The sequence below is a fragment of the Rhodococcus sp. IEGM 1379 genome (genome assembly GCF_030056815.1).
Classification (GTDB): Bacteria; Actinomycetota; Actinomycetes; order Mycobacteriales; family Mycobacteriaceae; genus Rhodococcus_F.
In genome coordinates this window covers 57,368-115,038 of sequence record NZ_JASHKR010000012.1, presented here as the reverse complement: position 1 = coordinate 115,038, position 57,671 = coordinate 57,368, and the positions used below count along the sequence as shown (strand labels likewise).

55 protein-coding genes (2 of these 55 running past the window's edge) are annotated in these 57,671 nt (G+C 61.1%); 38 read left to right on the top strand and 17 right to left on the bottom strand.

The features are described from left to right. On the bottom strand, window positions 1–306 hold the 5' portion of the coding sequence (locus QM600_RS10005; RefSeq protein WP_283261309.1) for a nitroreductase/quinone reductase family protein. The gene continues 120 nt to the left of window position 1, outside the view; the window shows 306 of its 426 coding nt (coding positions 1–306); its start codon is at window positions 304–306; the stop codon falls past the left edge of the window. A 128-nt stretch (window positions 307–434) separates the two neighbouring features. On the opposite strand from QM600_RS10005, the gene QM600_RS10000 reads away from it, so the two are divergent. Both QM600_RS10000 and QM600_RS09995 read left to right on the top strand, forming a co-directional pair. After that, window positions 435–848 (top strand): ArsR/SmtB family transcription factor, encoded by a 414-nt coding sequence (locus tag QM600_RS10000; RefSeq protein ID WP_283261308.1) that lies wholly within the window; start codon window positions 435–437, stop codon window positions 846–848. Next, window positions 845–1,864, top strand: coding sequence for a cation diffusion facilitator family transporter (locus tag QM600_RS09995; protein WP_283261307.1), 1,020 nt, complete (start codon window positions 845–847; stop codon window positions 1,862–1,864). Before QM600_RS10000 ends, QM600_RS09995 begins: the two co-directional genes overlap by 4 nt. Here the strand turns inward: QM600_RS09995 and QM600_RS09990 are convergent, their stop codons facing one another. Then, on the bottom strand, window positions 1,865–2,272 hold the full coding sequence (locus QM600_RS09990; protein ID WP_283261306.1) for a VOC family protein: 408 nt from the start codon (window positions 2,270–2,272) through the stop codon (window positions 1,865–1,867). Further along, entirely contained in the window at window positions 2,269–2,550 is a 282-nt protein-coding gene (locus QM600_RS09985) for an ArsR/SmtB family transcription factor (RefSeq protein ID WP_283261305.1), read from the bottom strand. Before QM600_RS09985 ends, QM600_RS09990 begins: the two co-directional genes overlap by 4 nt. Before the next feature lie 166 nt (window positions 2,551–2,716). On the opposite strand from QM600_RS09985, the gene QM600_RS09980 reads away from it, so the two are divergent. The 3 genes from QM600_RS09980 (at window position 2,717) to QM600_RS09970 (ending at window position 7,468) form a co-directional block, all read left to right on the top strand. Then, window positions 2,717–5,860 (top strand): multicopper oxidase family protein, encoded by a 3,144-nt coding sequence (locus QM600_RS09980; RefSeq protein ID WP_283261304.1) that lies wholly within the window; start codon window positions 2,717–2,719, stop codon window positions 5,858–5,860. 368 nt (window positions 5,861–6,228) lie between these two features. After that, entirely contained in the window at window positions 6,229–6,900 is a 672-nt protein-coding gene (locus QM600_RS09975; protein ID WP_283261303.1) for a DUF222 domain-containing protein, read from the top strand. Continuing rightward, window positions 6,800–7,468 carry an HNH endonuclease signature motif containing protein gene (locus QM600_RS09970; protein ID WP_283261302.1) on the top strand — a complete coding sequence of 223 codons (669 nt, stop codon included), beginning with the start codon at window positions 6,800–6,802 and terminating at the stop codon, window positions 7,466–7,468. The genes QM600_RS09975 and QM600_RS09970 overlap by 101 nt, the downstream gene beginning before the upstream one ends. Before the next feature lie 73 nt (window positions 7,469–7,541). Here QM600_RS09970 and QM600_RS09965 read toward each other — a convergent pair whose 3' ends face one another. The 5 genes from QM600_RS09965 to QM600_RS09945 all read right to left on the bottom strand — a co-directional run bounded on the left by QM600_RS09965 (window position 7,542) and on the right by QM600_RS09945 (window position 12,791). Further along, the gene (locus QM600_RS09965; RefSeq protein ID WP_283261301.1) at window positions 7,542–8,507 is read right to left on the bottom strand and encodes an antibiotic biosynthesis monooxygenase; all 966 of its coding nucleotides are present in this window, start codon (window positions 8,505–8,507) and stop codon (window positions 7,542–7,544) included. Next, window positions 8,504–11,197, bottom strand: a complete 2,694-nt coding sequence (locus QM600_RS09960) for a molybdopterin-dependent oxidoreductase (protein ID WP_283261300.1) — start codon at window positions 11,195–11,197, stop codon at window positions 8,504–8,506. Before QM600_RS09960 ends, QM600_RS09965 begins: the two co-directional genes overlap by 4 nt. Further along, entirely contained in the window at window positions 11,194–12,018 is an 825-nt protein-coding gene (locus QM600_RS09955; RefSeq protein WP_283261299.1) for an FAD binding domain-containing protein, read from the bottom strand. The genes QM600_RS09960 and QM600_RS09955 overlap by 4 nt, the downstream gene beginning before the upstream one ends. A 121-nt stretch (window positions 12,019–12,139) precedes the next feature. Then, window positions 12,140–12,451 carry an SRPBCC domain-containing protein gene (locus QM600_RS09950; protein WP_283261298.1) on the bottom strand — a complete coding sequence of 104 codons (312 nt, stop codon included), beginning with the start codon at window positions 12,449–12,451 and terminating at the stop codon, window positions 12,140–12,142. Window positions 12,452–12,458: 7 nt separating this feature from the next. Then, complete coding sequence (locus QM600_RS09945; RefSeq protein WP_283261297.1) at window positions 12,459–12,791, bottom strand: ArsR/SmtB family transcription factor; 333 nt, start codon at window positions 12,789–12,791, stop codon at window positions 12,459–12,461. A 358-nt stretch (window positions 12,792–13,149) separates the two neighbouring features. Between QM600_RS09945 and QM600_RS09940 the strand changes: the two genes are divergently transcribed. Beyond that, window positions 13,150–13,956, top strand: coding sequence for a helix-turn-helix domain-containing GNAT family N-acetyltransferase (locus QM600_RS09940; RefSeq protein WP_283261296.1), 807 nt, complete (start codon window positions 13,150–13,152; stop codon window positions 13,954–13,956). Window positions 13,957–13,970: 14 nt separating this feature from the next. Here the strand turns inward: QM600_RS09940 and QM600_RS09935 are convergent, their stop codons facing one another. The 5 genes from QM600_RS09935 to QM600_RS09915 are packed head-to-tail and all read right to left on the bottom strand — an operon-like array spanning window position 13,971 to window position 19,109. Continuing rightward, window positions 13,971–15,437 (bottom strand): FAD-dependent oxidoreductase, encoded by a 1,467-nt coding sequence (locus QM600_RS09935; protein WP_283261295.1) that lies wholly within the window; start codon window positions 15,435–15,437, stop codon window positions 13,971–13,973. Between the two features lie 56 nt (window positions 15,438–15,493). Then, window positions 15,494–15,928 (bottom strand): carboxymuconolactone decarboxylase family protein, encoded by a 435-nt coding sequence (locus tag QM600_RS09930; protein ID WP_283261294.1) that lies wholly within the window; start codon window positions 15,926–15,928, stop codon window positions 15,494–15,496. Then, window positions 15,925–16,824, bottom strand: coding sequence for an NAD(P)-dependent oxidoreductase (locus QM600_RS09925; protein ID WP_283261293.1), 900 nt, complete (start codon window positions 16,822–16,824; stop codon window positions 15,925–15,927). The genes QM600_RS09930 and QM600_RS09925 overlap by 4 nt, the downstream gene beginning before the upstream one ends. Further along, window positions 16,821–17,588, bottom strand: coding sequence for an SDR family oxidoreductase (locus QM600_RS09920; RefSeq protein WP_283261292.1), 768 nt, complete (start codon window positions 17,586–17,588; stop codon window positions 16,821–16,823). Before QM600_RS09920 ends, QM600_RS09925 begins: the two co-directional genes overlap by 4 nt. Window positions 17,589–17,642: 54 nt before the next feature. Continuing rightward, entirely contained in the window at window positions 17,643–19,109 is a 1,467-nt protein-coding gene (locus QM600_RS09915; RefSeq protein WP_283261291.1) for an aldehyde dehydrogenase, read from the bottom strand. A gap of 270 nt (window positions 19,110–19,379) precedes the next feature. On the opposite strand from QM600_RS09915, the gene QM600_RS09910 reads away from it, so the two are divergent. The 20 genes from QM600_RS09910 to QM600_RS09815 are packed head-to-tail and all read left to right on the top strand — an operon-like array spanning window position 19,380 to window position 38,759. Then, window positions 19,380–20,237, top strand: a complete 858-nt coding sequence (locus tag QM600_RS09910; protein ID WP_283261290.1) for a mycofactocin-coupled SDR family oxidoreductase — start codon at window positions 19,380–19,382, stop codon at window positions 20,235–20,237. A 49-nt stretch (window positions 20,238–20,286) separates the two neighbouring features. Beyond that, window positions 20,287–20,862 carry a TetR/AcrR family transcriptional regulator gene (locus QM600_RS09905; protein WP_283261289.1) on the top strand — a complete coding sequence of 192 codons (576 nt, stop codon included), beginning with the start codon at window positions 20,287–20,289 and terminating at the stop codon, window positions 20,860–20,862. Then, the gene (locus QM600_RS09900) at window positions 20,859–22,064 is read left to right on the top strand and encodes a cytochrome P450 (RefSeq protein ID WP_283261288.1); all 1,206 of its coding nucleotides are present in this window, start codon (window positions 20,859–20,861) and stop codon (window positions 22,062–22,064) included. Before QM600_RS09905 ends, QM600_RS09900 begins: the two co-directional genes overlap by 4 nt. Next, window positions 22,064–22,870 carry an SDR family oxidoreductase gene (locus tag QM600_RS09895; protein WP_283261287.1) on the top strand — a complete coding sequence of 269 codons (807 nt, stop codon included), beginning with the start codon at window positions 22,064–22,066 and terminating at the stop codon, window positions 22,868–22,870. Before QM600_RS09900 ends, QM600_RS09895 begins: the two co-directional genes overlap by 1 nt. Next, complete coding sequence (gene cyp51, locus QM600_RS09890; protein WP_283261286.1) at window positions 22,867–24,261, top strand: lanosterol 14-alpha demethylase; 1,395 nt, start codon at window positions 22,867–22,869, stop codon at window positions 24,259–24,261. The genes QM600_RS09895 and cyp51 overlap by 4 nt, the downstream gene beginning before the upstream one ends. A 3-nt stretch (window positions 24,262–24,264) precedes the next feature. Continuing rightward, entirely contained in the window at window positions 24,265–24,459 is a 195-nt protein-coding gene (locus QM600_RS09885) for a ferredoxin (protein WP_283261285.1), read from the top strand. A 40-nt stretch (window positions 24,460–24,499) separates the two neighbouring features. Continuing rightward, window positions 24,500–25,051, top strand: coding sequence for a Cif family virulence factor (locus QM600_RS09880; RefSeq protein WP_283261284.1), 552 nt, complete (start codon window positions 24,500–24,502; stop codon window positions 25,049–25,051). 5 nt (window positions 25,052–25,056) lie between these two features. After that, window positions 25,057–26,304, top strand: a complete 1,248-nt coding sequence (locus QM600_RS09875; protein ID WP_502942924.1) for a hypothetical protein — start codon at window positions 25,057–25,059, stop codon at window positions 26,302–26,304. A 24-nt stretch (window positions 26,305–26,328) separates the two neighbouring features. Then, on the top strand, window positions 26,329–27,966 hold the full coding sequence (locus QM600_RS09870; protein ID WP_283261282.1) for an acyl-CoA synthetase: 1,638 nt from the start codon (window positions 26,329–26,331) through the stop codon (window positions 27,964–27,966). Window positions 27,967–28,011: 45 nt separating this feature from the next. Further along, the gene (locus QM600_RS09865; protein ID WP_283261281.1) at window positions 28,012–29,295 is read left to right on the top strand and encodes a cytochrome P450; all 1,284 of its coding nucleotides are present in this window, start codon (window positions 28,012–28,014) and stop codon (window positions 29,293–29,295) included. Between the two features lie 2 nt (window positions 29,296–29,297). Beyond that, entirely contained in the window at window positions 29,298–30,071 is a 774-nt protein-coding gene (locus tag QM600_RS09860) for an MlaE family ABC transporter permease (RefSeq protein WP_283261280.1), read from the top strand. A gap of 7 nt (window positions 30,072–30,078) precedes the next feature. Next, complete coding sequence (locus QM600_RS09855) at window positions 30,079–30,930, top strand: MlaE family ABC transporter permease (protein WP_283261279.1); 852 nt, start codon at window positions 30,079–30,081, stop codon at window positions 30,928–30,930. Window positions 30,931–30,939: 9 nt separating this feature from the next. Next, window positions 30,940–32,109 carry an MCE family protein gene (locus tag QM600_RS09850; protein ID WP_283261278.1) on the top strand — a complete coding sequence of 390 codons (1,170 nt, stop codon included), beginning with the start codon at window positions 30,940–30,942 and terminating at the stop codon, window positions 32,107–32,109. Further along, window positions 32,106–33,128 (top strand): MCE family protein, encoded by a 1,023-nt coding sequence (locus tag QM600_RS09845; protein ID WP_283261277.1) that lies wholly within the window; start codon window positions 32,106–32,108, stop codon window positions 33,126–33,128. The genes QM600_RS09850 and QM600_RS09845 overlap by 4 nt, the downstream gene beginning before the upstream one ends. After that, window positions 33,125–34,147 carry an MCE family protein gene (locus tag QM600_RS09840; protein WP_283261276.1) on the top strand — a complete coding sequence of 341 codons (1,023 nt, stop codon included), beginning with the start codon at window positions 33,125–33,127 and terminating at the stop codon, window positions 34,145–34,147. Before QM600_RS09845 ends, QM600_RS09840 begins: the two co-directional genes overlap by 4 nt. Continuing rightward, window positions 34,147–35,403, top strand: coding sequence for an MCE family protein (locus tag QM600_RS09835; protein ID WP_283261275.1), 1,257 nt, complete (start codon window positions 34,147–34,149; stop codon window positions 35,401–35,403). Before QM600_RS09840 ends, QM600_RS09835 begins: the two co-directional genes overlap by 1 nt. Continuing rightward, window positions 35,400–36,497 carry an MCE family protein gene (locus QM600_RS09830; RefSeq protein WP_283261274.1) on the top strand — a complete coding sequence of 366 codons (1,098 nt, stop codon included), beginning with the start codon at window positions 35,400–35,402 and terminating at the stop codon, window positions 36,495–36,497. Before QM600_RS09835 ends, QM600_RS09830 begins: the two co-directional genes overlap by 4 nt. Beyond that, window positions 36,494–37,789 (top strand): MCE family protein, encoded by a 1,296-nt coding sequence (locus QM600_RS09825; RefSeq protein WP_283261273.1) that lies wholly within the window; start codon window positions 36,494–36,496, stop codon window positions 37,787–37,789. Before QM600_RS09830 ends, QM600_RS09825 begins: the two co-directional genes overlap by 4 nt. Continuing rightward, window positions 37,759–38,295: an Rv1363c family protein gene (locus QM600_RS09820; protein WP_283261272.1), complete on the top strand. Its 537-nt coding sequence runs from the start codon at window positions 37,759–37,761 to the stop codon at window positions 38,293–38,295. Before QM600_RS09825 ends, QM600_RS09820 begins: the two co-directional genes overlap by 31 nt. Then, on the top strand, window positions 38,292–38,759 hold the full coding sequence (locus QM600_RS09815) for an Rv1363c family protein (protein ID WP_283261271.1): 468 nt from the start codon (window positions 38,292–38,294) through the stop codon (window positions 38,757–38,759). Before QM600_RS09820 ends, QM600_RS09815 begins: the two co-directional genes overlap by 4 nt. A gap of 7 nt (window positions 38,760–38,766) precedes the next feature. Here the strand turns inward: QM600_RS09815 and QM600_RS09810 are convergent, their stop codons facing one another. Next, window positions 38,767–39,354, bottom strand: coding sequence for a TetR/AcrR family transcriptional regulator (locus QM600_RS09810; RefSeq protein WP_283261270.1), 588 nt, complete (start codon window positions 39,352–39,354; stop codon window positions 38,767–38,769). Between the two features lie 50 nt (window positions 39,355–39,404). Then, a complete protein-coding gene (locus QM600_RS09805) occupies window positions 39,405–39,914 on the bottom strand; it encodes a MarR family winged helix-turn-helix transcriptional regulator (RefSeq protein WP_283261269.1) in 510 nt (169 codons plus the stop codon). Window positions 39,915–40,075: 161 nt separating this feature from the next. Here QM600_RS09805 and QM600_RS09800 point away from each other — a divergent pair, with 161 nt between their 5' ends. Then, window positions 40,076–40,858 (top strand): dioxygenase family protein, encoded by a 783-nt coding sequence (locus QM600_RS09800; RefSeq protein ID WP_283261268.1) that lies wholly within the window; start codon window positions 40,076–40,078, stop codon window positions 40,856–40,858. 5 nt (window positions 40,859–40,863) lie between these two features. Here QM600_RS09800 and QM600_RS09795 read toward each other — a convergent pair whose 3' ends face one another. Next, window positions 40,864–41,322 carry a peroxiredoxin gene (locus QM600_RS09795; protein WP_283261267.1) on the bottom strand — a complete coding sequence of 153 codons (459 nt, stop codon included), beginning with the start codon at window positions 41,320–41,322 and terminating at the stop codon, window positions 40,864–40,866. Between the two features lie 57 nt (window positions 41,323–41,379). On the opposite strand from QM600_RS09795, the gene QM600_RS09790 reads away from it, so the two are divergent. From QM600_RS09790 to QM600_RS09740, 11 genes are all read left to right on the top strand, one after another. Further along, window positions 41,380–42,966 carry an anthranilate synthase component I gene (locus QM600_RS09790; protein ID WP_283261266.1) on the top strand — a complete coding sequence of 529 codons (1,587 nt, stop codon included), beginning with the start codon at window positions 41,380–41,382 and terminating at the stop codon, window positions 42,964–42,966. Next, window positions 42,963–43,661: a TIGR02234 family membrane protein gene (locus tag QM600_RS09785; RefSeq protein ID WP_283261265.1), complete on the top strand. Its 699-nt coding sequence runs from the start codon at window positions 42,963–42,965 to the stop codon at window positions 43,659–43,661. Before QM600_RS09790 ends, QM600_RS09785 begins: the two co-directional genes overlap by 4 nt. Before the next feature lie 130 nt (window positions 43,662–43,791). Beyond that, the gene (gene trpC / locus QM600_RS09780) at window positions 43,792–44,601 is read left to right on the top strand and encodes an indole-3-glycerol phosphate synthase TrpC (protein ID WP_094273514.1); all 810 of its coding nucleotides are present in this window, start codon (window positions 43,792–43,794) and stop codon (window positions 44,599–44,601) included. Window positions 44,602–44,724: 123 nt separating this feature from the next. Further along, window positions 44,725–46,044, top strand: coding sequence for a tryptophan synthase subunit beta (trpB, locus tag QM600_RS09775; RefSeq protein WP_283261264.1), 1,320 nt, complete (start codon window positions 44,725–44,727; stop codon window positions 46,042–46,044). Then, window positions 46,041–46,844 carry a tryptophan synthase subunit alpha gene (gene trpA, locus QM600_RS09770; protein WP_283261263.1) on the top strand — a complete coding sequence of 268 codons (804 nt, stop codon included), beginning with the start codon at window positions 46,041–46,043 and terminating at the stop codon, window positions 46,842–46,844. The genes trpB and trpA overlap by 4 nt, the downstream gene beginning before the upstream one ends. Then, window positions 46,841–47,839: a prolipoprotein diacylglyceryl transferase gene (gene lgt / locus QM600_RS09765; RefSeq protein WP_283261262.1), complete on the top strand. Its 999-nt coding sequence runs from the start codon at window positions 46,841–46,843 to the stop codon at window positions 47,837–47,839. The genes trpA and lgt overlap by 4 nt, the downstream gene beginning before the upstream one ends. 81 nt (window positions 47,840–47,920) lie before the next feature. Continuing rightward, window positions 47,921–48,730, top strand: a complete 810-nt coding sequence (locus QM600_RS09760; protein ID WP_283261261.1) for a TM2 domain-containing protein — start codon at window positions 47,921–47,923, stop codon at window positions 48,728–48,730. Window positions 48,731–48,876: 146 nt separating this feature from the next. Further along, entirely contained in the window at window positions 48,877–53,394 is a 4,518-nt protein-coding gene (gene gltB / locus QM600_RS09755) for a glutamate synthase large subunit (RefSeq protein ID WP_283261260.1), read from the top strand. Beyond that, window positions 53,387–54,892, top strand: a complete 1,506-nt coding sequence (locus tag QM600_RS09750) for a glutamate synthase subunit beta (protein WP_283261259.1) — start codon at window positions 53,387–53,389, stop codon at window positions 54,890–54,892. Before gltB ends, QM600_RS09750 begins: the two co-directional genes overlap by 8 nt. Before the next feature lie 74 nt (window positions 54,893–54,966). Next, the gene (pyk, locus tag QM600_RS09745) at window positions 54,967–56,385 is read left to right on the top strand and encodes a pyruvate kinase (protein WP_283261258.1); all 1,419 of its coding nucleotides are present in this window, start codon (window positions 54,967–54,969) and stop codon (window positions 56,383–56,385) included. Window position 56,386: 1 nt separating this feature from the next. Beyond that, on the top strand, window positions 56,387–57,268 hold the full coding sequence (locus tag QM600_RS09740; RefSeq protein WP_283261257.1) for an acyl-CoA thioesterase: 882 nt from the start codon (window positions 56,387–56,389) through the stop codon (window positions 57,266–57,268). A gap of 26 nt (window positions 57,269–57,294) precedes the next feature. On the opposite strand, the gene QM600_RS09735 is transcribed toward QM600_RS09740, so the two are convergent. Beyond that, window positions 57,295–57,671 carry the 3' portion of an SRPBCC domain-containing protein gene (locus tag QM600_RS09735; protein ID WP_283261256.1) on the bottom strand. Its footprint extends 127 nt past the window's final position, so 377 of the gene's 504 nt are visible here — the last part of the coding sequence; its start codon lies off the right edge, out of view; it ends in the stop codon at window positions 57,295–57,297.

The window sequence follows — 57,671 nt, the reverse complement described above, 5'->3', positions numbered from 1 at the left end:
GGTCTCTTCGCGCACTGATACCGGGTACTTTTCTGTTCCGACTTCAACCTCGGCCTGGCCTGCGGCAACGAGGTTGTAGTACCAGTCGGGGTTGGTGGGGGCTCCGGCTTTGGATGCAAAAACGTAGATCGTGTTGGGATCCTGTTCATCGGCCATGTACATCATCGGGCTGATGAACTCGCGCCTGGACTTGCGGCCGCGGTGATGAACCAACACCATGGGCGCGCCTTCGAAAGGGCCACCCACTTGTCCCTCATTAGCTCTGAATGTGGCAATGATGTCTGCGTTCCAGTCGTCAGTACTCATCGTCGTCTCCTGCTCAGGCCGTTTGTGTCCATTTGATGCTGGTGGCTGGCTTTCGGTACGGCTAGCTTGGCATACGTATCGTCTTTGTGTGCGCGTAATTGTCGGCATTCTTGATCTACTATCTATGTATGAACGCAGATAGTGGTGTTTGCCGTCGAAAGCTCCCCGAAGATCAGGTCGACTTGGTGGTCGAGGTCTTTCGGATGCTCGCCGACGCAACTCGAGTCCAAATTCTGTGGGCATTGGTCGGCACAGAACGATCCGTCAACGACCTGGCGGAGCGCGTCGGCAAGCCGGCGCCGTCAGTGTCGCAGCATTTGGCAAAACTCCGTATGGCTCGGTTGGTTCGCACCCGCCGTGAAGGTACGACGGTGTTCTACCGTCTCGAGAATGATCATGTGCGCCAACTGGTTACGGATGCCGTCTTCAACGCCGAGCATGCCGGGCCGGGACTGCCGGGTCATCATCGCAGCACCGGTGAACTTCGTGAGATCCATCCGGAACTGTCGCGCACTACCGGCGGCGAGGTTGGTGCATCATGACTCATGAACCCAGAACGATGCATGGGCATGGCCACTCGCATGGTCACTCGTCGAGAGGCTTCCGATCCGCCGTTCGGGAGGTCTTCTCGCCGCACAGTCACGACGCGACTGACAGCGTGGACGAGGCACTCGAATCGAGTGAGATCGGCATTCGAGCCGTCAAGATCAGTCTTGTCGTTCTGGGTGTCACGGCCGTCGCGCAAGTCGCGATCGTGGCGATTTCGGGTTCAGTGGCGTTGTTAGCGGACACCATTCACAACTTTTCCGACGCATTGACCGCGATACCTCTGTGGATTGCTTTCGCGCTTGGCACGCGTGCGGCGACGCGTCGCTACACCTACGGCTTCGGCCGCGCCGAGGATTTGGCCGGACTGTTCGTGCTTGTCATGATCGCGATTTCTGCGCTGATAGCGGGCGTTGAAGCGGTTCGGCGATTGATCAATCCCGTGGAGGTCGAACATCTGGGTTGGGTCGCGGCAGCGGGCCTGGTCGGCTTCATCGGCAACGAGTTGGTCGCGTTGTACCGGATCCGAGTCGGGAGGCAGATCGGTTCTGCTGCACTGATTGCCGACGGATTACATGCTCGCACCGACGGATTCACATCACTGGCAGTTCTGTTGGGTGCTGGGGGAGTTGCCCTCGGGTTTCCGTTGGCGGATCCGATTATCGGCCTCGTCATCACGGTTGCCATCGTGGCTGTTTTGCGTTCGGCGGCTCGCGATGTGTTCCGACGCCTCATGGACGGCGTCGAACCCGAGTTGGTTGACGAGGCCCAACGGGCACTGGAGCTCGAACCGGGTGTCCTTGGGGTTCGCGGACTGAAGATGCGGTGGATCGGACACCGATTGCATGCCGATGCGGAACTCGACATCGATCCTCGTTCGACGCTCGCCGAAGCCCACGCGATTGCGCACAACGCGGAACATTCACTGACACACGCAGTTCCGAAACTGTCGAGCGCGCTAGTTCACGCCTATCCAGCGCACGGTTCGGCGAGTTCTACGCATCGGGAGTGATCAGTGATCGGGGTTCGCATCCGGCTTCATGGCGATGAGCTGGATGAGGTTGCCGCAGGTGTCGTCGAAGACGGCTACGACGGCGGTGCCGATATCAGTCGGTTGCTGAGTGAACACAACACCCAAATTTGTCAGTCGGGCATATTCGGCCTCGACGTCGTCGACTGCGAACTGTGCGAGCGGAATGCCTTCCTCGGCAAGCGCATCGCGGTACGGCTTGACGGCGGGGTGTTTCGCGGGTTCAAGCAGGAGCTCTGGGCCGTCGGGCCATTCCGGTGATTTGACGGTGAGCCAGGAGTCGGCGCCGAGCGGAATGTCATGATGCTTCGTGAAGCCGAGCACGTCCGTGTAGAAGGCGAGGGCTGCTCGCTGGTCGTCGACGAACAAGCTTGTCAGTTTGATTTTCATTGTGTTCCTGTCCTGGCAGGCCATCGGCGGGTGATTTCGGCGAGTGGCTCGGGATTGAAATAGTGAAACTTGGAACGTCCGCGACGCTCGGTCGTGACGAGCCCAGCCGCCTCGAGTACGCCGAGATGCTGAGAGATCGCCTGACGCGTGAGGCTGAGGTTGTGTCTCATCGTGAGCATTGAGCAGATCTCGAACAGAGTCTGGCCGTCGCTCGCGGCGAGTTCGTCGAGGATGACACGCCTCGTCTCGTCGTCGAGAGCACGGTAGACATTCACCACGACCCCACTATAGGCAAGTGGTAACTTGCGTATCAAGCTCGCCGCAGAAGGTCGCTGTTGCGTGAGGGCAGTTGAATATCCGAAATATCCTGTTCAGGGAGTTTGCTCGGTAAGCTACGGAAAATTGATCTGATGTATCTCACGCCGCTTCGGAACGGGGAAGCCAGTGATCGCTTTGCGGGGTAAGGCGCTTGTTGCGGTGGTAGTGGTGTCCCTGACGGTGGCGTTGGCCGCCTGTACCTCCAGCGATCCGGTCCCGGGCGCCGGCGGGAATTACGGATCGGGCGGGACGCCCGTCGACTTCAAGGAACCCGTCAAGCTAAGTAGCGAAGACGGTGTTCTCGAGGTGCGATTGTCTGCCCACCAAGGGGCAGTTCCACTCGACACAGCGTCGGGATCGGTGTCGAATTTCTTGCTCTTCGGGTACGACGTCTTGCGTGGCAGTGCCTCCGACGGAACTACGTCGGCGAGCGACGTCTACCCAGCGCCGACGCTCCGAGTGAACCCGGGCGAGCGATTGATCATCCACTACGACAACGATTTACAGGGACTGACGATCGAGGACTTCTACGATCCGGCGTTCACGCCGGTGGGTGGGGAGGTTCCGATCTATCCGCCGGCGCTGACGTCGGCGCCGCTGAACCTGCATACACATGGAGTCCACGTCAGCCCGGACGGCAATGCCGACAACGTGTTGCTCAACATTCCGGCCGGTCAGGGAAACGTCTACGACTATGCGGTTCCCGGGTCCATGCCCAACGGCTTGTACTGGTATCACAGCCACCGTCACACCCTCACTGCCCAGCAGACGTACCTGGGACTGGCCGGGTTGCTCGAAATCGGTCGTCCCGACGGCAATTTGCCGATAGTGACCGCCAACGACATACCGATTCGCGATATGGCACTGCAGTACAACTTCGTATTCGACAGGAAGGGGAAGGGGAGACAACTCAACGATGCGAACTGGCCCCAATTCGTCTCGACGTTGACGCCTCCGACTGGCACCGAACTTGCCGACGGCACCTACCAGCCGAGCCTGGCACCTGTGAATTTCTCCGAGACAACCGACGGCGCTGAGTATTTCACCAATTGGTACAGCGGGCCGCTGTCGCCGGCCAACCATCGTGGACAGAATCAGTTTGTCCCGGGAAATCTGCAGAGCTTTTCCGGTAGCTCCACGAATGTTCCGGCCGATCTTTCGCTGCCGGACAACCAACGCGATGTGCAGTACACCGTCAATGGGCAGTTCCAACCTGGTTTGAAGCTGAAGCCCGGGCAGACTGAAATCTGGGTCCTCGCGAATATCAGTGACTTCGCCTATATGCCGGTCACATTGACTGAAACGGCGACGGGCATACATCCGAAGTTTGCGATTGTCGGCCAGGACGGTAATCCTTTCGGCCAGGTCCAGCCGCCAGTGGATGGTGACGGGACCAGGCTCGTGATTCCGCCGGCGTCCCGATACGCGATAGCGGTCACGATGCCGACATCCGGGGATCTTGTTCTGGAAATGCCCCCGCTCGAAGGCGCGAAGCCAGTCACCAATCCAGGCGTCCTCTACACGAACAACGGCACCGACAATCCGCCGGCAGAACTCGGAATCGTCACGGTGGACCCCTCGGTGATCAGCTACGCCGACGGGTTTTTCACGTTCCCGACCCAGCAGTTGATTCGAGCCACCCCAGATCAGGGTGAAGGCCGGACAACGCCATTCGAGTACGGACAGAATTTAGACGCGTACACGTCGTTCGTGGATACCGCAGCCATGAACCCCGAGGTGACGCGGTCGCTGACGGTCTCGGGCGGTTTCGGTAACGACAAGGCCAGCAACAGTGATCCGAAGGCCTTCACCTACGAATTCGCGGACAACACTTTCCCTAATATTCCGCTCATCCAACCTCGCTTGAATTCCGTCGAGGAATGGAAGATCACCAACCTCAACAACGACGAGCATCCGATGCACATCCACGTCAACGACTTTCAAGTCATGGAAGTAGTGGATCCCGTTGCCGGAACGACGACGGGAGTTCAACCGTGGGGGATCGATAACGTCAACGTGCCTGCCCCGGTGACGGACGAGAACGAGAATGCGCTCGAGTCGGCGTCGGTGACGTTGCGGACCAAGTTCACCGAATACACCGGAACCTTTGTCATCCACTGTCATCGGCTCAATCACGAGGACAACGGGTTGATGGCGACGGTCAATGTGATTCCGGAAGTCTCGACGTATGCGGTCGCTGTCCCGGGTTCGCCCGGCGTGCCCGCGACGGTCCAGATCTTCGATGCCAACGGCGACAGGTTGGTCACGACCGTGAAGCCGTTCCCGTCGTTCGAGGGGACGCCGAGCGTCGCGATGGCCGACGTGAATGCCGACATGGTGTTGGACCTCGTCGTGGGAACGGGACCGGGTGTGGCACCGGAAGTGGTGGCGTACAACGCAGTTAGTGGTGAACCATTCACTGATGAGTTGGTACGCTTCGCTCCCTTTGCCGCGGACTTCCGCGGTGGTGTCAACGTCGGCGGCGTCGACATCGACGGGAATGCGTTGGCGGACAACATTATTGTCGGCTCCGGTCCGGGAATGGAATCGCAGGTGAAGGTCTATTCGACCGATCTACCGGCTGACAAGAAGTCGGCTCCGGCGGAATTCGGATTGTTCACGCCGTATCCGGGTTCGAGCAGCGGCGTCACAATCGCTACCGGAATGGTCGACTCGCATTCTGGTCGGGCCAGTATTGTCACCGCTCCGGGCGCGGGCGATGAATCGTGGGTGAAGACATTCCGCTACGACCTGTACCAGCCCACGGCAGCAGTGGCAGCGAAAGGCAACACCGACGAACACGCAGGTCATACGGATGGTCCGGTGATGACGTCGCAGTTCTTAGCGTTCGATCCGAGCTATCGGGACGGAGTTTCACTCTCAACGGGATGGGTGGCCGGTGCCGAGGGCGGAGCGAAGTCCATCGTGGCCGGGATGCGCGGAGGCGAAGGAACTGTGCGTATTTTCTCGAGCGGTTCACGTCTGGACGGTGCGCCTGAGATGTATCTCGAAAGCCCCGATCATCATTCGACAGATGTTGCCTTCCGGGAGGTTGCGTCCTTCGATCCCTTCGAGGGCTCCTCTGGCGTCGGCGTTGCGACCACCAGCACGACTGTGGGCGCAGACCTTCTGGTCAGTGGGCCGTCCGAGGTACGCAAATTCATAGTGGGGCGGGCAGATCCGTCGGCGACCACCCTCACTCCGACTCTTGTCGGAACCCTGCCGCCTTATCCTTCAGGTGCTGGAGCATTGCCGCTCGCGGGTCGTTAGTCGCGGCCTGTGCGTTCTTTGCTGCTTTGACGTTGGCGCAGCCCTCGCCGATACCGCGGGCGTCGTTGCAGTGGGAGTGCTCGGACCGACTCGACTCGCGAGGTGGTCGAGGGTTAGGGCTCACCCTGGTAGAACTTCTCCTCGTAGCACGCGCTACTGGGCACCTCGTAGCCCCGGCCGGCCGGGGTTCGACTGGTGCCGCTACAGCTTGAGTCACTCCATTCATGTCAGGTATCACGCCACACGAAGTGGACGCCACTGTCCGAATTGTCGAATGCTGTTGTATATCAGCAACTCTCGAGCAGATACTCTCAAACCTGTCCGATATGTCCCTAGGAATCGAAATTCTGTTCGATGAGAATTGCTGCATGGGTAATCGGGAAGCGTGGCAACTGGACGGCGAGGGCCTCAAAGCAGAGGTTCTGGACCTCGCCCGCGCCCGCCACGACATGCAATCCCGCATGGTGCACCTCGTTGCTGAAATGTTTACCCGTGACGCACTCCCCGACACGGGCTTCCGGGCCATCGCCCAGTGGTTGCACCGGTCCACGAATCTCGAGATCGGCGAATGCAGCCAACTGGTCAGCCTTGCACGGCTATTCATGCTCGAACCCGTAGTCGCACAATCCTTTCACGACGGCGACATCGACGCCCTCAAAGCCCGGCAGGTAGCACAGTTCTGCCAGCACCCACCCAAGAACATGCACATCGCGGACATCGAGAAAGCCCGCGAAATCCTGCTGACTCTCGCCTCGAAAAAGGTTTCCGACTGCGAGGCCACCCGAGCAGCCATCCGGCGCATCGAAAAGAAATACGGCAACCGCGCCGACGGCGTCCCCGTCGGGGAAGATTCTTCAGCGCAACGAGTTCTACGCCTCCAAAAGTTTGTACGGCCGCGTCAGCGTCAAGGGCGACCTCGATGCCGTCAATGGCGCCCGGTTGCTCGCCCTACTGTCCGGCCTCTCGAAGCCGAATCCCGAAATCGACGGTGTGAAAGATCTTCGCACCCCGGCACTTCGGCGGGCCGACGGTTTCTGTGAGATGCTGAGCCGCTTTGAGATGGCCGGCCTCGGACCCGTCGAAGGTGGCGTCAAACCGCACCTGACGATCACCGCTACCGCGAAAGACCTGACGGACCTGCAGGCATTGAAAGATCTGTTGCCGTCCACCGAGGAACTCGGGTATGCGATCACCAACTGGGCCGGGCCCATCAGCCTCGATTCCGCTCGGATGTTGGCGTGCGATTGCACGGTCACTAGAATCCTGCTCGACCGGAACGGGGTTCCGCTCAATCATGGACTCGACGAGCGAACCGCGACGGTTGCGCAGCGGCGAGCGTTGGCCGTCAGAGATGGCGGGTGTGCATTTCCGGGCTGCGGAACCCCGCCCGGATGGTGCCAGGCTCACCACATAGTTCACTGGATGGATAGTGGTCCAACAGATTTCGATAATCTTGTCCTCACCTGTGGCCATCACCATCGGTTGCTTCACCATACCGAGTGGAGGGTTGAGATCGGGGATGATCGGAAAACCTGGTTCTATCCACCGATGTCGGTTGATCCGTATCAGGTTCCGATTCCGGGAAATAGTCCACCGACGGCAGCCTGAACAACCGAATACGCAGCATGTACACCGGGGTAGAAACATGCCTCGGTGCACTTTTCTGCGTCTCGATGGCAAGTCAGGGGAGCGACCAGACCTGCGTCGTCACCACGTAGAAGACGACTACCCAGAACGCAGTAACCGCTGCGACAATCGCCAAGCCTTGCGCATTGGTCTTCGCGACTGGAATGCCCGATGGCGGGCGTAACCACCTGTGCAGCAATCGATTCACGTAGTACGGCATGGTGAAGAAACTCATGATGAAACTCGAGAGCAGATTGCCGATCAACAATCCGAGCCACAACGGCATTTTCAGTGGTGACAGTGCCAAGGTCAACAGCACGACGGTGGGGTAGAGGCCAACCCACACTGCTACCGCGGTTTTTGTGTCCGACGGCGGTGGTGCTTCGTTTCCGTTCTCGTCGAAGGCAAACCAACTACCGAAGGAATTGTCGACGGTCCGTAGTTCGAAATCGTGGAACTTGCGGCCCTCGGCCAGGAGTTCCTGACGCTGCGGCGACGTCAGCCAGGTGTCCAGATGTGCGGCGGTGTCGAAGCGGTAGAGAGTGGTCCATTCGTCCTGGACTCCCTCGACGGGACGGAACAGTTCGGTCCCTCGAAAGCCGTCGAATGCGCTCTCGGTCTCACGGAGTCGGTCTTGCCAGTCGAGAAACTCGTCGATGTTGTTGTCACTGACTCGATGGGTCACGACGACTGTGAGCAAGGGGTCGGGAGGCTTGATCCCACCACTCACAACTTGTTGTGTGGCGGGTCCGTCGAAGAATTGTCGGCCTTGATCGAGGTAGTCCTGCCTGGTTGCACTGTTGATCCAGGCCTGAACATGAGCGATGGAATCGAAGCGGTACACAACCACCCAATCCGGTTGGACGGGTGTCGGAGCCGAGACTTCTGCCCCGAGAAACCCGGAGTAGTCGGCGGCGGCGCGGTTGAGGTCTTTCTGCCAGATCTCGAACGGTTCCTCCCAGCCTGCACGGACTCGTTGACCGATGATGACAGTCGCCACGTTGCTTGCCGGTGTAGTCATCGGTTCAGTCCGGTGTAGATCCGCTCAGGAGTAAGCGGCAGGGACCGGAAGCGGCTTCCCGTTGCGTTCGCGAGCGCATTTGCCAGCGCCGGGGCCACAGGATTGATGCAACACTCCGCCATGCCTTTTGATCGTAGGGGCCCAACGGAATCAGTTGAATTGACGAGTAGTACCTCGGTGCGCGGAATATCCGCGTACGTGGGGATGCGGTAGTTGCGCAGATTCGGGTTCATCATCGTTCCGTTGGCATCCACCTGGAAGTTCTCGGTGAGTGCGAAGCCGATGCCCTGGGCAACTCCGCCTTCGATCTGCCCGCGCACCTGCGCCGGATTGATGATCACGCCCGCGTCGGTGGCCTGAACGCTGTACAGAATCCTGATCTCCCCGGTGATTCGGTGAACTGCAATTCGGAAGCCGTGAGTATTGGACACCACGCTGCGCGGCGATCCGTAGGCTTTGCGGGCTTCGGTGAATCTGATTCCCCGTCGTCGGCCGGCGTCGACCAGTTCGGCCAGAGTAATGCGGACATCTCCACACAGGATTTTGTCGTCGTCCATCGAACATTGATCAAGGGCAACGCCGGTGTGGGATGCAGCGAACGCAAGCAATCGTTCGCGCAGAGCGTTCGACGCTCGAAGCACGGCGTTTCCGGCGACAAACAGTCCGGCGCTGGCGAAAGCGCCTGTGTCGAAACCGGTTCGATCAGTGTCGGATTGAATGATACGTACACGCGAAGGCGTGGTTCCCAGCTGGTTTGCTGCGATCTGGACATGTGCGGTGGACGTGCCCTCGCCGAATTCGACTGTGCCGATGGCAAGTTCGTAGACGGAATCGTCGCCGAGAGTGAGCCAGGCCTCCGAGATGTGTTCGGTGGGTGGCGCCGTTTCGTGTAGTGAGCTTGCGGTGCCCGTACCGATGAGCCAATCGTCTCCGAGTGTCGGGACCGGGTTGCGGCTCAAGGCAGCGTCTACTAGATCGATGCACTGCCCGAGTCCGTCTTCGGTGAAAATGACGTCGTCGGGGCCGTCTTCGAGCGCGACCAATGAGTCACCCGGGCGGACGATATTGCGTCGACGCACGTCGAGGGGGTCCAGACCCAACGCGATCGCCAGTTCGGTCATCGCGGATTCGACGGCGAAGGCAGGCTGAGTCATGCCGTATCCACGGAGGGCGCCGCTCGGAACACTATTTGTGTAGACCGAATACGCGTCGAACTTCTTGTTGGCGCAGCGATACAGCGAAACTGCCGCACCGCCGGCGAACAATGTTTCGCCGCCGTGGTTTCCGTAGGCTCCGGTGTTGGAAATGTTGCGGTACTGAAATGCGGTGAGCGTCCCGTCGTTTTTGGCGCCCAGCTTGATTGTCAGTTTCATGGGATGGCGCGGCGACGCCGTCGTGAATTCTTCCTCGCGCGTGAACTCGAGACAGACGGGTCTACCGGTGTCCAAGGTAGCGAGCGCCACGAGATCTTCGCTGATCACCTCCTGTTTTCCGCCGAAGCCGCCGCCCACCCGCTTGCAGAACACTCGCAGCTGATCGGGACGAAGGTCGAAGAGATGCGCGAGTTTGACCTTGGCGATCGACGGGGATTGCGAACTTGTCCGGACGTGGAGGCGACCCTCCTCCATCCAGGCGATCGAGCCGTGAGTCTCCAAGTGGGCATGCTGAACCCGCGGCGAGAAGTACGTGCCCTCGTGAATGACGTCGGCGTCTGCGAACCCGGCCTCCACATCGCCGACGTGACCATGGATTTCGAGCAGGATGTTGCGCTCGGGGTCGCGGACGAACGGGTCGTCCGAGCCGTGCAAAGCCGGAGCGCCGTCGGCCATCGCGTCTTCGGGGTCGAAGACTGCGGGGAGAATCTCGTACTCAACAAACACTTTTCGACGCGCTTCCTCCGCGGCAGCGACGGTGTCGGCCAGGACTGCCACTACACGTTGCCCGACAAAGCGCACGACGTTGTCGAGAATGTAGGTGTCGTCAGGGTCAACCAGGTGGTCGGTGTGAAGTGCAGTGGTAAAACGTTTGCGCGGCACGTCTTTCCACGTGTAGACGCGATGCACTCCGGAAACGGCAAGGGCTTCGGCGGTATCGATGGAGACGATGCGGGCGTGTGCGTGCGGCGAGTGGAGCACCTTCAGGTGCAACATTCCGTCGATTGTGGTGTCCATCGTGTACTCGGCGCGGCCGGTCACCACGTCGGTGGAAGCCGGTGCGCCGACGCTGGTACCCACGGCTTCGCCGGGAAGTGCAACTTCGATTCCGTTGACACCGTTGACAGCGTCCTCGATGGCCCGATATCCCGTGCAGCGGCACAGGTTTCCTTTGAGTGCGCGGGGAAGGTCATCTTTCTGGGAGTCCGTCAACGCGGCCGACGTCATGATCATGCCGGCAGTGCAGAACCCGCACTGAAACCCCGGAGCGTCGCGGAACTGCTGTTGCATCGGATGCAGGTTGTCGGGCGTTCCCAGGCCTTCGATAGTGGTGACCTCGCGGCCTTCGGCACGAAACGCGGGAGTGATGCAACTGTGGACCGGGTTGCCGGCGAGCCACACGGTGCACGCGCCGCAATCGCCGCCGTCGCAACCCTTCTTGGCGCCGTGGTGGCCGAGTGTCCGTAGGAAGGTTCGTAGGCACTGTCCCGGGCTCGGCTGTTCTTCGAAGCTGTTGCCGTTCACCAAGTACGTCATGGCTGATCCTCGTTCAGTTCGACGCGTATTTCCTCGGCGTAGTGGTGCGCGAGGTGACGGCGGTGGTCGGGGGTGCCATTGGGGTCGTCGAACCAGACTTCGTCAGGAATGGCGTCGATGCTGGATCGAAGTGTTGCGGCGTCGGGCATGGTCTCGAATGCCAGCTGAACTGGACGGGTTGTCCCGGCCGTGATGGTAAGCAGGAGATCCGTGCTGCCGCGCGTCTGTGTGGCGATCATGAAGATCGTCGAACGGCCGAGGCGAGTGAGGCTGAATCTGCGATGGGTGTGGCGTTTGGTGAGTGCCTGAGCGGGGATGTCGATGCTGCGGAGTACCTCGCCGGGTTCGAGAATGTTCTGGTGGTCGCCGGTCACGAAATCGGCGGCGTCGACGGTCCGCTCGGATCCGTCTGTGGCCCAGAGCGTGTAGGTCGCTTCGAGGGCGACTGTCAACGTGATCATCGGGCCGGCGGGCAGAGACATACAGATATTGCCGCCGACCGTCGCGGAGTTCCAGATCTTGAACGACGACAGAAATGATTCGCACGCGAAGGCAAAGAGCGGAGCCGAACCCCAATGCGGTGGCGGGACATACGCATACAGGTCCCGTATTGTGCAGGTCGCGCCGATGGTGAGGCCCACCTCACTCGGGTCGAGTGGTGCCCAGCCGAGCATCGTGAGATCTACGAGACGATCCAAATCGGGTTGTTCCGCCGAGAACAGCCACGTTCCCCCGGCAAGCCAGGCATCACCGGGACGCCAGATGATTCCGGGGAGGTCGGGCGGTCGCCGCACAACGTCGGCAATGGTGTTCAGATCCATGAGCCTGCTCCCGTCGGGAAAGCCGCGCGGACCTACGACATTACTGATTGCGTCGTGCGCAAATCCAGCATTTCGTACAAATCGGAGGATTTCCGAATCGAAGCCCTCATCGACACTCGGTTCATCGAAATACCGGCGAGGTCAGTTCGGTGATCAGTGTCTCCGGCCGGACGATCTCGGTCCAGGAGATCCACTCCGGGTAGTCCGTCCCGTCCGGCCCACGCATTACGAAGTCCCACTCGCTGCCGACGCGGAACTCGAACGCCCGCGCGGTCGTGGTGAACCCATCCGGTCCCCACCACTGCGACAGGTGCCGCACCTCGGTGAACGCCTCGAACACCAGCTCCGGCGGGGCGTCGATCACTCGGGAGATCACGATCTCGCGGTCGGCGGTGTCCGCCTGCAACGACGTTTCAGAGCGCATTGAATCCATCAGTTACTCATCTTTCCTGTTTGAGTTCTTGCACGTATACGTCCAGCCGATCGAAGCTCTCGCTCCAGAACTGCTCGAACCCGCCGGTCCACTCATGAACCGCTCGCAGCCCACGGGCGTCAAGGCCGTACAGGCGCTGCTTGCCCGCCCTGTGATCGCGCACCAGCCCGACCTCGCGGAGTACTCGCAGGTGCTTCGACGCCCCGGGCTGCGTCATTCCCAGCTCCTCGGCGACCTCGGTCACCGGCCGTTCGCCCGCCCGCAGCAGGACAAGGATCTCCCGACGCTGGGGTTCGGCGATCGCGTTGAAGACGTCCGACGTGGTTGCTGCTCGCGCCATGACAGCGAACATGTACCCATATAGGAAAGTGTTCAAGGGTTGCCTGTGAGCATTGGATCGAAGGCCCCCGCGAACACATCGATGCCCACTACGGCATCGTCGAGCACCGGGACGCCGAACGCTCGTCACGCCTCGCTTGGGTCCTTCAGGCGGGACCAATCATTCGTCTCGAGCACTGGATAGATCACCAGCCACCACATCATCAGGATGTGAGAGCCGCACACTGCCGTGCTGCGGACGTTTCCCGTGCGCTCCATCCCGGTGGAAGCAACCGTGCGGCTGAGTTCTTTCTCACTCTCGGCCCCGATCTGCGAACTTTGCCAACCAACCTGCAGGTCAGGGCTATTATAGTCGCCGTATGAGTTTCGAAACACTCGACACCGACCTTCTGGCGCGCAGGTTTGCATGTCTGGGCGATCCGACTCGACTTCGAGTTTTGCGAATCGCCGCTGCCGGTCCCGTCACGGTTGATGCGATCGTCCGGGACGCTGGAATCGAGCCGTCGGTTCTGAGCACTCATCTCGAAGCGTTGGTGGATGTCGGATTTATCGACATCACAGTTCACGGCGAAAAGTCCGTGATCAATGTTGCCGAATCCGCGTATTCGGACCTTGTGAAAGCTGCGACGGTGGTCGCTGCGCGGGGTCAGGCTCGTGACACATTGGGATCGCTGCCCGAGGATGTGGTGCTACGACGGATGAACGACGGCGACTGGGACGCTGTCCAAGCGATCTACCGCGAGGGAATCGATACCGGGACAGCAACATTCACCACCACGGTTCCTTCAGCCGAGAAGTTGGATGCACAGTGGTTGCCCGATCACCGATGGGTGGCAGAAATCGACGGACTGGTGGTGGGATGGGCAACGCTCAGCCCGACGTCCTCACGCGCCTGCTACCGCGGTGTTGCCGAGAACTCCATCTATATCGGTAGCGCGGCGCGCGGTCGCGGGGTGGGGAAACTGCTTCTGCGCCAGCAAGTTCAGGCGGCCGATGCCAGTGAGATCTGGACTGTGCAGTCGTCGATCTTTCCCGAGAACCGGGCAAGTGTGGCTTTGCATCAGGCCGTCGGATTCCGGATTGTCGGGACACGTTCGCGTATCGCGCAACTGGGGGGACAGTGGCGCGACACGGTGTTTTTGGAGCGTCGTGTTTCTGAGGGGTAGTAGCGAGAGCGCCTCTAGCCTTTAGCCGCACTGATCCCGGCACGGCGGCCGTAGAAACTGCCGTCACCCAGCGATGTTCCCGACGCGTAGCCGCCGGCGCACACTCCGGCGGTGCAGCGGCCGGCAGCAAACAGGCCGGGAATCGGTTCACCGGCGACATGCAGAACCTCGGAGTTGACGGACGTTCGCAAACCTCCGAGGGTGAATCCGGCAGTGAAGTTTCGTAGGTCCAGAGCCGCAATGGGGGAGCCGATGGGTTTCACCCATTCGGATTTCTTGCCCAGTACGGGGTCCTCGCCGTGCTCGGCGTGACGGTTGTACACCTCGACGGTGGATTGCAAGGTGCCTTCGGGCAAGTCCATCTCGGATTCGAGTTCCTCCACGGTTTCGGCTACCCACTTGGGTCGGAACCGGAAGAACGGGGTAGAGCTGTCCGCAGCAGCACCCTCGTCGTACGCAGCTTCGTCGATGATCAGATAGGCCTGATTGTCATTGCGTAACAACGTTTCCTGGCCGATACGTCCGGGGTACGTGTCTTCGTTGACGTATCGCTGACCGCGGGCGTTAACGAGGATTCCGCGCACCATCAGCTGCGGATCGCCGAAAAAGGCAACTTCGGTGGCGTCCATGTGTGCCAGGTCAGCGCCCAAGGCTTGCGCCATACGTATCGCGGTGCCGTCATGCTCTTCGATAGCAGCGCCGGGCCGGCCGATCAATCGCGGAGCATACGACGCGATCATCGATTCGTTGTACGCGAAGCTGCCGGTCGCCAGCACAACACCGGTCCGAGCGCGTACAGCCACTTCCTTGCCGTACTGCTTCGCGATGATTCCGACCACTCGATCTCCGTCGACGACCAGACGCTGAACGCGCATGTCGAGCTCGGCCCGCACACCCAGCTTCTCCGCGGTTTCGACCAGCGGCTTCATCAGCATGTAGCCACCGCCCTTTTCGCCAGTGCGCTTGCCGCTCATCTGCGGGACATGTCCGCGGGGAGCCGGGGTGGCGATGGTGTTGAACGGTGCGGAATTCTCGCCGCCGGAGTACATGAGTCCGTCATCGAAAGGCGTTTCCCAGCCGGGCTGGCCGTAGAAGCTCTCCTTGAACGGAACGCCGTTGTCGACCAGCCAGTTGTAGTGCTCGACGCTGCCGTCGCAGTAGTCGGTGATCTTCTCCTCGTCGGCGCCGGGGCCGAGGGCAGCCATCATGAACGTCTTCATGTTCTCTGGTGTGTCTTCGAAGCCGAGGGCCTTCTGCAGCGGTGTTCCGCCGCCGAGATAGATGAACCCGCCGGCCAGCGCCGCCGCGCCGCCCCATCCGCTGGTGCGTTCGAGTACCAGCACGTCGGCGCCCGCGCGTGCCGCTTCGATAGCTGCGGAGACACCGGCTATGCCGTAGCCCGCAACAACGACGTCGGCCTCGTAATGCCAGGTGTCGATAGTCTGCGCGGATATCGGACGGATGGAGTTGGCCTCAGCCATGGATGTCGGTCCTTCGCTCGGAGATGGTTCTGTAGTCGAAGTATCTCGGCTGGAGGTCAGACCGTATCCGTTTTCGACGAATCTCCTGCTGCTTTTTCTGCAGCCCGCGTGGCCTTTCGGCGGTCCGCCTTGACTGCGATGAGTGCATTGTTCAGCCCGGTAGCCAGCGGCCAGCCGACGTAGTGGCACAGGAAGATCGCGGCTTCTTCGACTTGTTGTTCATCGAGTTCTTCGTTGTGAAGAGCGGCGTTGATCTGAATCTTCGCTACATCGGATTGGCCTTGGGCGGTGATTGCGCCGAGGAGAAGTAATCGTCGATCACGCTGAGACAAGCCCGGTCTCGTCCAAATATCGGCAAACAAGTGATCGGCGGTGACTGCAAAAAATTCGCCCGGAACGTTGGCGGGCAACTCCCAGCCGTACACCTCGTTCATCTTTGTGACTCCGCGTGCGCGAGCCTCGGAGATAGCGCTGCCGTCATGGTCGGTCATGAATGCTCCTTTGCTTCGTGTTCTGCGTGCACGCCGCTTCCGACGCCCAGTCCGGGCCCGAGTCCGGTCAGGGCAAGGCTCGCGAGGGGTAGGTCGAGGTTCAGCCTCCCGCCCAGATCGAGTGCCAGGCTCAGATCCTTCTCTCCGAGATTACGAACATGCCCGAGGATCGAGAACCACGGATCGCTCTCGTCGAGCGTTGCCGTGCTTTTTCGCAGCATGATCGCTCCGGCGCCTCCGGTGATGGCGTCGGTGTGCCGGACCACCTTGCCCAGGGTGCGGATGTCGAGACCGGCAGCTTCGGCAAGCCGCGACGCTTCCATTGCTGCTGTGAAGGAAGCGAAGTGAAGTAGATTGCGCGCCAGTTTCATTCGTGTTCCGGCGCCGACCTCACCGGCGTGGACAATCAACTCTGCCCAACACTCGAACGGTTCACGTACTGTCGCGAACGCCTCCTCGGACCCGCCGATCATCACCGCCAATCTGCCTTGCTGGGCGCCACTCGCGCCGCCGCTGATCGGAGCATCGACCAACAACACACCATATTCGCTGCACGTCTGTGCCAAATCGACAGCAGTGGTGTCCGAGATCGTCGAGTGAATTGCGACGACAGTACCGGGACGGGCGGTAGTGAGAATGCCGTCGGGTCCGGCCACAACGTCACGTACCTGAGCGTCGTCGAGCACGGTAACCGAGATAACTGTCGTCTGTGCTGCGACCGCGGCGGGAGTTTCGGCTGCGGTCGCGCCTGCCGTGGTAAATGATTCGAGGGCTTCGGGCCGCGCATCACAGACCACCAGCCCCCCTGGCCAGTCGAGTAGTCGAGTTGCCATGGGCGCGCCCATGTTCCCCAGACCGATGTAGCCGAGTGCGGCCTTGCCTGATGTTTCGGTCATGATCGATACACCTGCCCGCCGTCGACATTGAAGATCTGGCCGGTGACCCAACCAGCCTCATCGGAGAGGAGGAACAGGCACATTCCGACCAAGTCTTCCGGTGTTCCCATGCGTTGCAGTGGGATTCGTTTGACCATGTCCTTGACAATGTTGCCCGGTGTAACGGTGCGCGTAGCTTCGGTGTCGATCGGGCCGGGGGCTATCGCGTTGATTCGGATCTTGGACCAGCCGAGTTCGGTCGCGAGTTGCTGGGTCAAGCTGTTGATCCCGGCCTTCGCCAACCCGTAGTAGTTCGAGTACAGCCATGCGGCAGTTGATGATTGGTTCACGATCGACCCGCCGTTGGCTCGCATGTGCGGGACCACGGCGCGGCAGACGTGCAATGCACCGTCCATGTTCACGCTCATGAACTTGCGGTAATAGTCCCAGTCCACGGTCAAGAGGGAGTCGATCTTCATGCCGCCGTAGATGGCGGCGTTGTTGACCAGGTGCTCGATGCTGCCGAACTTCTCGATCGTGAAGTCGGCGAGGGCTCGTGTCGACTCGCCGTCGGCGACATCGACGTCCTTGAACACCGCGCTGCCGCCATCGGTGGTGATCTGTTTGGCGACAGTTTCGCCGAGTTCGCGATTGAGGTCGGCGACAACCACATTGGCGCCTTCGGCGGCCAAGGCGCGGGCATACGCCTCGCCGATGCCCTGTGCCGCACCGGTGACGATTGCGGTGCGTCCCTTGAAACGTCCTGTGGGTTCTGTGCGTCCCATGTCAAACCTGCTTTCGTTGTGGTTGCAGTGAGGGGATCTCATGCAGTGTTGTGCTCAAGCAGGGGAGGCGACCAGCTTCGTTTCCAGGTACTCCTCGAATCCTGCGAGACCCATTTCGCGGCCGATACCCGATTGTTTGTACCCACCGAACGGCGCGTCGGCGGAGTACCACACACCGCCGTTGACACTCAATGTTCCGGTGCGTACTCCTGCCACGACGCGATCGAGGCGATCCGGATCGGTTCCCCATACTGACCCGGAGAGACCGTAGGGGGAGTCATTCGCGATTCGGATCGCGTCCTCATCGTCGTCGAACGGAATGACTACCAGCACCGGCCCGAAGATTTCTTCCCGCGCGACACGTGACGAGTTATCCAGTCCGGCAATCAGAGTGGGCTCGACAAAATAGCCGTGTGCTTGATTCTCCGGTCGGCCGCCGCCCGCGACCACGGTGCCGCCTTCTTCGAGTGCCAATTTCACGTAGCCCTCTACGCGCTCGCGTTGCCTCGCCGAAATAACTGGGCCACAGACGGTTCCGGCCGCAGATGGGTCTCCCGCGTGAATCCCGGCCATCGTTCGCGAGGCTGCAGCGAGGGCTTCCTCGTACCGACTGCGAGGGACCAGCAACCGGGTGCTCAGCGCGCAGCCTTGACCTGCATGAACACACACTGAGAAGGCGGCAACAGAGCAGGCAGTTCGAATATCGGCGTCGTCGAGCACGATGAACGCGGACTTGCCGCCCAGTTCGAGAAAGACTTTCTTGAGGGTGTTGGCTGCAGCAGCCATCACTGCTCGCCCTGTTGCTGTGGATCCGGTGAAGGAGATGAGGTCGACGCGCGGATCGGTGCACAGTTGTGCGCCGAGGGAATGGTCGGTGGACGTGACGATGTTGACCACACCAGCTGGAATGTCGGTTTCTTCGGCAATCACCTTGCCGACAAGTGCTGCGCACCACGGGGTATCCGGCGCGGGCTTGAGTACGACGGTATTGCCCGCGGCTAGGGCCGGCCCCAGCTTGGCGAAATTGATCTGGTGTGGGAAGTTCCACGGAGTAATTGCGCCGACGACCCCGACTGCTTCTTTGAGTAGACGTCGGTGGGTGGGTATTCCCATCGGCGACGCATTCCCCAGATCTTGTTCCCACGAATAGTTTTCGACGAGATCAGCCCAGTACCGCAGGTCCTCGATGGGCCCTTCGAGTTGCGGTCCGCTCGTCAGCATCAACGGAGCGCCCACCTCCGCGATGGTGATCTCACGAAGTTCCTCGATGTGCGACTGCAGAGCGTCACAGAGTTGGCGCAGGCAGTGGGCACGAAAGCTGTGGTCGCGCGACCACTCGGTGGTATCGAAAGCGTTGCGTGCGGCACCGACGGCCGCATTCATGTCGGTTGCGGTGGCTTCTGCCGCCAAACCGATGATCTCTTCGGTGGCGGGGTTCACGATCTTGAAGGTGCCTCCTGAACCGGGGAGGAGTTTTCCGTCGATGAGGAGTGCGGAACTGTCGGTCGGTCGAAGCGTCATACGCGAATTCTTCCCTTCGGTCTGCACGATCAGGCCTGGAGACTGGACATGCGTCTGGACTCTAGTTCACACAATGGTCCGAGGCAACGAGTTTCGCGCATATGCGATGTGGGTAAAGGGATTTAGACTTTTGGCATCGAGATGTCGAAAACGGCCTCGCATCGTTGATCTCGCCGTTACGGTTCTTCATCAGTTACCCGATCCGGCTCCGGTTGCGTGGATCCGGACGGTTTTCCATTCGTGTGTCGATCCGATTGCAGGAGTGAGTCGATGAACAGAGTTGCTGGAAAAGTTGTCCTCGTGACGGGCGCTGCCCGCGGGCAGGGGCGCAGTCATGCGGTGCGTGTGGCTCAGGAGGGCGCGGACGTTATCGCGTTCGATCTCTGCGCCGATATTGCGTCCAACGAGTATCCGTTGGCCACTCCGGCCGATCTGGACGAGACGGAGCGCCTGGTCAAAGAGACTGGTCAGCGCGTTTTTGCTGCGCGTGTGGATGTTCGTGATCGGGAGGGCGTGGAAACTGCGCTGGCCGAGGCGGTTGAAGCCCTCGGAGGCCTGCACGTCGTTGTGGCCAACGCCGGGATCTGCCCGTTGGGTAAGCACATTTCGACGGCCGGATTTGTCGACGCTTTCGACGTGAACTTCCTGGGTGTGGTCAACACCGTGCATGCCGCCCTGGAATACCTCGGCGAAGGTGGATCGATCATCGCAATTGGCTCGGTGGCAGGTTTGGTGCCGCAGACCGGATTCAACGGTCAGCAGGCGTTGCAAGGTCCGGGCGGCGACGGATACGGGTTGGCGAAGAAGATGATTGCGACCTACACCAGTTCGTTGGCATTGACGTTGGGGCCGAGTTCGATTCGAGTCAACGCCATCCATCCGACAAACGTGAATACCGACATGCTGCAGAGCATGCCGATGTACCGAACGTTCCGGCCTGATCTGGAGAATCCCACGGCAGAGGATGCCGCAGTAACCTTTCCGTTCATGCAGGCGATGCCGACGCCGTGGGTCGAGCCTGAGGATATTTCGCATGCGGTCGTGTATCTGTCCTCGGACGAGTCTCGGTTTGTCACCGGACAACAGTTGCGAGTGGATGCGGGCGCGGGGATGAAGATCGGTTTGTAAATTGCGAATTCATTGTCCTGGACAAGTCACTGTAGTAACGTCCAGACATGTGTCCAGGGATGCCTACGAATCCACGCGAAGACGCCTCAACGGCAAGCAGGCCGACACCGTCGCCAGGCTCACCGAAGCGGCGGTGGTGGTGCTTCGTGAGCATGAATTCGCAGGTCTGACGGTGCGCGCGGTTGCTGCGACAGCAGGGGTGGGCGCAGCTACGGCCTACACGTACTTCTCGTCGAAAGAGCACCTTGTCGCAGAAGTTTTTTGGCGAAAACTTCAGGCATCACCGAATCTGGAAGGGGTAGGCCCCGATCCGACAGCACGTGTGTTGTCGGTCTTGCGCAACATCGCACTACTGCTCGCGGACGAACCGCAGGTATCCGCAGCCGTGACCAACGCTCTCCTGGGAGCCGACCCGGAAGTGCAACTCCTTCGTGATCGGATCGGATTCGAAATCCATGGCCGTCTGGCTACGGCGATGGAACCCGGTGGAAGTCCCGAGGTGCTGGAAGCGATCGAAATGCTCTATGCCGGAGCGCTTTTGCGGGCCGGTATGGGATACGGCACGTACGCGCACATCGCCGGACGCCTGGAGGCTTCCGCACGACTGATTTTGGAGCATCCATGACCGAAGCCTTGATCGATCCGGTGATTTTCAACCCCTACGACTACGACTTTCATGATGACCCCTATCCGACATATCAGCGCTTGCGGGACGAATCTCCGATTTATCACAACAAAGATGTGGGATTCTGGGCGCTGTCACGACATTCGGATGTTCAGAGCGCATTCAAGGACAACAAACGACTCTCCAGCGCAAACGGAGTTTCTCTCGACCCGGCTGCTTACGGGCCACATGCTCACTATGTGATGTCCTTTCTTGCGATGGACGATCCGCGGCATATGCGGTTGAGGCAGTTGGTTTCTCGGGGATTCACGCCCCGTCGAGTCGCTGAGATGGACGGGCGAATCCTGGAACTCACGAGGCAACATCTGACGCCGGCGCTGGCCTCGGGTGAGTTCGATTGGATCTCCGAGGTGGCCGGGAAGCTTCCGATGGACGTGATCTCCGAATTGATGGGTGTCCCCGAACCGGACCGCGCCGAGTTGCGCCGGAAAGCGGACCTTGTGGTGCACCGTGAAGACGGTGTCCTCGATGTTCCGCCTGCCGCAGTCGAGGCCTCGATCAGTCTCATGGGCTACTACAAGGACATGATCGCGGAGCGTCGTCGCTCGCGCACCGATGATCTGACGTCGGCACTACTCGACGCCGAGATCGATGGAGACAAACTCTCTGATCAGGAGATTCTCGGCTTCATGTTCCTGATGGTCGTGGCGGGCAACGAAACTACCACCAAGTTGCTCGGGAACGCCCTGTACTGGGGTTCGCACAATCGCGATCAACTATCGCCCGTATTCGACGATCCTGACCGCGCCTCCGAATGGGTGGACGAGACACTGCGCTACGACACGTCGAGTCAGATTGTTGCGCGTACTACCGTCGTCGATCTCGAATATTACGGCCGATGCGTTCCGGCGGGGGAGAAGATGCTGCTCCTGATCGGTTCTGCGAACCGCGATTCTGATGTGTTCGAGGACGCGGACGAGTTTCGGCTAGGTCGAGGCGCGTCCAACAAACTGGCGAGTTTCGGCGCCGGCGTTCACTTTTGCCTCGGCGCGCACCTCGCGAAGTTGGAAGCGAAGATTGCCCTCGCTGAATTTGCCCGTCAGGTAAGCGATTACGAAGTCGACGAGTCCGGAATCGAACGAGTTCATTCAACCAATGTGCGGGGCTTCGCAGCCCTCCCGGTGAAAGTGCAGGTGCGCTGATGCCCCGTTTCGAACCCAATCCGACAAGGCGGCCCGCGCTGATCAGCGGTGCTTCGTCCGGAATCGGCACTGCGGCGGCGTACTCCCTTGCCGAACTCGGTCATCCTGTTGCACTCGGCGCCCGCCGAGTAGCTGAGTGCGAGGCCATCGCCGAGAAGATCCGCAGCAATGGCGGTGAGGCCTTCGCACATTTTCTCGATGTCACGGATGGTGCGTCGGTAGACGGTTTTGTCACTGCTGCCGAGAGCGCTTTGGGTCCGACCGAAATTGTTGTCTCCGGTGCCGGTGATCTCGAATTCGGTGCCGCCGACGAGATGGATCCCGAGCGCTTCCTGCGTCAGATCGAGGTTCATCTGGTCGGTGCTCAGCGCCTAGCTCACCGCGTGCTGCCTGGGATGAGAGGGCGACAGCGTGGCGACTTCGTGCTCATCGGTTCCGACTGCGCCGACCGACAGCGGCCACTCATGGGTGCCTACGACGCGGCCAAGGCCGGCCTCGAAGCGATGGGCCGTCAGATGCGAATGGAACTGGAGGGAACCGGTATTCGCGCCTCGATCGTGAGGCCGGGGCCGACGTTGACGGGAATGGGTATGGATACGACGCCGGAAATCATCGGTCCGGTTGGTGAATCGTGGGCCAAGTGGGGCTTCGCTCGTCACGGTTACATGCTGCGGCCTTCCGACATTGCAAACGCGATTGTTGCAGTCGTGACAGCACCCCGCGGTGCTCACATCGTTTTGGTGGAAGTTCAACCCGAGGCGCCGCTCAATCCAGTTCCCACTCACACTTCGCAGGAGACAACATGACATACGGAGTACAGGAGAACCCGCAAACTCTGCCCGCGCCGCCGCGCGTATCCGGGGGCGAATTCGAACACGGGCACCTCGAAGAACTCCGAACCGATCCGATCGCCCTCATGCGTCGGGTGCGCGAAGAGTGTGGCGATGTCGGCGTATTTCAACTTGCGGACCGCACCGTCATCCTGCTCTCGGGAGCCGAAGCAAACGAGTTCTTCTTCCGCTCCAGCGACGAGGATCTCGACCAGCAGGCGGCGTACCCGTTCATGAAACCGATCTTCGGTGAGGGCGTGGTCTTCGACGCGAGTCCTGAGCGTCGTAAGGAAATGCTGCACAACTCTGCACTGCGGGGTGAACAGATGAAAGGTCATGCGGCAACTATCGGCCGGGAGGTCGAAGCGATGGTCGCGCAGTGGGGCGACGAGGGCGAGATCGACCTTCTCGACTTCTTCGCCGAGTTGACCATCTATACGTCGTCGGCGTGCTTGATCGGGAAAAAGTTTCGGGATGAACTCGACGATCGTTTCGCCCAGCTGTACCACGAGCTCGAACAAGGCACCGATGCACTGGCTTTCGTCGATCCCTATGCGCCGATCGAGAGCTTCCGGCGCCGCGACGAAGCGCGCTTGGAGTTGGTCGCGCTGGTGCAGGACATCATGAACGGGCGCGTGGCGAATCCGCCGCACGGCAAGGAAGACCGCGACATGCTCGACGTGCTGGTCTCCGTCAAGGACGAGAACGGCGAACTCCGATTCAGCGCCGACGAAATCACCGGCATCTTCATCTCGATGATGTTCGCCGGCCATCACACCACCTCCGGTACCGCTGCGTGGTCGCTGATCGAACTCCTCCGTCATCCGGGCACCATGTCGGACGTCGTCGAAGAACTTGATCGCCTGTACTCAGATGGAGCAGACATCAGTTTTCATGCGCTGCGCCAGATCCCCGTCCTCGAAGCCGTGGTCAAGGAGACACTGCGATTGCATCCGCCGCTGATCATCTTGTTGCGGGTGGCTCGTGGCGACTTCGAGGTCGGAGGGTTCGAGATCCGTGAAGGCGATCTGGTGGCTGCTACTCCGGCGATCTCCAATCGCATTCCCGAGGACTTCCCCAATCCCGACGAATTCGATCCCGGTCGGTACATCGATCCGAATCAGGAAGACATCGTCAACCGGTGGACCTGGATTCCCTTCGGAGCCGGCCGTCATCGGTGCGTCGGCGCGGCCTTCGCGCAGATGCAACTCAAGGCAATTTTCTCGATTCTGTTGCGTGACTTCGAGTTCGAGATGGCGCAACCGTCGGAAAGTTACCGAAACGATCACAGCAAGATGGTTGTCCAATTGCAGCAGCCCTGTTCGGTGAAGTACCGGCGACGAGTTGCTGCGGGTAGCGAGGGGTGAATCGTGCGTATCGAAGTCGACCTGGACCTGTGTCAGGGGCATGCCTCTTGCGAATTGGAGGCACCTGACGTCTTCGAGGTCCCGAAACGGGGGAAGGTCAAGGTTCTTGACGAGTCGCCGCAGCAGGACCAACGACGTGAGGTGGAGTTGGCCGTTCGTTACTGCCCGACAGGGGCCCTGAAGCTCATCGACGACTGATGCACCAGTGCAGTTTCTTAACTCGAGGGAGGAAGTTCACATGACCGGATTCGACCGCGCCGAGCTCGACGAGATGGTGCAACGCTGGATTGACGAGAACAAGAAGGCCGAGGCCGCCGGTGATTGGAAGCCGTTGGCGGACATGTACACCGAGGACGCTACGTACGGCTGGAACTACGGGCCGAAGCAGGATTTCATGGCAGTGGGTCGCGAAGAGATACGCACGGTTGCACTCGGCCTCGAGATGAACGGCCTCGAAGGCTGGCAGTACCCGTACCAGGATTTTGTGGTCGACGAACGTAGCGGCAATGTCATCGGGTTGTGGAAGCAGATCTCCGACGCCAAGCGCTCGGACGGTAGTAATTACTCCGTCTACGGAATCGGTGGGAGCTGGTTCCAGTACGGGGGTGACTTCCAATGGTCGTGGCAGCGTGACTTCTTCGACTTCGGAAATGTCTCGGCGCTGTTCATGGAAATGATTCAGAACAACGCACTGTCGAAGGGAATGCAGTCGCGGATTCAGCGGTCGATCTCCGGTGAGCCGCTCCCCGGTTGGTACCGGGTCGGAACCACCCCGGTTCCGCTGTGGTGAGTCCGGTGACCGTGCCTGGTTCGTTCGAGACACTCTCTCGTGCGGATCTTGCGGTTCTGGTGCCGGAGTTGTTGCTCTGTGGCCAGCTCATCGATCGATCCGGGATGGCGCACCTGATCATGGAATTCGGCCGCGAGGGTATGGCCGAGGTCGCGATCGAAGAATGGGAATCGGCCAGTCCCTGGTACACCCGGCGCATGCAGAAGGCATTGCGGTACGAGGGCGATGACGTCGTCACCATCTTCAAAGGCCTGCAACTCGATATCGGTGCCCCGCCCCAGTTCATGGACTTTCGTTACCGGGTGGACGATCCACAACACGGTGAGTTCTGGCTTGATCATTGCGGCGCACTCATGGACGTCGAACCTCTCGGTGACGAATTTGTCACCACGATGTGTCATGACATCGAAGACCCGACGTTTGATGCAACTGCGATAGCGACCAACCCGTACGCACAGATTCGTCCGATTCATCGGCCCCCACGTCGACCCGCGGACCAGCATCCACACTGCGCGTGGACCGTGATCATCGACCCGTCCCACGTTCCACCCGTCATGACTCACCACACCGAACAGATCGGGTGCACCGCTGCCGCGTCGACAGAATTGAGTCCGATCGACGACGGGGACGAAGGAGCGAGCGATTACGCGGGATCGTTGCTGTCGGATCTGAGATTCTCCGATTTTTCGCGCTCGGCGCTGGTCCGTATAGCGCAGGAAGTGTCGCTGCAACATCACCTGCTGGCGCTCGGATTCCTGCTGGCGGTACGCAAGCGCACCAGCGAGGACAAGGCGCGGGAGATCACTCTCAAACAGCTCACAGGAATCGCGGGTGTCGCAGCGCAGCGCATCCGAGACGCACTGGGATTACCGTCGGATCTGGAAGGCCTTTCGGCGGTTTTGGCTCTCCACCCGTTACTGAACCCGAAGCAATACGTCACCAGTGAAATCCACTGGGACGGAGAAAATCTCGAACTGTGGATTTCGCGAGCAGGTCGCGTCGACGAGGATGGTGGTTGGCCCACTTTGATCGACGCCGACCATCTTGAACCGCTCCAAGCGTTGGTGCGCGGAGTGAACCCCCATTTCACCGTTCGGGTAAATTCCGACACCCCAGCGGGCCTTCACATCGCGGTTGATATCGCCGAGGATCCGGCTCCGGAATGTGTTGAGGTCGCCATCACGAAGGTGAGTAGCGGCGCAGGATTTGCTTTCCAAGATCGTGGAATTCCATTGCCTCTCTTCGTAGTCTGAGCGGCCGAAACTGAAGGATCGTGCATGGCCTACACCTTTGCAGACCTGTTCGAGCACTCTGTCGACGCGATGCCTGATCGGCTGGCGTTGATCGTTTCGGGGGAGGAGGTGACCTACCGTGAGCTCGACGAGCAGGCCAATCGATTGGCGCACCATTTCGCATCGGTGGGTTTGGGTACCGGTGCCCACATCGGCATTCACATGCACAACTCGATCGAGACCATGGTCGCGATCCTGGCATCGTTCAAGATGCGCGCTGTTCCGATCACCGTGAATTACAGGTACACCCCAGATGAATTGGTGTACGTCTACGACAACGCGGATCTTGATGCGCTGGTGTTCCATCGCGGATTCGCCGACCGGGTGGCCGAGGCCGTGGTGTCGACGCCACGAGTAAAACACCTGCTGGAAGTGCCGGACGAACTTGCTACGACGAGGGAATCACCGGTAGCCGGTGCGGCGGAGTACGAGACTGCGCTGGCCGCTCAATCTCCCCACCGGACCGGCGAGCACGCGTTCGCCGAGCGTAGCGGGGACGATGTGTACATCCTCTACACCGGCGGGACTACCGGGCGACCGAAGGGTGTCGTCTGGCGCCAGGAGGACATCTGGCGAGTTCTGGCCGGCGGCTACGACTTCTACTCCGGTGAGCCGATCACCGACGAGTTCCAACAATCACGCGGCGGCGCGGCAGCGGCCGAACCGATGCGGTGGTGCATGTTGCCGCCGCTGATCCATACGTCGGCGTTGATGCCGACGTTCAACGCACTGTTTTCCGGTAATACCGTGATCTTCGAACCACGATTCGACGCGTCACACGTCTGGCAGGTGGTCGAAGAGTATCGACCGCAGGTCATGGTCATTACAGGCGACGCGATGGGGCGACCTCTGGTGGAGGCGCATCGTGAGCTGACACCCGATTCCTCGAGTTTGGCGGTGCTCGCATCTGGCGCGGCACTGTTCTCGGGATCGGTGAAGGATGCGTTCTTCGATGTCTTCCCGAACCTGATGATCTCCGATTCGGTCGGCTCCTCCGAAACAGGTTTCGGCGGTATCGGTTTCGCGACGAAGGGCCTGGAACAACGCGGTGGGCCCAAGGTGGGCGCCAACCGGTTCACCGTTGTGGTCGACGACGACAATCGGATACTGGCCCCCGGTTCCGGCGCGGAGGGGTGGCTGGCGAAACTCGGCAACGTGCCGCTCGGGTACTACAACGATCCGGTGAAGTCGGCCGAAATCTTCCGAGTTGTCGACGGCGGACGCGCTGTGGTGACCGGAGATCGTGCGCGGATCGAGGACGACGGGTCGGTCACGCTCCTCGGACGCGGGAACATGGTGGTCAACACCGGCGGTGAGAAGGTGTTCGTGGAAGAGGTCGAGGCCGTCGTCAAAGCGCATCCGGATGTGTACGACGCCACCGTGATCGGGGTCCCGGACGAGCGTTGGGGCAACCGAGTTGCTGCTGTGGTGCGTATGCGCGAGGGTGTCGAAGCGGATTTCGAATCCATCGAGAAGCACACCAGAAGCCACCTCGCGGGATACAAGATTCCGCGAGTGTTCTGGACCGCGACGGAGGTTGTACGCGCACCGAGCGGAAAGCCCGATTACCGATGGGCGAAGGAGTACTCGCAGAGTCAGCAGTCGGCTTACCGGATCGATTAGTTCACCGCGGCGCGTGCGGCGCCCCACATCGAGGAGCACACCACCATGCCTGATCTCGACCTTCCCGACGGTTTCGACGTCACAGATCCGCAGATGTACCGCGAACGAGTTCCCCTTGCCGAGTTTGCCGAACTGCGTCGCTGCGCACCGGTGTGGTGGAACGCGCAGGAACCGGGTACGGGCGGATTCCATGACGGTGGCGCGTGGGTGGTGTCGCGGCATGCGGACGTGCGTGATGTGTCGTTGCGTTCGGAAGAGTTCTCCAACAACCGCAATGGGTGCATTGCGCGCCATGAGGACAATATCTCTGCCGACGAGATGGAGGTGACGAAGCACGTCCTGATCAACAAGGACGCGCCGGAGCACACGCAGTTACGCAAGCTTGTCGCGCGATTGTTCACACCCAGGTCGGTGGAAGCTATGCGGGCCGGACTCGCAGATCGAGCCGAGCAGATAGCAAAGACGGCGGTTGCGGCAGGCAACGGTGACTTTGTCCAGCAAGTGGCCAGTGAGTTACCGATGCAGGCGATCTCGGATCTGATCGGGGTGCCGCAGGATGCTCGTCGGCAGCTTTACGAATGGTCGAACCAGATGACGGGGTACGACGACCCGTCGATGGCCGGTGCATCCAGGATGGCCTCGGCACAGATCCTCGGCTACGCCTATCAGCTTGCCGAGGCACGTCGGGACGAACCCCTCGACGACATCATCACCCGGTTGGTCAACGCAGATGTGGACGGTGAGGCACTCACACCCGAGCAGTTCGGATTCTTTGTCATAATGCTGGCGGTGGCGGGAAACGAAACCACACGCAATGCAACAACACTCGGGATGCTGGCGTTTCTCGAGCATCCTGAGCAATGGGAACGCTACAAGCGTGAACGACCCCGTACTGCGGCAGACGAGATCATTCGGTGGGCGTCGCCGTTGACCTCGTTTCAACGGACGGCAGTGGTGGACACCGAGATTGCCGGAACTCAGATCAAGAAGGGGCAGCGTGTGATCCTTCTCTACGGATCCGCCAACTTCGACGAGGATGCATTCGAGAATCCGGAAGTCTTCGACATCATGCGGGATCCGAACCCGCACCTCGCGTTCGGCGGAACGGGACCGCACTACTGCGTCGGAGCCAACCTGGCGCGGATGGAAATCGATCTGATCTTCGACAAGATCGCCGATCATATGCCGGACATCAGCAAGATCGGCGACCCGAGCAGGTTGGCTTCGGGCTGGATCAACGGAGTCAAAGAATTCAAGGTGGACTACGGCGTAAATGAGTCGTCTGCCGACGAAGGGGGCAACAGTTCCTCATGCCCGGTGGAGCACTGAGCATGTCCGCCGGGAAGGTGTCCCTGGCTGGACCCCTGCGTGAACTCGGCCAGTTCTACCGGATGGGCGCCGACGTAGCAGTTGGCCTGGTGCGTAACCGCTTTCAGGTGCAGGAGTTTCTCGAGCAGAGTTGGATGATCGCCCGCGTCTCGATTGTGCCGACGGTTCTGGTGGCTGTGCCGTTCACGGTTCTGGTGAGCTTCACCCTCAACATTCTGCTGCGGGAGATCGGCGCGGCAGACCTCAGTGGTGCCGGCGCTGCCCTGGGGGCTGTGACGCAGGTCGGCCCGGTTGTGACCGTGCTGATCGTGGCCGGCGCCGGGGCAACCGCGATTGCCGCCGACCTCGGTTCTCGGACTATCCGCGAGGAGATCGATGCCATGGAAGTCCTCGGCATCGACCCGGTTAATCGTCTGGTTATCCCTCGCGTTGTCGCGTCGACGGTTGTTGCCCTGCTGCTCAACGGACTCGTGTGCGTCATCGGAATCTCGGGTGGCTACGTGTTCTCGGTATTCCTGCAGGGCGTGAACCCGGGTGCGTTTGTCGACGGAATTACGTTGCTCACCGGTCTTCCCGAGGTCGCGTTGTCGATGGTGAAGGCCGCATTGTTCGGCATGCTCGCCGGACTCGTTGCGTGTTATCGGGGACTGTCGGTCCGCGGCGGACCCAAAGGCGTCGGTGAGGCCGTCAACGAGACGGTGGTCTATTCGTTCATGGCACTGTTCGTGGTCAATACCATCGTGACTGCGGTGGGCATCCGGTTGACGGCGGGGTGAGCCGAGAATGGCACTGGCCGAACTCGGCAAGTTCAGCGCGGCGCGCGTCCGATGGGCGAGGTTGTCCCGGTCGATCGACGATGTAGGCCGGCAAGCCGTCTTCTTCGTTCGGGCAATTGCGCACATCCCCGGGGTAATTCGTAAGCATCCGAAGGAGGTGCTGCGCTTGATCGCCGAAATCAGCATGGGCACCGGTGCTTTGGCGTTGATCGGGGGGACGGTCGCCGTCGTGGGATTCCTGACCCTGGCGTCGGGCGGAACCATCGCGATTCAAGGATTCAGCTCGCTGGGAAATATCGGCGTCGAGGCGCTGACCGGATTTTTCTCCGCATTCATCAACGTGCGCATTGCGGCGCCGGTCATTGCCGGAATCGGGTTGTCGGCAACTATCGGTGCAGGTTCGACGGCGCAGATCGGAGCAATGCGCATCAGTGAGGAAATCGACGCACTCGAATCGATGGCGATCAGTTCGGTTCCGTATGTAGTGAGTACCCGCATCGTGGCCGGGATGCTCGCGATTCTGCCGCTCTATTCACTTGCTCTCGTCGGTTCCTTCCTCGCCGGACGTTTCACGACGGTAGTGCTGTTCGGTCAATCGTCCGGGCTCTACGACCATTACTTCACGACGTTTCTCGATCCCGTCGACGTCGCGTGGTCGTTTGTTCAGGTCCTGGTGATGGCGATGTTGGTCATGCTGATTCACACCTACTACGGGTACAACGCGAGCGGCGGTCCGTCGGGTGTGGGCACGGCAGTTGGCCGCGCCGTTCGGCTTTCGCTGATCTGCGTGGTAGCGGTGACTCTTCTGGTCTCGCTCGCGTTGTACGGGGGATCCGGCAACTTCAACTTGTCCGGGTAGGGGGCATCGATGCAGAAGTACGGATACAAGCTCGCCGCGCTGGCTTTGGCGCTCGCGATAGTAGGGGTGGTGGCGCTTGCGGTCGCGTCGTTCAATCAGTCGTTCACCACCCGTGTGCCCGTGACCGTGGTGGCGGAACGTGCTGGGCTCGTGATGGATCCGGGTGCGCGGGTGAAGATGGCCGGAGTCGCTGTCGGGTCGGTCGAGTCGATCACACCGACTGACGATGCCACCGCACGCTTGGAACTCATGCTCGATCCTGATGCACTCGAGTCGATTCCGGCAAATGTCGAGGTGGCGATCACATCGAATACAGCCTTCGGAGCGAAATTCGTCAGCATGTCCATGCCTGTCGATCCGAGTGCCGAGCGATTGAGCGCGGGGGCAACCATCGACGTGTCCCACGTGAGCGTCGAACTCAATACCGTATTCGAGAAGTTGACTGCTGTTCTGCGGACGGTAGATCCTGGAAAGCTCGATTCGACGCTCGGCGCGATTTCGACGGCGCTGCAGGGCCGCGGCGAACGACTGGGTGTCACGCTCGGCAAGGCGGATACTTCCCTTGCCGAATTCAACAGTGCCGGAAACTCACTCGACGAGGTGCTCACTGCCCTTCCGGTGGTGTCCGACACGTACCGAGCTGTGGTGCTCGATCTGATGGACACCTTGAAATCGCTGACAACGACGGGCATAACGGTTCTCGACGAGCAAGAAAATCTTGATCTGCTCCTGCTCAACGTCATCGGCCTCGCGAACACCGGAGAAGAGGTGCTCGGAACCAACGCAGACGGCGCCGCCACCGTGCTCTCGCTACTTCGTCCGACCACCGCACTCCTGGAGGAATACGCACCGGTCATCCCGTGCATGTTCCACGGATTGCAGGAGAGCAAGGTGATCGGCGACGGCGCGTACAACGGGCAGCAGGGAATCAAGATGTCGATCGGCTTGATTGCCGGCACCGATCCCTACCGCTATCCGGACGACCTGCCCAAGGTGGCCGCAACCGGCGGACCGCAGTGTATGGGACTGCCGCTGCGAGACCCCAACGTCAATGCGCCGTTCCTGGTTACCGACACCGGGGTCAATCCTTTTGCCCCGGAACGGCAACCGAACGGTGGGCAACCGATCAGCACCATGCCGGATCTGTTGAGCTACCTGTTCGGGACGGAGATCCGATGAAGGTGCGTGGGTACGCCGTGAAGTTCGGGATCTTCGTTTTTGTGATGCTGTTGGTGAATGCCGGACTGGTTCTGGTGTTCGGCCAGATGAGGGGAGGGGACGAGCGTAGTTACGCGGCGCACTTCGTCAATGCCTCCGGGCTCAAACCGGGAGACAAGGTTCGTATTGCCGGGGTTCCGGTGGGATCCGTGGGTGCCGTCGAATTCGGTGACGACCACCTAGCGCATGTGACGTTCGGCGTCGACTCGAAAGAGATGCTGACCGTCGAAACGCGAGCCGCCGTTCGTTACCAGGACCTGGTGGGCAATCGATACCTGGAACTCCTCGACAGCCCGGGAACTGCGGAGCCCTTACCGAGTGGGCACAGCATTCCGACCTCGCGCACCGCACCGGCACTCGACCTCGACGCACTACTCGGTGGGTTTCGTCCGTTGTTCCAGGCACTTGATCCGGCCCAGGTGAATGCGCTGTCGATGTCACTGCTCGAGGTTTTCCAAGGGCAGTCCGGGACGGTGGCGTCGGTTCTCGCACACACCGGGTCGGTCACCAACACTCTCGCCGATCGTGACCAGTTGATCGGTCGGGTGATTGACAATCTCGACGGAGTCTTGAGTGAACTGCGAGGCAGCGGTGAGCAGTTCAGTGACACGCTCGATCACCTGCAGCAACTGGTCAGCGGTCTCGCGTCGGACAAGGAACTGATCGGTAATGCCGTGACAAGTGTCAATACCGCCACCGGTACGTTTGCGGATCTACTCGCCGAGGTCAGACCGGATATCCGCGGAACCCTGTCGGAACTCGACGCGAGTCTGAACCCGCTGATCGACCAGCAGGGCGAGTTGGACCGCATCTTGGCTTCGATGCCGTCCAACTATCGGCAACTGATCCGTGTCGGTGCGTACGGATCGTTCTTCAACTTCTATCTCTGCGGCATCGCGTTGAAGGTCGACGGCGCCGACGGGCATCCGCTCACGGTTGACCTGATCGACCAAACGACAGGAAGGTGTGCACCGCGATGAGAGCGATGGCGCAGAAGCAAGCGGTGCGAGTAGGTGTTGTGGGGATAGCGGTTACCGCGTCCGTGGTGCTGGCGTCACTGCAGTACCAGGATCTGCAGTTCGTGAAAGGCGGAGTCGGGTACAGCGCGGTGTTCGAGGACGCGGGTGGGTTGGCGTCGGGTGACGAGGTGAACGCGGCTGGGGTGAAGATTGGCACGGTGTCAGGGATCACAGTCGAGAGAGGCTATGCCCGAGTTGATTTCACGCTCGACGGGTCTGTTGGGCTCGGGGAGAGTACGTCGGCGGCGATTACGACGATGTCTCTACTCGGCAAGCGGGCGGTGTCACTCGACCTGGAGGGGGACGGTCGAATTCCCGTCGGTGGACAGATTCCCCTGCTGCGCACCCGTTCTGCATATTCCCTGCCCGACGTGCTCGGCGACCTGACCACCACTGTGGACGACATCAACCTCGACCAACTGTCGGCGTCCCTCGACGAGGTCGGAAACGTACTGGCGGACAGTGCACCCAACTTACGCCCGGCACTCGACGGCGTCGCCCGCATCTCCGACAGCGTCAACCGTCGTGACGAAACCCTGCGGGCGTTACTCGCGGACGCTAACGAGGTAGCTGGAGTTCTGGCCGAGCGAGGGCCGCAGGTCAACACCCTTCTCGTCGAGGGCAATGCGTTGCTCGGTGAACTCGCCCGGCGGCAAGCCGCGCTGGGCGAAGTGATCACCAACATCTCGGCGGTCTCCGAGCAACTCAGCGGACTGGTTCACGACAACGAAGCCCAACTGAATCCGGTTCTGGTCAAACTCAACACGGTGGTCGGGATCCTGCAGGAGAACAAGGACAACCTGGCCCAGGGCATCGACGGACTCGGAACGTATGTGGGGACGCTCGGCGACACCGTGGCGAGTGGACCGTTTTACTACGCGTACGTCCAGAACCTGTTGCCCGCGCAATACACCCAACCGTTGATCAACGCGATTTTCGGGCTTCCGCCTGCGCCACTACCGATTCCGGGGGTTCGCTGATGGTTATCGAGAGTGTGTTGAGGCCGGAGAACCGGCGCCGGACGGTAGCCGTGGGTGTTGGCGTCGCGCTGGCGTTTGCCTTAATTGTGGCTGGATACCTTGCGGTACAACACTTCCGCTATTACACCGTGACGGCCTACTTCACCTCCACGACCGGACTGTACATCGGTGACGACGTTCGCGTGGTGGGTGTCGACGTCGGTCATGTCACTGATATCAGCCCGCAAGGAGATCGGATGCGAGTCGAGATCGAGTTGGCTCGATCCGTCCCGGTAGCAGCGGACGCGAAGGCGGTGATCGTGGCGCAGTCTCTGGTCTCGGCACGGTTCGTCCAATTGACGCCCGCGTTGACCGAGGATGGTGGGGACGCGCTCGGCGACGGCGCTGAGATCGGTGTCGATAGAACCGCGGTGCCTGTGGAGTGGGATCAGATCAAGGAACAACTGGGCCGCGCGGCAGAGGCACTGGGACCGCAGAGCGACACCCGTGGATCCGCCGCAGATTTCCTGGACGCGGCCGGTACTGCGCTGCAGGGAAACGGTGCAGCCTTGGGGCGTTCGGTCGAGGAATTGTCCCAGGCGATGAGCACCCTCAACGAGGGTGGTGGGGATCTGTTCGGCACGATCCGGGGACTCCAGACCTTTACGACGGCCTTGGCCGCCAGCAACGAACAGATCGTGAGTTTTCAAGGTCGGCTGGCGACGGTGACCGGTGTTCTCGCTGAGAGTCGAACCCAATTAGCTCCGGCCTTGGTCGATCTTGATGCGGCGATCAGCGATGTGCAGCGGTTTGTCGAACAGAATCGAACTGGACTGACCGAGCAGGTGAACACACTCGCCGATGTCTCGCAGGTCTTGGTGGACAAGCGAGACGGACTGGAGAAGGTGCTGCATCTGGCTCCGACAGCGCTGTCGAACTACTACAACGTCTATCGGCCGGCGCAGGGAGCGATGGTAGGCGTGCCGGCCTTCCAGAACATCGGCAACCCGATAGACCTCATCTGCGGCGGAATCGCCGGATTGGCGAATGAAACGTCGAAGAAGGGCGCGGATCTGTGTGCCGAATACCTTGGTCCGCTACTCAACACCATCAAGGCCAACTACCCGGATCTGAGTATCAATCCGACTCGGGCGCTTGGGGCTACGCCGGATCAGTTGGTGTACAGCGAGCCGGACTTGAAGCCGGAACTGTTTCCCGCAGTGAGCGTTCCCGCAGGTCTGGGTCAACTACTGATGCCCGAGACGGTGACGCGATGATCCGGCTGCGCTGGGGAATCGGCGTACTCGGGGCGAGCGTCGTCATGCTGGTCTCAGGGTGTGCCTGGAATGGTCTGAACTCGGTGTCGCTGCCGGGGGCAGCGGGCCGCGGAGAGGGAAGCTTCACGGTGGTGATCGAGATGCCGGACGTCACGTCGATCAGTCCGAACTCGCCGGTGATGGTGAACGACGTGACGGTGGGCAGTATCAGTGCCATCGAGACCGACAACTGGAAAGCGAAAGTCACCGTGTCGCTCGACGGTTCGGTTGTGCTGCCGGCCAATTCGACGGCCAAGATCGGGCAGACCAGCCTCCTCGGTTCCAAACACGTTGCCTTGGCGCCGCCGGTCGGCGTCGCGCCCGAAGGTCAGTTGACGGAAGGCTCAGTCATTTCGTTGGCCTCGGCTGGTGTCTATCCGACTACGGAAGAAGCGCTGACTGCTCTGTCGTTGGTGCTCAACGGTGGCGGGCTCGCGCAGATACAGAGCATCACCACCGAATTGAATGCTGCCCTCGGGGGACGAACAGGATCCGTTCGTGATCTGCTTTCCCAAATGGACACCCTGACCGCAACCCTCGACCGGCAACGTGAGGCAATGGTGACCACGATGGAGAACCTGGACGTGTTCGCAGGTGAGATCAATGCTCAGCGCGACGTGCTCGGGAAGGCGCTCGAGGTATTGGATCCTGCCTTGGCGGAACTTACCGATCAGCGAGTCGCCTTGACTACCGCGCTCGATTCAGTCGGTAGGTTCGGAGATGTCGGAACCGATCTGGTGAACAGTACGCGTGAGGATGTGAAAGCGAACCTCGCCGCGCTGGAGCCGACGTTACAGAAGGTCGTCGAGGCCGGTCCGGATCTGATCAACAACCTCGGCAATCTGAGTACCTTCCCGTTTCCGCAGACAACAATCGACGACGGGATGCGCGGCGACTACACCAATCTGTGGGCTCTGATAGACCTGACCACCAATCGACTGCAGTCCGGCCTCGGTTTCGGAACGCCGTTCGGTGCACCGCAGTCTGCCGTCACCGGCGCCGGTCCCGTTGACCCGATGACCGCACCCTTGAATGCGCTGGAGGGCGGACGATGATCCTCACCCCGCTCGTTCGTCGGCAGCTGGTGATCTTCGCGATCCTTGCGGTGATCGGCATGACTGCCGCCGCAATCTCATACCTCAGGGTTCCGACGATGCTCGGAATCGGGCGGTACACGGTGATGTTGGAACTACCCGACGCCGGCGGCCTCTATCGCAACGCGAATGTGACGTATCGCGGCGATACGATCGGCCAGGTGCGGTCGGTGCGACTCCACCCGGACGCTGTACGGGCCGAATTGTCCTTGCAGAGTTCGGTTCCCGTACCGATCAAGGAACTGGCGGTAGCGGTGCGTAGCGTCTCCGCGATCGGCGAGCAGTACGTCGATCTTCAGCCGAGCACCACTGACGGTCCCTTCCTTGCCGACGGTGACGTGATCGGAGTAGGAAGTGTTGTGATTCCGACGGAGATCGGGCCGGTGCTCGATCAGGCGCAAGCTTTGCTCGCATCTGTTCCCCAGGACAAACTGCGTGCGGTGATCGACGAGTCGGCTGCCGCGTTCGGGGATGGCGGGGAAGATCTTGCGCGACTGCTGGATTCGACCACATCATTTGTCGATCAGCTGTCAGATGCGACCACGTCGGCGACGACGCTGGTGCAACAACTTGCACCGCTGCTCGACACTCAAGTGGTCAGTGGGGATCAGATCAGGTTGTGGGCGTCGAGCATTGCCCAGGTGAGCGGGCAGCTGTCCGACGCGGATGGTTCGGTTCGCAACATCTTGGCCACCGGCCCGGGGTTTGCCACGGAAGCCGATCTGTTGTTCCAGGATCTTCGGCCCACACTGCCAGTACTGCTGGCTAACTTGACCAGCACGGGACAGGTTGCGGTCATCTACAACTCGGCACTCGAACAAGTGCTGGTAATACTGCCACCGCTCATTGCGGCTCAGGAGACAGTGGTGCAACGGGGACAGGCAGACGGCGCAGCCAACGTGAATTTCCACCTCCAAGCACAGGATCCAGCCGCGTGTTCCACTGGATACCTGCCGGCCGATCAGCGTCGTGATCCCACCCAGATGAGCGTTCCGGACACACCGGCTGATCTGTTCTGCAAGGTACCCGCGAATTCGGTTTTCGCAGTGCGCGGTTCGCGGAACATTCCGTGCCTGGAGGTCCCGGGCAAGCGTGCGCCCGATCCGATTACCTGCCGAAGCCCCGAGCCGTACGTACCCTCGGGGACCAACGCACCCGATGAGCTGTACACCGGGCCTGACGGGGTCGGATACGAGCACACCGATGTCGGAGAGGGCGGATCGTGGCAACAGCTGTTGATGCCGAATCCCTGATGGAGAAGGGTGTTTCGCGGCGAATCCCCTCGCGGAGGATCGCGCTGAAAGTGTTGCTGGCGGTGGTCGTCGTAGCTTCGGGTGCGACCGTCGTGTTCGGCGCTGTGTCGATGCGGGGTGACCGCGCTCGCGAAGGCCACCGCCAGGAACTGGTGGATGGGGCAGTGGCCGGAGCGCTCGCGTTGATCGACGTCCACACCGATACTGTGGACGAGGATTTGGCGCAGTTGCGTGAACTCGGCACCGGCGCATTTGCCGACGAATTGGCCGACGGCGAGTCGGGTTTCGTCCAGGCGATCCGCTCGTCGTCGGTCAACTCCGACGGGCGAATTGATGCGGCCGCGCTGTCAACAGAATCTGGGACCTCAGGGGTTGTGCTGATCGCCGCGTCGGCTCAGGTCGCGAATTCGGCCGGAACACCGACGGGGCGAACGTATCGGCTGCGAATCGGGGTCGAGGACGTCGGCGGCAAGATCCTGATGTCGAGTGTGGAGTTCGTTCCGTGAGGCGGGTGATAGCGGCCGCGCTCACAGCCGTTCTCGTTATTGCAGCCGGTGCATTGCTCTGGATTCGTCACGAAGCCGCGGCCCTCAAGACAGTGCGTGCGGATGTAATGGCAGAAGCCCCCACGTTGGTGGAGGATTTGCTCAGCTACAACAGCGAAACCGTCGACCGAGACCTTGGCGAGGCCGCGAACGGTGCGACCGGATCATTCAAGGACGGGTTCGTCGATTTTGCCACGACAAGTGTTGTTCCCCAATCGAAAGCTAAGGGCATCAGTACGAGAGCACGAGTTATCGACGTCGGATTGCTCACTGCCGGTGACGATCACGCGGAACTGCTGATGTTCGTTGACCAGATCACCACGAGTTTTGCCCAGCCTGCTCCCGCATCGAGTTCGAGTCGAGTTCGAGTGATCGTCGATCGGGTAGACGGCCAGTGGTTGGTCGGTGAGTTGACGCCGATCTAACCCCCGGTCAATGCTGCGACTGACCGGCCATGATCAGCCTCGCGGTGATTTCGAGGCGGTCAGCTATCTGCGAGTACGACTCGTAGCCCATCCCGGCGCGGACAAGTGCTCCCGACCAGGCGATTTCGAGAGCTTCGAGGACGTCTGCGTCGTGATCCGGGCCCAGGGCTTCGACGAGACGTGCACGAATATTCTTCCCGATCCGTGCGCGAAGGTGTTCGACGTCCGGGTCGTTAGCCATCATCGCGGTAGTGACGGCGGCTGCGAGTTCCGGTTCGTCGGAGACGAGGAGAGCGACACTGCGCAGTACCGAGCGGACCCGAGCCTCTCGGTCGATGTCGGTCGAGGCTTCGCGTGGGAGGGCGTCGAGTCGTCGCCAGAATAGTTCTGCGACGAGATGGCTCTTGGACGAAAAATACGTGTACGCCGTGGCTGCGGCGACTCCGGCCTCGGTGGCAACCATCCGGACGGTTAACTCGGAGAACCCGTGTGTACGTAGTATCGCGACCGCGGCGGTGGTCAAGCGATCAACAGTTTCGGCTTGCTGCTCCGACAACCGCCGACGAGTGGACTCGAATTTAGCCTTACCAGACATGTGTCCAGACACTACGGGAGTGGTAGGTGCAGGCAAAGCGAGGGGTGCCGTCAGGCTTTGCCGAGACCCGCTTCGATGCCCTTGTCGAGTTGGGTGAGCATTGCAGTGCTCAACTCCGAGAGTTGAGCGACCTGATTGTCGTCGAGGCCTTCGAAGATGAGTGCTTGGACCAGGTTGACGTGACCCGGTGCGGCTTCGACGACCTTGGCCATTCCTTCGTCGGTCAGGACCGCGTTGGATCCTCGGCTGCCGCGGATTACCTCACGCCGGACCCAGCCGACTCTCTCCAACTTGGTGACGACGTGCGAGAGCCGTGACAGTGATGCGTTCGCCCGCTGCGCCAGTGTGGACAGCTGTAGCTTGCGGTCGGGTGCATCCGAGAGTGCCGAGAGCACGAAGTATTCGAAATGTGTTAGTGCAGAATCCCGTTGGAGTTGGGTGTCGAGCGCTGCCGGTAGTCGTGTGACGAGCGAGATGAGGGAGAGCCACGCTTCCTGCTGCTCGGCGGTGAGCCAGGTGGTCGGGGCCTGCGGCTCGGCTTGCGTGTGCTGTTCGCTCATCGGTGTATCTCCTCCTGGTACTGCATGCATGGTGCAGGTACAGAGTCTCAGATGTGCGGCGAGACGGTTCAGTCAGGGAATAGTTGCGGGTTTCACGCGTTGAGATATATATTAGGTTGAACCTTCAACTTAAATGAGTTTATCGAACCTTGGGAGCCACCATGTCCGCGACCACGATGCCTGCGCTGTACCTCAGTCATGGCGCTCCGCCACTGGTAGACAGCGCACTGTGGGTGAAGCAACTGGGCGCGTGGGCCGGCGATCTGCCACGGCCGACGGCCATTCTGGTTGTCTCCGCACACTGGGAATCGGCACCCCTGACCATCGGATCGACAACTACTGGCACTCCGTTGATCTACGACTTCGGTGGATTCCCCGAGCGGTTCTACCGCACCACCTACACCGCGCCCGGCGCGCCGGATCTGGCCGCACAGGTGGCCGCATTGATGCCTGACAATGAGCAGGTAGTGCAGCAACCGAACCGCGGACTCGACCACGGCGCCTACGTGCCACTCACTGTTATGTACCCGGACGCAGATATTCCGGTATTGCAGATATCTCTGCCGACGCTCGATCCCGAGCGACTGCTTCACCTCGGGCAGAGGTTGCGTCCATTGCGTGAACAGGGTGTTCTGATTGTGGGATCCGGCTTCACGACGCACGGCCTACCGTTCCTGCGAGACCCGTCGCCCGAAGCGAAGGCCCCGGGTTGGTCCGCCGAATTCGACGCTTGGGCGGGGGAGCGATTTGCCGCTGGTGACGTCGACTCGCTGATCGACTTCCGGGCACAAGCGCCCGGGATGCCGTACGCGCACCCGACCATCGAGCACTTCGCGCCACTTTTTGTCACGCTGGGTGCTTCGTCCGACCCGGAACAGGTTCCCGAACAGGTGATCGACGGGTTCTGGATGGGACTGGCGAAGCGCTCGATTCAGGTTGCGTAGCTGAGTCAGTTGCGATTTCGGAGGAACTCGACCGCCTGATCGCCGTGAGTGCTGGCGCGGAACTCGCTCGAAATCACCTTGAGGACAGTTCGATCGATATCGATCACGAACGTGGATCGTTTGACCGGAGCCAATTTTCCGAGCAAGCCGCGCTTGACGTCGAACTGCTCGGCAACAGTGCCGTCGGTATCGGCCAGCAGTGGATAGTCGAAGGACTGTGCGGTCGCAAACGTTGATTGCGCCTCCACAGTGTCGGTGCTGATACCCGCGCGGGTGGCACCGACTTCAGCGAATTCCTTGCCGAGATCCCGGAAATGGCAGGCCTCAGCGGTGCACACGGGCGTAGATGCGGCGGGGTAGAAGAACAAGACCAGTGGGCCGTTCTCCAACAAACTGGTCAGCGAACGGGGCGTTCCGTCCTGATCGGGCAGAGTGAAATCGGGAGCAAGCTGACCTGGTTTCATTTGGTCGAGGTTACCCGCGCACGACGCAGCTGTGGGTGAGCCTGGGATGATGGAGACATGCACGGTGAGCCCACCTCCAAGTCCGCACCCTCGTCCGACACCGCGATTGTCGGTGTGGCGTCGGATTCCACCACCACGCGTGAGCAGTTCCGTGCTCTCGCTGCCGAGCATCGGGTAGTTCCGGTGACACGTAAAGTGTTGGCGGACTCCGAAACTCCGCTCTCGGCGTACGAGAAGTTGGCCGGCAATCGTCCCGGAACCTTCATGCTCGAGTCGGCCGAGAACGGTCGATCATGGTCTCGGTGGTCGTTCATCGGCGTCGGCTCTCCGGCCGCATTGACCGTGATCGACGGTGAAGCGGCCTGGTACGGCAACGTTCCGGCCGGTGCGCCGTCGGGCGGCGATCCCATCGATGCACTCGGTGCCACCCTCGAGCTCCTGCGCTCCGAGCGTCTACCCGATCTGCCGCCGTTGACGGGTGGCATGGTCGGTTTCCTCGGATACGACGCCGTCCGCCGCCTCGAAAAGTTGGGCAACTCGGCGGTCGACGATCTGCAGATCCCCGAAATGGTGATGCTGCTGGCCGCAGACATCGCTGCCGTCGATCATCACGAAGGCGCGATCACGTTGATTGCCAACGCAGTCAACTGGGACGGCACCGATGAACGCGTCGACTCTGCTTATGACGACGCGGTAGCTCGCCTCGACGCGATGACTCTGGCACTTGCGGCACCGGCCAAGTCGACGGTGTCCACATTCGCGAAAGCCACCCCGGACTACCGCCGTCAACGAACCACCGAGAGCTTCGGCGTCGATGTGAAGAAGCTGATCGGCGACATCGAAGCCGGTGAAGCATTCCAGGTCGTGCTTTCCCAACGATTCGAAATCGATTGCACAGCAGCGCCTATCGACGTGTACCGGATGTTGCGTGCCTCGAACCCGAGCCCCTACATGTACCTGCTCAACGTTCCGAACGGTAATGGCGAAACAGCCTTCTCGATTGTCGGGTCCAGCCCCGAAGCGCTGGTCACCGTCGCGGAGGGAGTGGCAACTACCCACCCCATCGCCGGGACCCGGTGGCGCGGCGCCACCGAAGAAGACGACATCCTGCTCGAGAAGGACCTCCTCGCAGACGAGAAGGAAAATTCCGAACACCTGATGTTGGTCGACCTCGGACGCAACGACCTCGGACGGGTTTGTCGACCGGGCACGGTGAAGGTGCACGACTACCGGCATATCGAGCGCTACAGCCACGTCATGCACCTCGTGTCGACGGTGACCGGGCACCTCGCAGACGGTAAGAACGCACTCGACGCGGTCACCGCCTGCTTCCCGGCGGGAACGCTCTCGGGCGCGCCGAAGGTACGGGCAATGCAGTTGATCGAAGAACTCGAACCCACCAGGCGCGGTGTCTACGGCGGCATCGTCGGATACCTCGATTTCGCGGGCGACGCCGACACAGCGATCGCCATCCGCACCGCTCTGATCAAGGACGGCATCGGATACGTGCAGGCCGGCGCCGGAATCGTCGCCGATTCCGATCCGGTCTACGAGGACACCGAAGCACGTAACAAGGCAATGGCAGTGCTCAGCGCTATTGCGTCGGCGCACACATTGCGCACCATCGGAGGTGAAGGCAAATGAGCGACCAGGCTGCGAATGCGGTAGGGGCCGACTCGACGAAGTCTCGTTCGGGACGTAACTCCGCAATGTTGGCCACGTTGCTCTTGGCGTTGGCTGCGGCCGCGCTGTGGGGCAGTTCGCGGATGACCTGGGTGAGTGTCGTTTCCAACGACGGCAAGACCCTCGAGCGGACTACCGACCTCGACGGCAGTATCTGGGCCGCGGCGATGACGCCATTGGCGCTGGCGCTGCTGGCCGCAATTGCGGCGTCGTTCGCGGTGCGTGGATGGGCCGTTCGGATCGTCGGACTGATGGTGGCACTGGTCGGTGTTGCGGTTGCGGTTCCGGCGGTTCAGTTGTTGGTCTCGGGGGCTTCGGCTGATCGCGCGGCCGATCTTGCCGAGCTGTCGAGTCATCTCGAAGAGGTCTCCACCGACGTTCCGATTTTTCCGGCGCTGCTGGCTCTGTTCGGAGCGATTGCGGCGTTCGCGGCCGCGGCTTTGCTGATGCGAAAGCCTAAGGCTCGCGCCGGTCTGTCGTCGAAATACGACAACCCCGCTGCCCGACGCGAGGCTGCGGCAAAGCTCGGGCAGGGAAGTGGTGGCGCGTCCGACGAGCCTGTGACACAACGGATGCTGTGGGATGCGCTCGACGCGGGAGAGGATCCGACTCTCGATGCCGACGATCGAGATCCAGGTAAGGATTCACGATCCTGACGTCGGTTTTGCCTGAATTTTGACGGCGTGGGTACCCGGACGGAGTACCAAAAAATCGCCCCACTAGGCTGACCACATCCTGATGACGTAACTCACATCAGACTCTTGCCCAGAAAGGATTCGGGCCACGATGACCGTACTCGACTCGATTCTCGACGGGGTGCGCGCAGATGTCGCCGCCCGCGAAGCCGTACTCGACTTCGCTGCAGTCAAGGCTGCTGCGGCCGCTGCGCCACCGGCACTCGATGCTGTAGCGGCACTTCTCGAACCGAGCATCGGCGTCATCGCCGAGGTGAAGCGCGCGAGCCCCTCCAAGGGTGCTCTTGCCGACATCGCTGATCCCGCAGAGTTGGCCGCGGCCTACCAAGCCGGCGGCGCTCGAATCATCAGCGTTCTTACCGAGGAACGACGCTTCCACGGATCGCTCGCCGATCTTGACGCAGTCCGCAAGGCGGTCACGATTCCGGTGTTGCGCAAGGACTTTATCGTCGGTCCTTACCAGATTCACGAAGCACGGGCGCACGGCGCCGACGTCATTCTGTTGATCGTGGCGGCACTGGAACAGCAGGCACTCGCCTCGCTGATCGATCGCACCGAATCCTTGGGAATGACGGCACTCGTCGAGGTTCACACCGAGGAAGAGGCAAACCGCGCTCTCGAAGCCGGTGCCAAGGTGATCGGTGTCAACGCCCGCGACCTCAAGACCCTCGAGGTCGACATGAACACCTTCGGTCGGATCGCTCCCGGGCTACCCACCGAAACCATCAAGATCGCCGAGTCCGGAGTTCGCGGTACCGCTGATCTGCTGGCCTACGCCGGAGCTGGGGCCGACGCTGTTCTGGTTGGCGAAGGCCTCGTGACCAGTGGAGATCCGCGCAAGGCTGTTGCTGATCTGGTCAACGCCGGGGCGCATCCTTCGTGCCCCAAACCGTCTCGCTGAGTTGACCGACTGCTCGGGTGCCGTTTGTCTGCACCCGAGCGGTGACATTTGCCCGCACTCGGGCGGTGACATTTGCCCGGACCCGGGCGGTGACCACCGCCACGCTTGGGGCAGACTGGGGGAGTGACTTCACGTACTCAGGGACCAGTCTTCAAGGGTGACAATTTGCCGCCCGCCAGTGCCGGACTTACCGAGCGCACCACACATGATCCAGACGCCGGTGGCCATTTCGGCGTTTACGGCGGACGGCACGTGCCGGAAGCCCTCATGGCGGTCATCGAAGAAGTTACCGCCGAATACGAAAAGGCTCGCGCAGACGACTCGTTCTTGAACGAACTTGATCGACTGCAGCGCGATTACACCGGCCGTCCGTCGCCGATCTTCGAAGCCACACGCATGAGCGAGTACGCCGGCGGTGCTCGGATCATTCTCAAGCGTGAAGACCTGAACCACACCGGTTCTCACAAGATCAACAACGTCCTCGGCCAGGTTCTCCTCGCCAAGCGGATGGGCAAGACGCGTATCATCGCCGAGACCGGTGCAGGCCAGCACGGCGTCGCGTCGGCTACAGCGTGCGCATTGCTCGGCCTCGAATGCGTCATCTACATGGGCGCCGTCGATACCGAACGTCAAGCATTGAACGTCGCCCGGATGCGTCTACTCGGTGCCGAGGTCGTCTCGGTCGAAACCGGTTCGCGCACGCTCAAGGACGCGATCAACGAAGCCCTCCGCGACTGGGTTTCTCACGCGGACAACACATATTACTGCTTCGGCACCGCCGCCGGGCCCCACCCGTTCCCGACAATCGTTCGCGATTTCCAGCGTGTGATCGGACTCGAAGCGCGTGCCCAGGTGAAGGCCTTGACGGGTCGACTGCCCGACGCGGTCACGGCGTGTGTCGGCGGCGGCTCCAACGCGATCGGAATCTTCCATCCCTTCATCGACGATCTGTCGGTGCGGTTGGTCGGCTACGAGGCTGCCGGTGACGGCGTCGAAACTGGTAGGCATGCAGCAACATTCGCCGGCGGTACGCCGGGTGCATTCCAGGGTGCGTACTCGTACCTGCTGCAGGACGAAGATGGTCAGACCATCGAGTCGCATTCCATCTCGGCCGGTTTGGACTACCCGGGCGTCGGTCCCGAACATGCGTACCTCAATGACATCGGCCGGGCGACCTACGAACCCGTCACCGATGCCGAAGCGATGGACGCACTTCTGCTGCTTTCACGGCGCGAAGGCATCATCCCCGCAATCGAATCCGCGCACGCCGTTGCCGGTGCACTGCGGCTCGGCAAGGAACTGGGCGAGGGCGCCATCATCGTCGTCAACCTGTCCGGTCGCGGCGATAAAGACATGGACACCGCCGCCAGGTGGTTCGGTCTCTTCGACAACGCCGAAGCGCAGACTGCCGATCAGAACAACACGGAAGGCTCCGACAAGTGAGCGAACGACCATCACGCCTTGCATCCACTTTTGCTGCATGCAAGGCCGAAAACCGGGCCGCACTCGTCGGGTACTTACCAGCGGGCTACCCGACGGTCTCCGAATCCATCGACGTCTTCAAGACGATGGTCGACGGTGGCTGCGACATCATCGAGGTCGGCGTCGCGTACTCCGATCCGGTCATGGACGGACCCACCATCCAGCGTGCCGCTGAAACTGCACTCAGCAACGGCGTCCGCCTGCGCGATATCTTCAAAGTTGTCGAGCAGATCACGTCCGTGGGCGGCAAGGCCGTTGTCATGACGTACTGGAACCCGGTGGTCCAGTACGGCGTCGACAAGTTCTCGCGCGACCTCGCGTCGGCCGGTGGGCTCGGAATGATCACGCCCAACCTCATTCCGGACGAAGCCGGTGAATGGATGGAAGCATCGCGGCAGCATCACCTCGATCGCATCTTCCTCGTTGCGCCTTCGTCCACAGAGGAGCGACTGGCGATGACTCTCGAGGCGAGTAGCGGCTTCATCTATGCAGCATCCACGATGGGTGTGACGGGAGCCCGTACCGCAGTGTCGTCGATGGCGCCGGAACTCACCGCACGGATCCGCGCGCACTCCGATATTCCCGTTGGCGTCGGTTTGGGAGTTCGCTCGGGAGCACAGGCAGCCGAGATCGCCGGATACGCCGATGCTGTCATCGTCGGATCCGCATTGGTCTCCGCAGTCGAGAACGGGCTGGGCGCTGTCCGGTCCCTCACCGAGGAACTCGCCGAGGGCGTTCGCTCGGCTAACGTGGCCTCGTGACTTCAACTGTGGATCTGCTGGCCTACATTCCCAGCCCGTCGCAAGGCGTTTGGTACGTCGGGCCGATAGCACTGCGTGCCTATGCCCTCTGCATCATCGCCGGGATTATCGTCGCAATCGTCTGGGGCGATCGGCGATGGGTCGCGCGCGGCGGCGAGAAGGGCACCGTCCTCGACATTGCAGTCTGGGCTGTGCCGTTCGGTTTGATCGGTGGCCGGCTGTACCACGTGCTGACCGATTGGCCACAGTACTTCGGCGAAGGAGGCACCCCGATCGACGCCCTCAAGGTGTGGAACGGCGGTCTCGGAATTTGGGGCGCAGTCTTCCTCGGTGGTGTCGGCGCTTGGATCGGCTGCCGCAGGCGGGGTATCCCGGTTGCAGCACTCGGCGACGCTATCGCTCCGGGTGTACTTCTGGCTCAGGCAATCGGGCGGTTCGGCAACTACTTCAATCAGGAGCTGTACGGCCGCGAGACCACCGTCCCGTGGGGCCTCGAGATATTTAAGAGAGTGAACTCCGCAGGCCAGACGGACGTCCTCGGTGGGGTATCGAACGGGGTGGTGGAGAAGATCGTCCATCCCACGTTCCTGTACGAAGCGGTCTGGAACATTCTGATCGTCATAGTGCTCGTTGTCGTCGACCGACGATTCAAGATCGGCCATGGACGTCTCTTTGCTCTCTACGTCGCGGGATACTGCGTCGGACGCCTGTTTGTCGAGCTCATGCGTGACGATCCGGCGTACCAGTTGGCCGGAATTCGAGTGAACGTCTACACCGCGGTGATCGTGTTCGTGGCGGCGGTTGCGTACTTCCTCCTTGCCAAGAAGGGTCGTGAGGATCCATCCGAATTGAAGTCGAACAGCTACGTTGAAAACTCGACCTCAGATTCTTCCGACACCGACTCCGATGCGGTCGACGACACCGAACGCGTATCGGATCACACCGAGGATCTCGATCCGAAGAATGCCGAACTGAAGAATCCAGACAAGTCGTAACAAGTTCACGTCCGATCCGCGGTATGAAGGCCACTTGGCTCAACGATCTGCGGGACAGTCGTCGATACGAAGGAATGCGCGTTGCCTAACTTGAACAAGAACCCGGAACCCGCCGACTCGGGGGAATCCTCAGGATCTCAGTCCCCGGTTCCCCCCCAGTTCGGTTCGCCGTTCGACTATGAGGCGACCGCTGACGCTTCGCTGACCGAAACCTCGGCGCCGACGGAGAAGACGCCGTCCACCGAATCCACGGGCACGGGCCCAGGTTGGGACACATACGCCGGGGTCGGAAACGGACCGGGCTGGGGTAGTCATCCGATTTACCCGCCGCCGGTTGCCGCGGAGCCCGCAGCGTCGTTCCCCACCGAGGCATACCCGGCTGCGGAGCAACCCGCAGCAACGCCGAACTACGAGCAGACCTCGCCGCTGGCAGGTGGCCCCGTGTACGGCGCACCGGAGGATCAAACTCCGAATCCTTACCAGGCTTACGCGTCGCCGCCGGTGCCCGCCTACGGACAGCCACAGCCGTACTCTCAGCCACAGCCGTACGCTCAGCCCTACGCTCAGCCCTATGGATTTGCCGACCCGTCGGCGCCGTTCGGGCGTGACCCGATCTCGGGCCAACCGTTCTCCGACAAGTCGAAGACCACGGCGGGACTTCTGCAGATTCTGCTCGGGTTCATCGGAATCTGCGGCGTAGGACGGCTGTACATCGGAAGTACGGCGATCGGTCTGATTCAGCTGTTGGGAATCTTCCTCGGCTACATCCTGATGATCGTCGCGGTCGGCTTCGTGGTAGTCCCGGCGCTCTGGATCTGGGCCTTCATCGACGGCATCATGATGCTTTCCGGCAGCATTCGGGATGGTCAAGGTCGACCGCTCCGCAGCTGATCAGGGCTGAATCTCCGCCGTGGCACCCCAGCGTTTCGACGCGGGGGTGCCACGGTTTTTTTATCGCTCCGTCCGTATTTCTGCTGATAAACTGACGTTTGCCGGTTGCGGGTCCGTGTGGCGGTCGCGCATGGTGGAGGGCACGCATGCTGTTTTCTCAGATGCCTGATCCCCAAGGGCTGTACGACCCCGATCAGGAAGCCGATTCGTGCGGCGTCGCCGTGGTCGCAGACATGTACGGTAGACGCTCGCATTCGATTGTTCGCGATGGTTTGTCGATTCTTTGCTCTCTTTCTCATCGCGGTGCGGTGGCTGCAGATTCGGCCACTGGCGACGGTGCAGGGATTCTCCTTCAACTCCCTGTCGGTTTATTGGATTCCGTGACCAGTTTCGAGTTGCCGGTGCCAAATGCAGATGGCGAGAACATGTTTGCGGCCGGGAATTGTTTTCTTCCCCAAGCTGCCGAATTGCGTCGAGTCGCGGTCGCGCGCATCGAACAGTGCGCGCGTTCGGATGGCCTGAGCGTGCTCGGTTGGCGGGATGTACCCGTCAGTCCTGGTGTATTGGGATCGTCCGCTGCAGCCTGCGCGCCGCACATTGCGCAGTGTTTTCTCTGCGATGCACATCCTGATTCGAGGGCCGGCGGGATCCGTCTGGATCGGAAAGTATTTGCGCTGCGCAAGCAGGTGGAGCGCGACACTTCGGATGGCTCCGGAGTCTACTTTTGTTCACTGTCGTCGCGAACCCTGGTGTACAAGGGAATGCTGACACCCACTCAGTTGCCGTTGTTCTTCGACGATCTTCGTGATGAGCGAATTACCAGTGCCCTTGCTTTGGTGCACAGTAGATTTTCGACCAACACTTTCCCCTCGTGGCCTCTTGCACAACCATTTCGATGTATCGCGCACAACGGAGAGTTCAATACTGTTGTCGGTAACCGGAATTGGATGCAGGCACGTGAGCCGTTGCTGCGCAGTGAATTGTTCAGCGGGGATGTCGATCGAATCACTCCGGTGTGTACTGTGGGTGCGTCTGATTCGGCGTCGTTCGACGAAGTGCTCGAACTGCTGTCACTTGGTGGGCGGAGCTTGCCGCACGCGGTCATGATGATGATTCCGGCTGCGTGGGAGCAGGATTCGACGATGTCGGCAGAGTTACGTGCGTTCTATCAATTTCATGCGTGCTTGATGGAAGCCTGGGACGGTCCGGCGTCCGTCACGTTCAGCGACGGGAAGCTGGTGGGTGCCGTACTTGACCGCAACGGTCTGCGGCCCGGGCGTTGGCTCCGGACAAGGTCAGGTCGGATCGTGTTGGCCAGTGAGAGTGGAGTATTCGATGTTCCGCCAGCGGACGTGGTCGAGAAAGGTCGACTGGAACCGGGGAGAATGTTCTTGCTCGATACCGACCAGCAGCGCATTGTTCCCGACAGCGAAATCAAGGCCGAGTTGGCAAGGATGGCTCCATATCAGGCTTGGCTCGACGCTGGGATGACCCGCGTCGGCGCAACACCGGATCAACCCCGGTCGCGAGGGGATCCGGATTCGGTATTACGTGATCAACAGGTGTTCGGCTACACCGAAGAAGACCTGCACCTCCTGCTCGCGCCGATGGCCGGCGACGGGTGCGAGGCGCTCGGTTCGATGGGAACTGACACCCCACTCGCCGTGCTGTCCGAGCGTCCGCGACTGCTGTACGACTATTTTGTTCAGCTGTTTGCTCAGGTCACCAATCCGCCGTCGGACGCGATACGGGAAGAAGTAGTCACCTCACTGGCAGTGATCCTCGGTGCCGAACGCAATCTTCTGGAACCGTCGGAACGTTCCTGCCGAAGAATGCTGGTGCACAGACCCGTCGTGAGTCGGGCAGAGTTGGACACGATCGCCAGGCGGGGCATCACGGTGCTCCCTGGATTGTTCGACGTCGAGCGGGCCGGCGGGTTGGCCGACGCACTCGAGAAGCTACGTGCCGATGCGTGCGCAGCGGTGGACGCCGGGTGTGAGATTCTGGTGATCTCGGATCGTGGTTGGGACCGCGCCCGGGCGCCGATTCCGTCGTTGCTCGCTGTCTCTTCGGTTCACCATCATCTGGTTCGAATGCGACGGCGTGCCTCGGTTTCATTGATCGTCGAATCCGGTGATGCGCGGGAAGTTCATCACCTCGCGCTCCTGCTCGGATACGGTGCTGCCGCAGTGCACCCGTACCTTGCGCTCGAGTCTGTTGAGCAACTGAGTTCGCGGGGAGAATTGCCCGGAGTGGATCCGGATGTAGCAGTGGCACACTACCTCGATGCGGCAAACCGTGGCGTCCTCAAGGTCATGTCCAAGATGGGGATCTCTGTAGTCCAGTCCTATACCGGTGCAAAGGTATTCGAAGCCATCGGACTCAGCCGGAAATTGGTCGGGGAGCACTTCGGCAATACGGCGAGTAAGCTCGGCGGGGTCGGAATCGCTGAGCTGGCCCGCGAAGTCGCGACACGACACGCCCGCGTGAATGCCGATCCGCCGATGGGTCCGAAGCGTCTCGAGGCCGGCGGCGAGTACCGGTATCGCCGGGGCGGTGAAGCACACGTGTTTACGCCGGAATCCGTATTCTTTCTTCAGCATGCGACCAGGTCAGGCCGTTCGGATGTGTTCCGTCGATATACCGAGGAGGTCGATCGGCGATGCGCGGAGGGCGGAACGCTCCGTGGGATGTTGGACTTCCGGCGAGGGCTCCGGCCCGCCGTCAGCATCGAGGACGTCGAATCGGCCGAGTCGATATTGAGTCGATTCTCGACTGGGGCAATGAGTTACGGATCGCTCTCGGCGGAGGCGCACGAGACCATGGCGAAGGCGATGAATTCCATGGGAGCGCGCTCGAACTCGGGGGAGGGCGGCGAAGATCAAGACCGCCTTCATGATCCGTTGCGGCGAAGTGCAGTAAAGCAGGTAGCCAGTGGACGATTCGGAGTGACCAGTGACTATCTGATCAGTGCGACTGACATCCAGATCAAGATGGCGCAGGGCGCGAAACCGGGAGAGGGCGGCCAACTTCCGGGGTACAAGGTGTATCCGTGGATTGCCCGGACACGATATTCGACTCCGGGCGTCGGCCTCATCTCACCGCCGCAGCATCACGATATCTACTCGATCGAAGATCTTGCTCAATTGATCTACGACTTGCGGCAAGCAAACAATCGGGCACGGATACACGTCAAATTGGTCAGTGCGGTCGGAGTCGGTACGGTTGCCGCCGGAGTCGCAAAGGCCCACGCGGATGTTGTTCTGATCTCCGGCCACGACGGCGGTACCGGAGCAGCTGCGCTCACGTCGATAAAACATGCCGGAACCCCCTGGGAACTCGGGCTTGCAGAGACGCAGCAGACGCTGGTGCTCAACGGGTTACGCGACCGAATCACGCTTCAATGCGACGGCGGAATGCGGACGGCACGCGATGTTGTCGTGGCGGCACTACTCGGTGCGCAGGAGTACGGATTTTCGACGGCACCCCTGATCGCGGCCGGTTGCGTGATGATGCGAGTATGTCACCTCGACACCTGCCCGGTCGGTGTTGCCACCCAGGACCCGGAGTTGCGTGCGCGCTTTACCGGGCGTCCCGAGTTTGTGGAGAACTTCTTTCGGTTTCTTGCCGACGACGTGCGGGAGTACTTGGCCAGCTTAGGGTTCCGCAGTATCGATGAGGCGATAGGTCGGTCAGACATGCTTGTGGCCTGCGGACATGGCGGGTGGAAGAGTCGGACGTTGGATATGTCGCCGCTGATGGTGGTTCCGCGTTCCCCGAAACCCCTGTCGGGTGGTCTCGGTCGGCCAGGGGCGGGGGAGTTGAACCAGATGCTTGTCGACCGTGCTGCCGGCGCGCTGGACGACGCCGAACGGGTTCGGATCGAACTTCCTGTCGGCACTGCCGACCGGGCAGTGGGCACAGCGCTTGGGGCCGAGGTGTCTCGTAGATACGGGGCGCCCGGGTTACCGGATAACACCATCGTTGCCAGGTTGACCGGAACCGCTGGGCAGTCTCTCGGAGCCTTCCTGCCGAGCGGAATCACACTAGAAGTGATCGGAGACGCCAATGATTATGTGGGAAAGGGTCTTTCAGGCGGAAGAATTGTCCTTCGGCCGAGTTTCGACGCCAGGTTCTGTGCCGAAGAGCAGGTGATAGCCGGCAATACTGTGCTGTACGGGGCTACGTCGGGAGAATTTTTCGCCCGAGGCCGGGTTGGGGAGCGATTTGCTGTGCGCAACTCCGGGGCGCGCGCAGTGGTCGAGGGCACCGGCGACCACGCCTGCGAATACATGACCGGCGGTCGCGTCGTCATTCTCGGGCCAACCGGCCGAAACGTCGCTGCCGGAATGTCCGGTGGAATTGCGTTTGTTCTCGATGCAGATCCACGCGATGTCAACCACGCGATGGTCACGCTGCAGGTGCCGACGGCCGATGATCTGCGGTGGATGCAGAACACGATCGCCACCCACGTCGAACTCACCGGCTCGCCGGTCGGTGCTCGGCTTCTTGCCGAGTGGGCACGTGAATCCCGGAGATTCACCAAGTTGATGCCGGTCGACTACGAGCGGGTACTTGCCGGGCAGTCAGTTGCCACACCTCCACGGGACGGCGCGGTGGTCGAGAACTCCGACGGGGTCCTCGCGGAGACAGCCAGTGCCTGATCCACGAGGGTTTCTCGGCATGCCGCGGTCCTCGGCACCGATGCGCCCGGCCTCGGAGCGAACAGCGGACTGGAGTGAGGTTTACGAGGCATTGGCGCGCGGCGAGCGTAAGTCTGGGGCGTGCGAACAAGCATCCCGATGCATGGATTGCGGAATCCCGTACTGCCATTCGGAATCCGTGGGATGCCCCCTCGGAAATCTCATCCCGGAATGGAACGACCTGGTCCGTCGAGGCGACTGGGCGCTTGCCGCGGATCGGTTACACGAGACCAATAATTTCCCGGAATTCACTGGACGCCTGTGCCCGGCTCCGTGCGAAACTGCCTGCGTATTAGCTCTTTCCGAGGCACAAACCACGGGAAGTGTGGCGATCAAACGCGTCGAGCAAGCTATTGCCGATACTGCCTGGGACGAAGGTTTTGTGGTGAACCGCATCCCAGCCGAACGCTCCGGACGGACGGTGGCGATTGTCGGTTCCGGACCGGCCGGGCTTGCGGCAGCGCAACAGTTGACCAGGGTGGGTCACAGAGTCACCGTCTTCGAACGTGATGATCGACCGGGTGGACTGCTCCGCTACGGAATCCCTGATTTCAAACTGGCCAAGAGTGCGATCGATCGCCGTCTGAGTCAGTTGCGCGGCGAGGGCACTCGATTTGTCACCGACTGCGACGTCGGTCTCGACCTGGACACACGTGAGCTGACCGCGGCGTACGACGCGGTGATTCTGGCGATCGGGGCCGGTCGGGCGAGAGAAGTAGACGTGCCTGGCCGCGGCCTTGCGGGTATTCATTTCGCGATGGACTACCTGATGCCGGCCAACCGGGAATGTGCCGGTGACGGTCCTAGCCCGGTCAGTGCGTCGGGCAAGAACGTCGTGATCATCGGCGGCGGCGATACGGCGGCCGATTGCCTCGGCACCGTTCACAGGCAAGGCGCGGCATCCGTTGTCGAGTTGAACTATCACGAGCAACCACCCCGCGTGCGGGACAGCGCTGCGGATCCGTGGCCACTCTGGCCGCTGACGCTCCGCGCGGCGCCCGCTGATGCAGAAGGCGGGCGCCGCGAGTTCGAGGTGGCCGCTCAGGAATTTGTCGGCGACGGCTACGTTCGGGGAGTCCGCGTCGCACCGGTTTGTGTCGTAGAAGCATCCGGCGGTCGACCGGCGGCCGAGCCTGTGGGCGATCCGTTCGAACTGCCCTGTGAACTGGTGCTACTCGCGGTCGGCTTCGCCGGCGTCGGGGAAGGCGCCCTGCTTGCCAGCCTGGGAGTGGAGCCGAATCCGCGTGGAGTGATCGCCTGCGGACAGGATTGGCAGACTTCACAACCCGGCGTCTTCGTGTGTGGTGACGCGCATCGCGGTGCGTCGCTGGTGGTGTGGGCGATAGCCGAAGGACGTTCGGCAGCCCGAGCTGTCGACGTGTATCTGACTGGGGCGTCAATGCTTCCGGCGCCTGTTCACCCCGACGCCTTGCCAATGGGAATTCGACGTCGTAACTGAATCGAGTAAGAACGGAAAGTGCACGTCCGAAGTGCCGGATAGAAGTGCGACCGGGGAGCGACTAGGCTCGAGCCGTGAACCGACGGACAAAAATTGTATGCACCCTGGGACCCGCAACAGCGACTGGCGACCGGATCCGTGAGCTCGTGGAGAGCGGCATGGACGTGGCCCGACTCAACTTCAGCCACGGCGACCACGCCGATCACGAAGAGAACTACATCCGCGTCCGCGCGGCATCCGAGGCGACCGGCAAAGCCGTCGGCGTGCTCGCAGACTTGCAGGGCCCGAAAATCCGCCTCGGTCGTTTCAAGGACGAGCGGACAATCTGGGAAAGCGGTGAAGAGATTCGCATCACCGTCGACGAGGTCGAAGGTACGCACGACCGCGTCGGAACCACCTACAAAGAACTTGCGCGTGACGCAAAGCCCGGCGATCGCCTGTTGGTCGACGACGGCAAGGTCGGTCTTGTCGTCACCGCGATCGACGGCAACGACGTCGTGTGCCTGGTCACCGAAGGCGGCCCCGTCAGCAACAACAAGGGTCTCTCGCTGCCCGGCATGAACGTGTCGGTTCCCGCGTTGTCCGGCAAGGACATCGCAGACCTCGAATTTGCACTCAAGCTGGGTGTCGACTTCATCGCTCTGTCGTTCGTTCGTTCGCCTGCGGACATCGAACTGGTTCACGCCATCATGGATCGAGTCGGCCGCCGCGTTCCCGTCATTGCGAAGCTCGAAAAGCCCGAAGCCATCGACAACCTCGAAGCAATCGTGTTGGCGTTCGACGCCGTCATGGTCGCCCGCGGTGACCTCGGTGTGGAGTTGCCGCTCGAGCAGGTTCCGCTCGTGCAGAAGCGCGCCATCCAGATCGCTCGCGAAAACGCCAAGCCCGTCATCGTGGCGACGCAGATGCTCGAGTCCATGATCGAGAACTCGCGCCCCACGCGCGCCGAGGCTTCCGACGTCGCCAACGCCGTTCTCGACGGTGCCGACGCGGTCATGCTTTCCGGTGAAACGTCGGTCGGCAAGTACGTCATGGAAACAGTTCGCACCATGGCCCGCATCGTCGAGGCCGTCGAGAACGAGACGACTCGCGTACCTCCGCTGACGCACGTCCCGCGCACCAAGCGCGGCGTAATCTCTTACGCTGCACGCGATATCGGAGAGCGTCTCGACGCCAAGGCTCTGGTTGCCTTCACGCAGTCCGGCGACACAGTGCGCCGGTTGGCTCGCTTGCACACGCCGTTGCCGCTGCTCGCGTTTACGCCGCTGCCTGCGGTGCGCAGTCAGCTGACACTGACGTGGGGAACCGAAACCTTCCTCGTCGACCCGGTGTCCACCACCGACGAGATGGTGCGTCAGGTTGATATCGCATTGCTCGCACTCGGCCGATACGCGAAGGGTGACCTCGTGGTCATCGTCGCTGGATCGCCTCCGGGAACGGTGGGCTCCACCAACCTGATTCACGTTCACCGCATCGGCGAAGAACTCCACTAACGTGAGCAATGCGGACGCGTCTGCAGACCTGGATACCCTCCTAGCTCTGCTAGATCTGGAACACATCGGCGACGACGCGTTCCGCGGCTATCATCCAGCGCAGGTAGGTTCACGGACGTTCGGCGGCCAGTTGGTGTCTCAGGCACTGATGGCCGCCGGCCGTACCGTGGACGGAGATCGGCCGATCCATGCGATCAACGCACATTTCATTCGCGGTGGAGATGTCAAGGCGCCCATCGAGTATCGCGTCGACCGCCATCGTGACGGGCGTGCGTTTGCCAACCGTCAAGTCACCGCTTATCAAGGTGACAACGAACTGTTCGTGATGCTGGCAGCGTTCCAGGATTCAGGCAAGGGCCTCGAGCATGCTGTCGAGATTCCGGATGTTCCGTTGCCGGAGTCGTTGCCGCCCATCGGTGACCACCTGATCGGGTACGAGGAGAAACTCCCGCATTTCAGTGGTGCTCTCAAGCCGATCGACATGCGTTATGCCAATGATCCGGCCTGGATCTTGAAGGGTACGGGGGAGAAGCTCACCCACAATCGGGTCTGGATGAAGCCTGATGGGAAACTCCCGGACGATTCACTGATCCATGCCGCCGTGTTGGCCTACTCGTCCGACACAACAGTCCTGGATTCGATCCTCACTACCCACGGCTTGTCCTGGGGTCACGACCGCATTGTTGCTGCGACAGTGAATCATTCGATGTGGTTTCATCGACCCTTCAGATTCGACGACTGGGTGCTCTATGCAACAGAATCGCCGGTGGCCGCTGGTTCTCGGGGCTTGGCGACGGGGCGATACTTCTCGATCGAAGGCATGCTGATGGCGACGGTAGTTCAAGAGGGCGTCATCAGGCACTTCCCGCGCAAGGGGGAATAGGGCTGAGCCCGGGTGTGGGCCAGTCTTTATGCAGATTTCTGGTACAGCGGTGCCAGTTCGTCGGCTCTGTCCCAGGGTGACCAGTCCACTTCGCGCCCGTCGAGTTGTGCCGCAACAACTTCGAGACCGGCATGCCAGCCGGCCGCATGGGCGTACGCGGATTCTTCTTCTTCCATTGTGTGAGTCAGTGTCAGCCAGCATCCGCCCGTGCCGTCGGGAACCAGTTCCCAGTGCAGGGTTTCGGCGTCCCACAAATACTCGAAGATGTGATTCGGCCGGACGCTGATCACAGTTCCGCGAGTGACGTGACCGGCGGGCAATCCATATCGCTTGATCTGCTCGGGCGTCACCTTGAACAGGAGGTCGGCGCCCGGGGTCAGGTCGAATTCGACGTCAGCGGGGA

What these genes read in the sequence shown, in the direction of transcription:
- QM600_RS10000 (WP_283261308.1), top strand. Translation starts at nt 435, where the DNA reads ATGAACGCAGATAGTGGTGTTTGCCGTCGAAAGCTCCCCGAAGATCAG.
- QM600_RS09995 (WP_283261307.1), top strand. Translation starts at nt 845, where the DNA reads ATGACTCATGAACCCAGAACGATGCATGGGCATGGCCACTCGCATGGT.
- QM600_RS09990 (WP_283261306.1), bottom strand. Translation starts at nt 2,272, where the DNA reads ATGAAAATCAAACTGACAAGCTTGTTCGTCGACGACCAGCGAGCAGCC.
- QM600_RS09975 (WP_283261303.1), top strand. Translation starts at nt 6,229, where the DNA reads ATGGGTAATCGGGAAGCGTGGCAACTGGACGGCGAGGGCCTCAAAGCA.
- QM600_RS09965 (WP_283261301.1), bottom strand. Translation starts at nt 8,507, where the DNA reads ATGACTACACCGGCAAGCAACGTGGCGACTGTCATCATCGGTCAACGA.
- QM600_RS09960 (WP_283261300.1), bottom strand. Translation starts at nt 11,197, where the DNA reads ATGACGTACTTGGTGAACGGCAACAGCTTCGAAGAACAGCCGAGCCCG.
- QM600_RS09955 (WP_283261299.1), bottom strand. Translation starts at nt 12,018, where the DNA reads ATGGATCTGAACACCATTGCCGACGTTGTGCGGCGACCGCCCGACCTC.
- QM600_RS09950 (WP_283261298.1), bottom strand. Translation starts at nt 12,451, where the DNA reads ATGGATTCAATGCGCTCTGAAACGTCGTTGCAGGCGGACACCGCCGAC.
- QM600_RS09945 (WP_283261297.1), bottom strand. Translation starts at nt 12,791, where the DNA reads ATGGCGCGAGCAGCAACCACGTCGGACGTCTTCAACGCGATCGCCGAA.
- QM600_RS09940 (WP_283261296.1), top strand. Translation starts at nt 13,150, where the DNA reads ATGAGTTTCGAAACACTCGACACCGACCTTCTGGCGCGCAGGTTTGCA.
- QM600_RS09935 (WP_283261295.1), bottom strand. Translation starts at nt 15,437, where the DNA reads ATGGCTGAGGCCAACTCCATCCGTCCGATATCCGCGCAGACTATCGAC.
- QM600_RS09930 (WP_283261294.1), bottom strand. Translation starts at nt 15,928, where the DNA reads ATGACCGACCATGACGGCAGCGCTATCTCCGAGGCTCGCGCACGCGGA.
- QM600_RS09925 (WP_283261293.1), bottom strand. Translation starts at nt 16,824, where the DNA reads ATGACCGAAACATCAGGCAAGGCCGCACTCGGCTACATCGGTCTGGGG.
- QM600_RS09920 (WP_283261292.1), bottom strand. Translation starts at nt 17,588, where the DNA reads ATGGGACGCACAGAACCCACAGGACGTTTCAAGGGACGCACCGCAATC.
- QM600_RS09915 (WP_283261291.1), bottom strand. Translation starts at nt 19,109, where the DNA reads ATGACGCTTCGACCGACCGACAGTTCCGCACTCCTCATCGACGGAAAA.
- QM600_RS09910 (WP_283261290.1), top strand. Translation starts at nt 19,380, where the DNA reads ATGAACAGAGTTGCTGGAAAAGTTGTCCTCGTGACGGGCGCTGCCCGC.
- QM600_RS09900 (WP_283261288.1), top strand. Translation starts at nt 20,859, where the DNA reads ATGACCGAAGCCTTGATCGATCCGGTGATTTTCAACCCCTACGACTAC.
- QM600_RS09895 (WP_283261287.1), top strand. Translation starts at nt 22,064, where the DNA reads ATGCCCCGTTTCGAACCCAATCCGACAAGGCGGCCCGCGCTGATCAGC.
- cyp51 (WP_283261286.1), top strand. Translation starts at nt 22,867, where the DNA reads ATGACATACGGAGTACAGGAGAACCCGCAAACTCTGCCCGCGCCGCCG.
- QM600_RS09880 (WP_283261284.1), top strand. Translation starts at nt 24,500, where the DNA reads ATGACCGGATTCGACCGCGCCGAGCTCGACGAGATGGTGCAACGCTGG.
- QM600_RS09870 (WP_283261282.1), top strand. Translation starts at nt 26,329, where the DNA reads ATGGCCTACACCTTTGCAGACCTGTTCGAGCACTCTGTCGACGCGATG.
- QM600_RS09865 (WP_283261281.1), top strand. Translation starts at nt 28,012, where the DNA reads ATGCCTGATCTCGACCTTCCCGACGGTTTCGACGTCACAGATCCGCAG.
- QM600_RS09860 (WP_283261280.1), top strand. Translation starts at nt 29,298, where the DNA reads ATGTCCGCCGGGAAGGTGTCCCTGGCTGGACCCCTGCGTGAACTCGGC.
- QM600_RS09855 (WP_283261279.1), top strand. Translation starts at nt 30,079, where the DNA reads ATGGCACTGGCCGAACTCGGCAAGTTCAGCGCGGCGCGCGTCCGATGG.
- QM600_RS09850 (WP_283261278.1), top strand. Translation starts at nt 30,940, where the DNA reads ATGCAGAAGTACGGATACAAGCTCGCCGCGCTGGCTTTGGCGCTCGCG.
- QM600_RS09845 (WP_283261277.1), top strand. Translation starts at nt 32,106, where the DNA reads ATGAAGGTGCGTGGGTACGCCGTGAAGTTCGGGATCTTCGTTTTTGTG.
- QM600_RS09840 (WP_283261276.1), top strand. Translation starts at nt 33,125, where the DNA reads ATGAGAGCGATGGCGCAGAAGCAAGCGGTGCGAGTAGGTGTTGTGGGG.
- QM600_RS09835 (WP_283261275.1), top strand. Translation starts at nt 34,147, where the DNA reads ATGGTTATCGAGAGTGTGTTGAGGCCGGAGAACCGGCGCCGGACGGTA.
- QM600_RS09830 (WP_283261274.1), top strand. Translation starts at nt 35,400, where the DNA reads ATGATCCGGCTGCGCTGGGGAATCGGCGTACTCGGGGCGAGCGTCGTC.
- QM600_RS09825 (WP_283261273.1), top strand. Translation starts at nt 36,494, where the DNA reads ATGATCCTCACCCCGCTCGTTCGTCGGCAGCTGGTGATCTTCGCGATC.
- QM600_RS09810 (WP_283261270.1), bottom strand. Translation starts at nt 39,354, where the DNA reads ATGTCTGGTAAGGCTAAATTCGAGTCCACTCGTCGGCGGTTGTCGGAG.
- QM600_RS09805 (WP_283261269.1), bottom strand. Translation starts at nt 39,914, where the DNA reads ATGAGCGAACAGCACACGCAAGCCGAGCCGCAGGCCCCGACCACCTGG.
- QM600_RS09800 (WP_283261268.1), top strand. Translation starts at nt 40,076, where the DNA reads ATGTCCGCGACCACGATGCCTGCGCTGTACCTCAGTCATGGCGCTCCG.
- QM600_RS09795 (WP_283261267.1), bottom strand. Translation starts at nt 41,322, where the DNA reads ATGAAACCAGGTCAGCTTGCTCCCGATTTCACTCTGCCCGATCAGGAC.
- QM600_RS09790 (WP_283261266.1), top strand. Translation starts at nt 41,380, where the DNA reads ATGCACGGTGAGCCCACCTCCAAGTCCGCACCCTCGTCCGACACCGCG.
- QM600_RS09785 (WP_283261265.1), top strand. Translation starts at nt 42,963, where the DNA reads ATGAGCGACCAGGCTGCGAATGCGGTAGGGGCCGACTCGACGAAGTCT.
- trpC (WP_094273514.1), top strand. Translation starts at nt 43,792, where the DNA reads ATGACCGTACTCGACTCGATTCTCGACGGGGTGCGCGCAGATGTCGCC.
- gltB (WP_283261260.1), top strand. Translation starts at nt 48,877, where the DNA reads ATGCTGTTTTCTCAGATGCCTGATCCCCAAGGGCTGTACGACCCCGAT.